We start from the raw sequence: 56,460 nt of genomic DNA, 5'->3' as shown, positions 1-56,460 counted from the left end.
GTGTAGATCAATATCACCACCGACAGACTGCGGGAGCGCAAGTCCTGCAGCATCCATCAGTGAGCCAAGGTGTATGCTACCCCTCATTGCCTCAGGAAAATTAAGTCCTTCCGCCGTAACAAGGCTATTCAAAAAAATTGAACCATTAAGTGTGGCGGGTAGCTTTGTGCCAGCCATGGTTGTTAATTTTCGGAGGTCAAGGTCACCATATACCACTATGGGCAACTCCACTCCCTCGAGCGACACAACACCCGCGAGGTGGAGACCTCCTGCAACATGTTTTGGAAGTGTCACCCCATGCAATGAGGTCACCTCGTTTAAGTACAGGTGTCCGCTCACAAACTCAGGGAGCGTAAGCTCGTCGGTGGTGGTGCGACTATCGAGATCGAGGTGCCCGTAGTGAAAACGTGCTTTGCCTGAAAGAACCTCTTCAACAGTCGTTGATATTTCTTCCTCGGTACAGTCAAATATGCGCGCCATATCATTCTTTATATCGCCTCGCTGAATAATCGCTGCAATTCGCGGATCCTCGATTCTGCCAAAGCCAACGATTTGCCTATCGACCTGGTAGAGAAAACGCAATTCTATCGACAACATTTCCTGCTGCGCACGCTTGTGTTCGAGCTGTGTAAGGAGCGCCATGTCATTCAATTTCTGGTCATATAATTCACCGTCTGGAAATTCATTAAGTTTTTGTTCGACAACTTCGTGAATGTAGGGATTGAGATTTTGCTCAAGCGCTATTCCCCGCACCTCGGCGATTTGATCACCACTCATTCTGATTGCTGCACGTGGAATAACTGGCTTTCCACCGATATCATTCGAGTAGTACACATAAAAATCACCCCCCTTCAGTTGTGTGGCGGCAGTTGATTCTCGTGCAGTGCACCAACCGGTATCGTGTTCCCTTCAGTGATTGCACAAGGGAGTCGTGGTTCGACGCCTGCGGATACCTAACCCACAGACCATCAGTACACTCTATGTCGTATGCATATTCGGATTTCGTTCATTCAATTGCCTCTGCATAGAGTTTTGAGAAACTCATATTTTCAAGAGTCTCTATATGAGAAGTGTCGATGGTTTTATCCGCAACATGTACTTTTCCCACTCGCGGAGATTAATTCTATCGACAAGTAACCCCAACGCTTCCTCAATGAAGCTCTGGAAATGGTGTGAGTGTCCCCCTGTCACGCCTGCGGAACGTCTGCTGTATCCTGTCGTATCCCGAGAGTTTGGCTATCTCAGTAAATATCCAATACTTCATCCACATGGGAATATAATCACCCTCTAGAGACATGAGGTAGTCAAACCACACATCGAGCGTTATACGTTGATTGGTAATCGCATCCTCTACAGTTTGTGTTCGTAACTCTTCCTGAGTAACGTCATCTCCCTGTCCTTTCTCGTATCCACTTCGAAGGCGTGCCTCAATATATCGTTCGGACACTTCTGCTGGTCGTATCACGTACTGACCATGGTAGTGCTTTCGTAAACGCTCAACTACTTTTGGGTCGCCACGGTGTGCGAGGTGGGTGTGCTCAAGAGTCTGCATCCAATCCGCCAACCGTTCGTGTGGTTTTTGATGCATGCCTTCATGGGCATTTTCCCTTCGATCCTGTTCATGCTCCACAAACTGAGTAGTATGGAGTCGTGGATTACGCTTATGTAAAAATTGTTCACCTTCAAATGCCATATTGGCATAGAATACCACTGATTGCAGTTTGCTTCACCGTATTGTGTTGGTCACCGCCCTCAAGGTTTTTACGAAGAATCCGGAAGGTCCATGGTGCATAAAAAGAAAAAGGCAATCCGAGGATTGCCTTTTAAGTGTATGCGATAATAAAATTCCTATACGCTCATCGTGCTTTTTTTCGCGCAGTAACTGTGGCAAGGTCATCGGCCGCTCGTTTGAGCACCGCTGACTTACGACGCTTCATGAGGAAATCAGCCGAACTAATGACTCCGCTTGACCCATCGCGCTTGAAGAACCTGAACTTGAGGGTTGGCTGTACAACCATGGCGTGGCGCAAACGCGTCACAAGTTCTGGCGGAACAAGCCACACGTCGCGTGACACTCCCAGGTTATCGAGAACACCTCGATACTCAGCATCCTTCCCAATGTTCCATGCTGCAAGCAATTCAGCAAGCGACTCATTGGAGAACGGGTCACACTCCACAAACCATTGCGTATTAACCATCAGTTGGCCTCCGTGTGCAATTTCGCGACACACCACCTCCTAAGTATCTTAAGGGGTGGTGCACAAAACGTTACAACGTGATATGTAAAGAACTACAGTCTCTCAAACTCCTGATTAAAATGAGACGGTACTACCATATACCCTAATGGACAGATGTGCAATGTTGTGGGGTATTCTGGGGATTGTGGGCGCGAAAAAATGGCCCACGGCCATTTTTTCGCGCCCCCCTCCTCTTCACTACTCGCTTGTCGTTCCATCAAAATGCTCTTCCTCGTCGCGCATCGCCTCTTCTTTTGTTTTATGAACGGTACCGTCCTCGTGGTGCGCTGGTGAGTAGATGGTGTAGAACTTGAGTGACTCATCTGAGAAATATTTACCACATTGTGCTCTGCACCCATTGGCACCACGACCGAGTCACCGTCGTGCACGTCGTATATCTCGCCATTAATCGTGACCCGCCCCTCACCTGATTCAAAACGGAAAAATTGGTCATTTTCATGATGTGTCTCCGTCCCAATTTCTTCACTTGGCGGAAGACACATGAGCACGAGCTGACTCCCCTTGCCGGTATAGAGCACCCGACGAAAATCGGTATTTCTTTTGTAACCTCTTCCAAATTTACATGAAATCCGTGTAGCATATATTTTTTATTTAACGAATATGGGTCGATGACTCCGAGCGTCACGAGTGTACCACCAAGCACGTTCCCCAGCGTTGGCTTCTCTGCGAGAAACACGAACGCAAGGATGATGGTGAGCGCAATCGATATCTTATCGATTGGCGCAACACGTGACACCTCCCCCAACTGCAGCGCCTTATAGTAGAAAAGCCAGGAGAGGCCCGTTGCGAGTGCGGAGAGCACGATGAAGGTGTACGAGTACTTTGATATCTTAAACATATCAGACGCATTCCCCTGAATGAGGACAATGCTCCACGCAAACACCACAATAATAACCGTGCGGATTGCTACTGCAAGGTTGCTGTCGACACCCTTGATTCCTATCTTTCCAAATATCGCCACAAGCGATGCAAAGAAAGCGGAGAGTACTGCATATATAGCCCAGTTCATAACAAAACTAGTATATCACGTGCGCACCGCGCGTCACACAAAAAAACCGCTCGTATCCCCGCTGATGGACCAAGTCGCGATGATCGATTTCCTTGAAAAATCGGACGGCGTCGCCGTCGTGGGCAACGGGGACAACGTCTTGAACTTCCCCCGGGAAGGCATGGTGGGGGAAATCTTAAAGGCCCGGTCCGAGGGGCGTCCGTTGGCGACGGTCGCGATGGTCACCGAGACGGACAACGACCGAAAGGTCGGGCTCGCCGTGTCGGAAACCTACGTGAACAACGAAACGGGGGAGACCGTTTCCCGGCGCGTTCTTCGGGAGGCGAGCGAGTTCCCCGTCCGGAAAAATTCCCCTTGGGACGGGATCAAGCTCGGGCCGACGGACCCCGCCACGATCCTCGTGGGCGAGCGCGCCGTCCCCTTGGCGAATTTCCTGGAGGAGGGCCGACGCTATTTGGACGATCTCACGACGGGCGTCGGCGGCAAGGCGATCCCCTGGCACGCCAACGCCGCCTTCTACGCGGTGGACCTTCGGTTGGTCTTGGCCCGGCTGTTCGGGTTCGATGAAGGCGGCGGGGATCTGGTCCAGAAACTGAAATCCGTCCCCCCGGATCGCTGGACGCGGGTTTTGCAGGAAACGGGAGACAAAATCCTGACGACGCGCCCCATGGCCAAGGGGGTCGCCAACGAATTGGGTTCCGAAACGAACACGGGGTTCGTGACCGAGCAGGCCGTGCAGGACTTCCTCGTCAATCAGCTCCCGCTCCTGATCGACGCCGGGGGGCGCGTGCCGGAGGTGGCGTTCCGGTCCATCGGGCGCCGGGAGTTCATCGCCTACAAGGGGACCCCGCAAAAGCCGCTCACGGCCGCGGGAGAGACGAACGCCGACGCCCGCGGCAATTTTTACGATTTGGCCGGGGCCATGGAGGCTTATTCCGCCCGGCTGACGGAACTGGCCCGGGCCGGGGTTCGGATCGATCTCGGAGCCGACGGCGAGGTGGTCGGACTGGCGCCTTCCGATTTCCCGGAGGTTCAAAAGGCGAATCAGCGGGGGGACCGGCCTCGCCATTCCGTCAACGGGGACGCGGTCGCTCCGTCCCAGATGAAGTCCGACGCCAACACGGCCGCCTCGGTCCTTCGGCACAGCGTGGACGCGATGGACCACGCCCTTCGAACCATCGAATCCTTGCGGTGGGTGCCCGGCGATGCGAGCGCGGACAAAAAGTTCGACGCCGTCGTCGACGCGAACATCGCCCGCCTCCATCAGGCCGCGGTGGATGTTTTGCACCGGCTGGAGACCATGCCCTTGTCGTCGCCCCTCTACAACACGATGACGGGGCCTTTCGAGGAAGACGCCCCGGGGGACGTGCTCCACCCCGTCCTCCGATTGAAAGCGGCGGCCGTCGGTTTGCAGTTCATGCCGTACCGGAACTTCTCCCCCGGCCGGCGGGAGACGCTGGAATCGACCCTCCGCCAGATGCGGAGCGACCTGGATCGCCTGAGCGGGGTGGCCCGGGAAATGGCCCAACTGGCCGAAAGCCCGGAGATTAATATCCGAGAGGGGGTCCTCCAATGGAAAGGGACTTCGCACCTCCTGTCTTACGTCCCACTCCGGCCGGACGACGGCATTCCCGGTCGGGAAACCCCCGTTCCACCGGCGCCCCCCACGGGCGGCCGGGGCTCCGAGGGAGGTTTCGCGCGTGTGCCATTGCTCATCGGCCTCGGATCGATGGCGTTGGCGGCCGTGTTGACTTTTGGACTGGCGGCGTATTTGGACGGGTCGGGATGGGTCGGCCTCGCTGAAATATGGGCGAACCAAAAAGTCGCCGTCCTCTACGGGATTTCCACGTTGGGGTTGATTTTCGGAGGCGCGGGTTGGATGTGGTATCTGTTCGCGGGGGGCCGTCATTTTGCCCAGCCGAAATCCCCGGCGACCATCCCCTTGGCGGCGCCGGAATTTCCCGTGCGGCCCATCGCCCGTCCCGTGCCGAACGAGGAACCCCTGAACGCGGCCGCGTCGTGGCTGGGCCCTCAAATCGCCGACCTCGGCCGTCGGCCGTCGGCCGACGTTTCCGTCTCCGCCGTGCTTCCGCCGCTGACGGCGCTCTTCGGCGTTCTGAACCATTCCCTGGGACGGTCCGTGCTTCCAGCGGCGGACGCGGGCACGCAATTTCTGAACGCTTTGACCGAGCGGCTACCGGAAACCCGGGGCCGGGCCCTGATCGAAACCACCGTGCAGGAGCGTTGGTTGGCGTTTCATCCGCCGGTGTTCCTGCCGACGCCGCGCGACCAGAAAACCACGGTGTTCTACCTGGACACCGGCGCCACCGACGACTTGATCGGTCGCGTGGAGCAGGCGGTGGTGGACGCGGCCGCGTCGAAAGGGAGCGACCGGGTGGTCGTTTTGGCGGAACCGATCGTGCGGGGCCGACTGCCGGAGGAACTGGCCGCGCGGCCCCTGTCGCGCCGCGTCGCCCTTTACACGCTGGCGGTGGACGGCGCCGACGGCTTGGGCCCCGTTGAAAACGGGGTTCGTTCCCTGCGGCTGGGGGCGGTGGCCAACCGTTTCGGATTGAATTTAGAAGACACCGTGGTGGTGGCGCCGGCCGCGTCCCTGGCGCCGATCGTGTTCCCCGGCAATGTTTCGAACCCCTACGTAAACCGATACGTCGGCGACGGCGTGGCGGTCCCCGTTTCGACGCGGTTCACCGCGACGTTAAAAGGACTTCTTGACGCTCCCGCGGCGGTTCACGCCCCGGCGACCCGCCAAGGCGGGTTCGCCCGTGCGTCGCTGTTGGCGGTGGTGGCGTCCGTGGCCGGTACGGCCGCGGCGATCGCCGCCGGAACGGCCTCGCCCGTGATTTTGGCCGCGGCCGCCCTGCCCGGGGTCCTGGCCCTGGGCCTGGAAGTCCGGCGCTCCGCCGCGGTGGGGAATTTGATTCAAGGCGTGAGCCTTTACGGACGGCTCGGCGCCTTGCCCGACGGCCGTCCACGGGCGGCCTTTTTGGAGTCCGCGCGCCGGATCTTTGTCGGCCGCCAGTCGGGGGCCGCTTCGACCGAATTGTTGGTGTGGCTGGCCGGCGGGGCTCTTTTCGCCGCCGGGTCCTTCGTTCTCGGTCTCGCGCCGACGTTCTTCCTCACCGGTTACGGCTTGACGTTTTTCTCGGGCCATCCGACGATGTCGGGCCGGACGCTGTCCATCGCTTTGATGGCCGCCGGGGCGGCCCTGTTCGGACTTCCCACGGGCGCTGAGGCGGCCGGGTTCTTCGGAATTCCCGGCGTGGGCGGAAGTTCCCTCGTGCCCTGGTTGTTCGGTTTGGGCGGCCTCGTGGCCGGGGTCGTGGCCCGCGGAACCGGCGGCGCCTCCGCCGAAACGGCCCGCGCCCGGGAGTCCCTGAAAGCGGTCGACGCCCTTTTGCCGATCGAGCGGTTTTCGGATATTCTGCCCGAGCAATGGACCCGGGAAAACCCGGAAGACAAAACCGACCCCCAGGCGGGGTTGGTCCGGCTTTACGCCGCCTTCGGCGGCGCGTGGTTGGGGTTCGCCGCGAAAGCCTACGACGCCCTCTCGCCCGCGGAACGATCCAAAATCGACGTGGCCTTCTTGAGCGACAAGGACCTTCGGCGCCTGATCTCGACCTTTAACGCGCTCTCCCGCAACAAGCCCGAGGACGCCAAAAGCGGTTTCGGCGTCTACGCCATGAACGCGTTGCGCGCCTTGGCCAAAAACAGCACGGCGAGGACCCCGACGCCCAACGCGTCCGCGGTTCGGGCGCTGGCGCTCTTCCTTCTGGCTCAGCGGGCCGAATTGTTCGGCGCGTCGTTGACGGAACGGGAAGCCAACGCCATGGCCATTCTCGTTCGGCGGGCGACCTTCCCGGCCCCGGCGGTCCATCGGGAAATGGACGTGCAATCCTCCCATTGGGATCTGGTGCCCCGGCCGTCGGGGAGCACGCCGGACATCGCCACCATCGAAGTCGACGCCCAGGACGACGCGGGATTGGTGCGAAGCCTCCTGAGTTCGCTTCAGAACGGCGCCGTGATCCTGGCCGTCTCGAGCGATCCCGACGCCGCCGCCCAGCGGCTCGCCCGGGCGAAGGACGCGATTCTCCGGGAACAGAAGCCGGGGGTTTTGGAGACGCTCCGCCGTCCCGACCACCGGCACGCCTTGGACTCCTGGCAGGACTTGACCCGCCGCGTCGTTTCCCGAACCACCCCGGGCATTCTGGACGAACAGGGCCGCTATTCCGTGGCCGGCCTTTACAAGGCGGTTCCCGAATTGTCCAAGACCATGGGGTTCGCGCCCGGCCTCTTCTCGGGGGAAAGCATCAAATACCGCCTGAGCATCCTGACCGGCGACAAAACCCTGGCCCACTGGAATCAGGTGGGCGTTCCGGAAATCGGGGAATTGGTGCAGTTCCTGATCCTGGAAGGGCCGAAGATCGTTCGGATGTCTCTGTCCATCACCCAGGAAATGGAAGCGATCCACGTTCTGAGCACCAACGCGTAACAAGACGGTTTTGCGAAAACGGCCTCCTTCCCTCACGGGGGGAGGCCGTTTTTTCTATAATAGGACCATGGCGAAATCCAAGGCTAAAAAGACCCGATCCCCCCGGCCCCGCCGGGCCGCCGACCGCGCCCCGCGGCCCACGGCGCCCTCGGAATACACCCGGAGCTGGCGCTCCTGGGCGGGCGGGCCAAAGAGGCCAGCCGCGTCCTCGCTTCCTCCACCGCCGAAACCCGGAACCGGGCGCTGTCGGTCCTGGCCGACGCGTTGGAAAAAAACCGGGACGACATCCTTTTTAAAAATGAAATCGACGTGGAGGCGGGCCGCCGAGCCGGCCTGGCCCCCGCCTTGTTGGATCGTTTGGCCCTGACTCCCCGTCGGGTGGACGACATGGCCCGGGGCCTTCGGGACATCGCGGGCCCTGCCCGACCCCCTGGGCGAAATCCTTTCCGATTGGGACCGGCCCAACGGTTTGAACGTTAAAAAAGTCCGGGTTCCCCTGGGTGTCGTCGCCATGATTTACGAGGCCCGGCCGAACGTCACGGTGGACGCCACGGGCCTTTGCCTTAAATCCGGCAACGCGGTCATTTTGCGGGGGGGAAAGAAGCGCTGGAGTCCAACACCGCGCTCGTCCACGTTTTGCGGGGGGCGCTGACCGAAGCGGGCCTGCCCGCCGGGGCCATTCAGTTTGTGGAAACCGCGGACCGCTCCGTGATCCGGGACCTGGTGCGCATGGACCGGTTCGTGGATTTGGTCATTCCCCGGGGCGGCGAGGAGATGGTGACCGCCATCCGCGAAATGGCCACGGTGCCGGTCCTGTCCCACGGCAAGGGCCTCTGCTCCCTTTACGTCGACCAAGCCGCCGATTTGGCCATGGCCGAACGCCTGGCCGTCAACGCCAAAACCCAGCGGCCGGGGGTGTGCAACGCCATGGAAACCCTGCTGGTCCACCGGGCGGTGGCCGACCGATTTCTGCCCGGCCTGGTCCGCCGTTACGCCGAGGCCGGGGTGGCGGTTCACGGGGACGCCGACACCCGCCGACTGGGCGGCGCCGTCGTCACCGCCGCCACGCCGGCGGACTACGACACCGAATTCCTGGGAATGGGAAGCCGCCATCAAAGTGGTCGATTCCCTGGACCACGCCATCCAGCACATCAACGCCCACGGCAGCCATCACTCGGACGCCATCGTTACCGCCGACGAAGCGGCCGCCCGGCGGTTTATGACCGAGGTGGATTCCGCCGCCGTCCTGCACAACGCCTCCACCCGCTTGCACGACGGAAGTGTTTTCGGCCTGGGGTCCGAAATGGGGATCTCGACGCAAAAGATGCACGCCCGGGGCACCATGGGCGTTCCCGAGCTGACGACCACGAAATATCTGGTTCGGGGCAGCGGCCAGATCCGCGAATAGTGGCCCGTCCCCGTCCCGCCGCCCCCCGCCCGGTCCTGGGCTACTTCGGGGGCTCCTTCGATCCCGTCCAATCCGGCCACCTGGCCCTGGCCCGGGCCGCCCTCCGTCAGGAAAAACTGGGCAAAGTCCATTTCGTTCCCGCCGGTCGGTCGCCTTTGAAGTCCACGGGGCCCCGGGCCTCCGACCGGGAACGCCTTACCATGCTCCGCCTCGCCCTGGGGCGGAGGCCGGAATTTCCCGTGTCGCGGTGGGATTTGGGCGCGGGGCCTTCCTTCACCTACAAAACCCTTCGGCGGCTCCGGCGGCAAAACCGGGCCGAATGGCGCCTGATTTTGGGCGGCGATTCGTTGAAACACTTTGAAAAATGGCGGCGCTGGCGGGAGATTCTTCGGCACCACGTGGTGGTGGTCGGCGCCCGACCGGGGGAAAAAAAGCGGATCACGGCAAGGCGGTGGCCTACTTGCGCCGGAGCGTCGTCAATGGCTCTCGCTCGGTGCTGCGCCATCGCACGGTCGAGCACGCGAAGCTCGCCCCGTTGGCTGCCGACGCGGCCCGCACCACCGGCCCGAGCGCGGAGGCGCTCGCCCTCGACGAACTCGGCAACGCGGCGATGCTGCGCTGCCTGGAGCGGCTGCCGCGCCGGCAACGGGAGGTCCTCATCCTGCGCTACTACCTCGACCTGTCGGAGGCCCAGATCGCCGACACCCTCGACATCGCCCCCGGCTCGGTCAAGGCCCACGCCTCCCGCGGGCTGGCCAACCTGCGGGCTCAGCTCGCCACGCTCGACCGGGAGGACCGGCCATGACTCGCCCCGACCACGGCGGCCACGACCTCGATGACGGCAGCCTCAACGACCGCGGGCTCGACCGGCTGAGCAGCCAGCTGCGGGCCGCGCTCGATGCCGACGCCGCCCGCATCCAGCCGAGCGACCGGCTGGCCGAGATCCGGGCCCGAACCCAACTCGTCACCGCCCCGGCGCCCTCCCGTGGCCGCAGTTGGGGCTTCTCGGCCCTGGCCGCCGCGGCCGTCGTCGCCATGGTGGTCCTCGGGGTGCGCTGGGGCGCTTCGGCCCCGGCCGACCCGGCGGGGCGGGGCCTGCCCTCCCCCAGCACCACCAGCGCGATCGGGGACCCGCCCGCCCAGGCGATCCCGGCCGGGCGAGCGCTGCCCGTCTTCGCCCTGGCCCGGATCACCGAGCCAGGATCGGGTGCTGCCGCGACGCAGCAGCGGTGGGCCCTGCAACGCTGGTTCGTCCCAAGCGACATCCCCACCGCTGCCCCGGCACCGCTGGCGGTGCGCGCAGCCGTGCGGTGGGCGATGGGGCCGGGCCTCACCGAGCCGGGGACGACTGCGCCGTTCAACGGCACGGTGGCCACCGAGGTCACGGTCACCCCCGAGCTGATCACGATCACGCTGTCGAACGGCGGCCACGCAAGCGCCGATGCCGAGCTCGCCCGGATAAGCCTGCAACAGATGGTGTGGACGGCGCAGGCGGCATACGGGCATCGGGTGCCGGTGACCTTCCGCCTCGCCGACGGCGCTGACCTGCTGCTGGGACGCTTCCCGGCGGGAGGCCGCTATGACCGCCCGGACAGCGACCGGATCGCCACCGAGGCAGCGCCGGTGTGGATCGACGGCCCTGGTCTGGGCGCAGCGCTCCCGGCCGGTCGCCCGGTCACCCTGACCGGGTTGGCGGACGTGCCCGACGGCCGGCTGGTCTGGTCGGTCACGCGCGCTCCGGACGCCACCATCGGGAACTCACCGGAGAACCCGTCGTCGACCGGCTCATCGCCCGGTCCGGCCACACCGCGCCCGGAGCCAATTCTGAGCGGCCAGGCCACCGCCGATCAACCCACCGAGGGCGGGCCGGCATCCCAGCGCCGCTACACCGTTGAGATCCCCGGCCTGCAGCCCGGGCTCTACCGGATCGAGGTCGGCTACCCCGCGTCCACCGGCGGGGCGCTACTGGGTGTCGCGGGAGTCGACGTCGTCGTGAGCTAGCCGGCGCGCCTACTGCCAGCGCTCGGCCGCGGACAGCACGGCCAGGGCGGCCGGTCCGGCGGTCGAGGCCCGCAAGATGTTGACGCCGATCTTGACCGGTATGCCGCCGGCACCGGTCAGCGTCGCCAGCTCCGCCGGGGAGATCCCGCCCTCGGGACCGACGATGAGGATGACCTCGCCGGCGCCGGGCAAGGGTTGAGCCGCGAGATCCTGGATCGCCTCGCTGTGCAGGATGAACGTCGCGCAAGCGCGGTCGATGCGCTGGACCAGCGCCGCCGTCGTGGCGGCCAGCTCGGTGACCTCGGGAATCCACGCGCGCCGAGACTGCTTGCTCGCGGCCCGCACCACGTCGACCCACTTCTGGCGGGACTTCTCGGCCCGCTCCGCCTTCCACTGCACGATCGAGCGCTCGGCCCGCCAGGGCACCACCTTGTCGACGCCCAGCTCGGTTGCCGCCTCGATCGCCAAGCTCATCGCGGTCGCCCTTGGCGAGCCCTTGGACGAGCGTGAACGACGGGCTGGGCCGCTCGTCGGTGACGACCTCGGTCACCTTCATCCGCAGCTCGCCGCCGCGGGCGTTGAGCACCGTCCCGGTGATCCGGTGGCCGCTGCCGTCGCCGACCCACAGGATCTCGCCGGGATTGAGCCGTTTGACGGTGGCGGCGTGTCGCCCCTCCGGACCATCGCAGGACGAAGTCGGCCCCCGGGGTCAGGCCCTGGAGTTCGCCGGGCTCGGTGAGGAACAGCGGCAGGGTCATCGAATCGGCTCCGTCCTCAAATGGTCGATCCGAAGCGCCTTTGCTTCGGTGGAATGGTCGCGGTTAGCGGGGTTTGAAGGCATCGCGCAGCCGACCCATCAGGCCGTGGTCGGGCGCGGCGAGCCGGGCGCCGGGAGAGTCCTCGCCGCGCAAGTCGGCGAACTCGCGCAGCAGCGCCTCCTGCTCCGGGTCCAGCCGGGTCGGGGTGCGGACGTCGAGGTGGACCACCAGGTCGCCGCGTCCGGCGGCGCGCAGGTGGCTGACGCCGAGGCCGCGCAGCGTGGTGGCTTCGCCCGGCTGGGTGCCCGGGCGGATGTCGATCTCCTGCGGGCCGTCGAGGGTGTCCAGCACGAGCGTCGTGCCGAGGGCGGCGGCGGTCATCGGCAACTGCACGCTGGCGTGCAGGTCGTCGCCGCGGCGGGTGAACGTCGGGTCGGGATTGACGTTGACCTCGACATAGAGATCGCCGGGCGGCCCGCCGCCGGGGCCGACCTCGCCCTCGCCAGCGAGGTGGATGCGGGTGCCGGTGTCGACACCGGCGGGGATCTTGATCGTCATCGAGCGCTGGGTGCGGACCCGGCCGTGGCCCGAGCACTCGAAGCACGGGTGGGAGGTGATCTCGCCATACCCCTGACAGGCGTTGCACGGGCGGCTGGTCATCACCTGGCCGAGGAAGCTGCGCTGCACCTGCTGGATCTCCCCACGCCCGCCGCAGACCTCGCAGCGACGCCGCCTGGTGCCAGGCTGCGCGCCGTCACCATGGCAGGTGCTGCACACCGCCGCGGTCTCGATCGTCAACTCGCGTTCACCGCCGAAGACGGCGTCGCGCAGGTCGATGGCCAGCCGGACCAGCCCGTCCTGGCCCCGCGCTGCCCGCGGCCGCGGCCCGCGGCTGGCCCCCGCCGCCCCGGCACCGAAGAAGGCGTCCATGATGTCGCTGAACGAGAACCCCTGCCCGAAGCCGGCCTGCCCGCCGCCGTAGGGGTCGGCGCCCATGTCGAAGCTGCGCCGCTTCTCGGGGTCGGAGAGCACGTCATACGCTTGCGAGATGCGCTTGAACTCCTCCTCGGCCTCGGGGCCGGGGTTGACGTCGGGGTGCAGTTTGCGCGCCAGCCGCCGGTAGGCGGACTTGATCTGCTCCGGGGTGGCGTCCCGGGCGACCCCGAGGTCGGCGTAGTAGTCGTTCACCATCGTCCTTGGTCGGTTATCGAAGTCATTCGGTCAGCAATGCCGAGACGTATGCCGCCACGGTCCGGACCGCGGCCATGCTCGCGCCGTAGTCCATGCGGGTCGGGCCCACCACGCCGAGCCCGCCGACGAGCTGCACGCCGGTGCCGTAGCCGGTGGTGACCATCGAGGTCGACTGCAGATCGGCATACGGATTCTCGTGGCCGATGCGCACGGCGATGTGCTCGCCGCCGCCCGCGGCTGTGGACAACAACTTCAGCAGCACCACGTGTTGTTCCAGGGCGTCCAAGACCGGCTCGAGCGTGCTCGGGAAGTCGCCCGGCGAACGCACCAGGTTGCGGGTGCCGGCGAGCACGACCCGCTCCTCGCGTTCCTCGACGAGCATCTCGTCCAGGACGGCGATCGCCCGGCGCACGGCGTCGCCCTCCTCGGCGGCGAAGCGCTCGGGCAGCCGGTGCAGCGACTCGGCCGCTTCGATAAGCGTGTGCCCGGCGGCCTCGCCGTTGATCTCGGTCCGCAGCCGGGAGACCAGCGCGCCGCCGTCGGTCTCGAGGTCGAGGCCGAGGTCGAGGATGCGCTGCTCGACCCGGCCGGTGGTCGTGATCAGCACGAGCATCAGCCGGGTGCCACCGATCGGCACGAGTTCGACGTGCCGGACGCTGGAGCGGGTCAGCGAGGGATACTGCATGACCGCGACGTGCCGGGTCAGGCTGGCCAGCAGCCGCACGGTCCGGTCGACGACGTCATCGAGGTCGACGGCGCCGGCGAGGAACTCGGCGATCGCCTCGCGCTCGGCGCGGCCCATCGGTTTGATCTGGGAGAGCCGGTCGACGAACAGCCGGTAGCCGGCGTCGGTGGGCACCCGGCCCGCACTGGTGTGCGGCGCGACGATCAGGCCGTCCTCCTCCAGCGCGGCCATGTCGTTGCGGATCGTGGCCGCCGACACCCCGAACTGGTGGCGCTCCAGCAGCGCCTTGGACCCGACCGGCTCGCTGGTGTGCACATAGTCCTGGACGATGGCCCCGAGGACGGCCATCCGGCGCTCCTGGCTCATGGCATCCTCCCTGCTCCGACTCGGTCCGCGTGACGCGCCCGCCTGAGACTGGCCTGGCACTCCCGACATGCGAGTGCCAATTCTACGTGGTCGTGCCGCCAGCGCTTAACCTGCGACGGTGAGTTCACGGTATGGAGAGGACGTCCTCGCCGGCAACTGGCGCCGCCCACGGGCCGCAGCTGTGGCGGCCGTGCCCGCGCAGGTGGGGCTCGTCGTCGAGGACGCCGAGTCCGGCTGGTGCGGGGCGGTGCTGCGGGTCGAGGCGATCGGCGGCACCCAGGTGGTCGCGCTGGAGGACCGGCACGGCCGGGTGCGCTCCTTCCCGCTGGGCCCCGGCTTCCTCATCGACGGCCGCCCGGTGGTGCTGACCCGGCCTTCGGGACCGGCGATGCCGAGCGCGCCCGCCCGGTCGGCGAGCGGCTCCCAGGCGGTGCTCGGCGCCCGCGCCAAGGTGGCCGCCGCTTCCCGGATCTTCGTCGAGGGCAGCCACGACGCCGAGCTGGTCGAGAAGATCTGGGGCCACGACCTGCGCGTCGAGGGCGTCGTCGTCGAGCTGCTGCACGGCGTCGATGACCTGGTTTGCGCGCTCGCCGGCTTCGGGCCGAGCCCGCAGGCGCGCGCGGGGGTGCTCGTCGATCACCTCGTGCCCGGCTCCAAGGAGAGCCGGATCGTCGCTCAGGCACTGCGCCCGTATGCCGCCGACGCCGTCCTCGTCGTCGGCCACCCCTTCGTCGACGTCTGGCAGGCGGTACGCCCGCAGCGGGTCGGGCTGGACGCCTGGCCGGTCATCGCCCGCGACACGGAATGGAAGGCGGGGATCGCCGCGGCGCTTGGGCTGCGGCATACGACCAACGAGGACATCGGGCTGGCGTGGAAGCAGATCCTGGCCCGCGTGCGGAGCTATGCCGATCTCGAGTCGGCCTTCTCCGGCCGGGTCGAGGAGCTGATCGACTTCGTCACGAGCTCGGGTTAGCCGTGGGTTAGCCGGGCGAGGATCTGGGTCCGCACGCCCCGAAGCGAGAGTATGCGAAGACCCCGGTGACAGCGAGAGCGAACGCGGTCCACGTAGTAGCTCGAAGAAGTGCAGCGTTGTACAGGATGTTGACTCCGATCGGCACAAGGTTCGGTGCGCTGGCAACCACCACAAGGAGCGCGGACGGAAGCCAGCCGCTCCTCAACCCCAGGACAGCTACTCCAACGACAATCAGTGCGGCGATAAGGGTGGCATCCGCCAGGACCAACTCTCTGGGAACCGGGCCCAGGGTCCCGGAAAGGTCGTATCTCACCAGGTCAGCGCGCATGTGATGGCTCGTTCTGGGTTGCGTGAGTGATGCCTGGTCGCGGCTGCGATGTTGGAGCGGCCGGTCAGCCTCAGGATGCTGATCGCGGTGTTCGTAAGGCTGGCCATGATGCGGGGCAAGACGCCGGTGCGGACCTGGGAGCGGTCCTCGTCGAAGGTGGCATCACGCACCCAATGGACGCGGTTCTCGATTCCCCAATGGCCCTGCACCCACGCGGCCAGGGTGGCCGGTTGTGCGTCGTGATGGCTGGCGGAGGTGATGAGGTAGACCACCTCCACGGACTTCTTCCCGTTCTTGGTGACGGTCCTGCGTAGTTGCGCGACCTGGGCGACACCGACGAACTCGGGCCAGTCCGGCAGCATCGGTAGGTCGATGACCTTGATGGTCCGGGTCGCACGACGGCCGTGACCGAGTTGGGTCGTCCGCGAGCCGACGGGGACCTTGTTCCAGGGCAGCTTCTTCAACGCGCTCAGGAGCGTGGGGCGGTTGGCTTTGACAGTGAACACGTAGTCCGCGCCCGCGTCGAGGATGGTCGCGGCGGTGTCGTCTTGGGTGTGCATCGCATCCACGGTGATCACGCATCCGCGCAGGTCACAGGGATCGAAGCCGGTCAGCAGGTCGCGCACGGCGGGGATCTCATTGGACTTCGCCTCGACCTGATTCTGGCCCAGGACGACGCCGGTGGCGTGGTCGAGCGCGGCGATCAAGTGCGGCGCGGTCCTCTCAGCGGTGCGGGCGCCGCGGAGGGTCTTGCCGTCGATCGCGATCACTCTCCTGCCGCCGATCTGACGCACTTGGCACCAGGCGTAGACCGCCAACGCGACGTCGAGTGCGGCGGCGTCGAGACGGGCGAAGAGCTTGCGTAGCGTGGACTCCACCGGTGCCTTGCCGAGCCCGAGCCGACCGAGTTGCACGGTGTCGAGGTCGGCGGCGAACTCACCGATCGCGGCGAACGACTTCGCGCCCGCCAGGACCGCGGACACCGCGACCGCGAGCATTCCGACGAGTGGGAAGCGAACACCTCGCGGGTCGCGAGGATCAGGGACGCGGGCAAGGACAGTGAGCAGATCGGCGCGTACATCGGCGTTCGCGTCGACCATTGGGGACGATGGCATCGACGGGTGGGGCTCTCGGGCTGGAGTGGCTGTGTAGTAACTCCAATCCAAGCCCCACGAGCCCCATCCGTCACACGTGCCACGCCGTCACCCGGCCACGGTTTTCCCAGGTCACAGGCCCATCGACCGACCTTTCCGGAGCCCTGGAACCGGGCCGAGCACGGTCACGAGCCAAGCGCCGGCAATGGCCTGACTTAGATAAACTAGCGCCGCAACTCCGCGCTCCTTGCGCAGATTCCGGGAGGCCGTGCGCACGGCGCCATCTAACCCTTCACTCAAGAGTTGCGCGGCAATGAGACAAGGACCGAGAAGCGCAATCGGAACAGCCGTGTCGACGATTTCGGTGTCGACTTGGTATGGGTAATTGTAAGGAAGCGCAATGCCTGCAGCGAGAGCAGCGCCTAACCATGGCTGCCGCGACAATACACGCGCCAAGTACAGAGACCCTGCGAGCCGCCAGGCGAGCCCTTGCTTCACCGCAAGTCAAAGGCGCTCCACTTAAGAGTCCCGTCGAGAAGCTCATCCGCATGAGCTGACCACCAGGATCTGCGTTCTGCCGAGGTGAGACCGGCGAACCACGTGATCTCGCGTTGCCTTGAATCGAAGTTGACCGTGAAATCGTCTATTTGCGCGGCCCCGGGAAAGGCCGATCCATCTGTCGGCAAGTCCAGTGCTCTGTATAGCCAAGAACGCACAACGAGAGCCGGCGTGGCGGGCGAGCGTGGATCAGACGTGTCTGCGGTCTCGGGAGCCGGGCTCAACGTCACGACGAGGTCTAGGGTTTGCCCGATGGCCTGCGCCTGGGGGACTTGGGCGGACGCCGACAGGTCGAGGGACTCAGAGGCAGCGATTGTCGGCTTGCGCGCGAGTCGGCCCAGAACAGAATTGAGTTGAGCGTCGACATCGGGGCTCAATCCACGGGCCTCATCGTCAACGAAGACGAAGTCGCGGGCAAGAAGTCCCGGGGCAACTGTGTCAATCATCGACCACACCCTTTCGAGCTGCTGCCGCTGAAAGAACTTGACCGCCGGAAGGCAAATTACCCTTGCCTTGTCCTTGTGACACCGGAGTTCGGCAGCCCTGAAATCGGGCTGCCGAGACGCGGCCGGCCCCCAGGAGCCAAGCAAGACAGCAACTGCCAGCACGGTAGCTGCGGACCCGACGAATATCCTTCGGGGCGTCTTTCGGCCAAAGGAGAGGATTAAGACTGCCAAAGCCCCCGCGAGGTAGATTTGCAGAATGGAAATCCAAGTTGCTCTCTCATACAGGGCCATCCAACGCCAGTCCATCGGTATTAGGGAGCCGAGCACACCCGTATCGCGCACCACCAGCCACGCAAGCGCGGCATATACGATCACCCCGGCCACGGGCGCCACGACGAAATACGGGGCGAGTCGTCCCAAGAGTTGGCCCACGGCACCAGCCACGACCATCCAGGCGGCAGGAGCCAGTAGCGCCAACGGATCCGGGTGGCCGTAGCTTGCGATCTTTGCAGTCATCAGCCCCACGACGACACCGGCAACCCACCTCCCCACCGACGAGGGACAAGAACCCCGACTTCAAGCGGGTTAACGGGTCTGGCCCTGTTCCGAGAGCCTCTAGTTCAGGACGAGTGCCATCGAAAGAAACCCTGCCGTGGTCCAGAATTAGGATTCGGCAGTCCAGCGCGCTCACGTCCTCCAGGAGGTGGGTAGACCATAGCGTAACCGTGGTCGAGGGAAGTCGCTTAATGTATCCGTGAATCGAATCGCGCTGAGCGGGGTCGAGTCCGGCAGACGGCTCGTCAAGAAACAAGACGAGTGGTTGAGAAACGATGGCGGCCGCGAATCCCAACCGTCGAACCATGCCGCCCGATAACGCGTTCACGCGAGCCCGCCGCAACGTCCACAAATCCGTGCTCTTCAAAGCGGCTTCGACATCGGCATTGAGCCCGGACCCCGATGATCCCTTGAGCCAGCCTGCATATGTGACGACCTCTTCGGCCCGCATTCGCGGAGGCGCAGTGAAAGACTGAGGAAGCCAGCCCGTTGAGCGGTGCGCGGCACGCCACTCCCGTTCCGACGTGAGCGGAACCGATCCCAACTTCACCACGCCAGAACTCAACGGCTCAACACCAATCCAGCTCTTGATGAGAGTTGACTTGCCAGCCCCATTGCGCCCGAGCAGAACCGTCGTTCCGGCAGTCAACTCGACGCTAACCCTGTCCAGGGCAATGGTCTGCCCATAGACCTTGGTTGCCTGCTCGATTGACCATGCTTGACGAACTGGTGTCAAGAGCGTCTAACGGTCGGCGTCCAGGAGCCACAAGGGTCGGAGATGATCTGAATATCTCGGCAGATCCGGAATTTCGCGCCATCTACGCTGGCCGGGTAAATCCCGGCGTAAAGACAACTGCCTCCCTTGGGCACTTCAGTGAGACTCGTCGTGTTTGTAGCGACCTTCATCGTTTCCCGCGCAGACATAATCGGGCGCAGAGTCGTACACCCGCGTTGCCGAGAAATACACAGCCCTTCCACTCGTGGACTTGAGCTTCCCACTTGCGGACCACGAGTCATCCGACCAGCCAGTCAGCGATTGACTACCGGAACCATCATTGGAGCTGACGGTGACCGCCCATGCCGTTCCCGGCACGAGGGCAAGAGCCGCTCCCATCCAAAACCCCCGCCATGCTTTTCTCGCCAGGCACATCGCCACCCCGTCTGTAGACGTTCTGCATACTGGAGTTGGTGCCATGGCTGTTGGTGCCATGGCTGTTGGTGCCATGGCTGTGCGCAGAGGCTACCCTTCGTTATCGCATCCGTCAACGAAGGGGTTAGGACGCTGGGATCGCCCTTTGGCCGGTATGCGGTCGTCCAGACGCCAGCCGACGACGTCGTCGTCGGCTACCCGTTCGTCAACGCCTGGCAGGCGTTTCGGCCCAAAGCGGCGCGGGCGGCACGCCTTCTCCGGCCGGGTCGAGGAGTTGATCGACTTCGTCACGGCTCCGGGAGCACCCTGAGCCGTCCCCCGAGACGCCCGGGACACGGGCCGAAATGGAATGATCCGGGCCGGATGTGCGCTTGACTGGATACCGAACGAGACAACTTCCGGGGAGATGCTCCGGCTCGTCGCCACAAGGGGGAACCGTCATCATGACCCAGCACCCGCAGGGGGATCCCACCCAGCCGAACTACCCGCCGATCGACACGACCGGCAACTCCGGCTACCAGCAGGCCGGATCCTCGCCCTATGTTCCGCCGCAGCAACCGGGCGACACCGCCTCGGCCGGCCAGGGCGGATTCTCGAACGCCGTCGGCAGCATCGGCGGCACCGGCCCGATGACGGCGCAGCAGGAACGGTCGTGGGGAATGCTCGCCCACGTCATCCCGCTTGTGCTCTTCGTCCTCAGCGCCGGCACCCTCGGGTTCGTCGCCTCGCTGGTCATCTACCTGATGTACAAGGATCGCGGGCCATTCGTCCGGGAGAACGCCGCCAACTCGCTCAACATCCAGATCGCCACCGGCATCGGGCTGGTCATCTCGGCCATCCTGATGTTCGTCCTGGTCGGTTTCATCACCTACCCGCTGGTCTGCCTGTGGGCCATCGTGCTGCACGCCATCGCGGCGAGCAAGGCCAACCAGGGTGAGTGGTACTCCCCGCCGATGGTGCCCAAGTTCATCCGCTGACGCGTCAGTCGGCCAGCAGCCGACGCACCACGGCATCGGCCAGCAACCGCCCCCGCAGGGTCAAGACGACCCGGCGGGGGCGGTTCGCGTCTGGGTCCTTGACGAGGCCGTCGGCTTCGATGAGGCCGTCGGCGGCGAGCGCCGCCAGCTCGGCCATGGCGGTCGGGTTCAGCGCCTCGACCGCAAGGCCCCCGCGCAGTCGGATGCCGAGCAGGATCTCCTCCTCGGCCCGCTGGGTCGGGGTGAGGACCTCGCGGGCGGCGGCGGGCGAGTGGCCGGCGGCGAGGCGAGCGGCATACGCATCGGGGTGTTTGACGTTCCACCAGCGGACGCCGCCGACATGGCTGTGCGCGCCGGGGCCGATGCCCCACCAGTTGGCGCTGCGCCAGTAGGCGAGGTTGTGACGGCAGTCGTGGCCGGGGCGGGCCCAGTTGCTCACTTCGTACCAGTCGTAGCCGGCCCGGGCGAAGGCGGCGTCGGCAAGTTCATATTTGTCGGCGAGGTCGTCGTCGTCCGGCGCCGGGAGTGCGCCCCGACGCACCTGGGCGGCGAGTTTGGTGCCGTGCTCGACGATCAGCGCGTATGCCGAGATGTGGTCCGGCGCAAGCCGGATCGCCTCGTCCACGCTGGCGCGCCAGTCGGCGAGGGATTCGCCGGGGGTGCCATAGATCAGGTCGAGGCTGACGTGGAGCCCGGCCGCGCGGGCGCCGACGACAGCGCGCTCGACATTGGCCGGGTCGTGGGTGCGCTCCAAGGCGGCGAGCACATGTGGCAGGGCGGACTGCATGCCGAGGCTGATGCGGGTGAAGCCGGCGCCGGCGATCGCCTGCAGGCTCCGCGGGGTCACCGAGTCGGGGTTGGCCTCGGTGGTGATCTCGGCTCCGGCGGCGATCGGCCAGTGTCCGCGGATCGCGTCGAGCAGGCCGGCGAGGTCGGCCGGCGGCAGCAGGGTCGGTGTGCCGCCGCCGAAGAAGACGCTTCCGACCTCGGGGGCGGCGGGCGCTGCGGCGAGGACAGCCGCGGCGAGGGCGAGTTCGCGGCGAGCGGCCGCGGCATACGAGCTGGTGGTGGCGGCGGGCCCGGTGAGGTCGCCGGGGGCATAGGTGTTGAAGTCGCAATAGCCGCACCGGACCCGGCAGAACGGGACATGGACATAGACGGCGAGCGGCCAGCCGGGGCGGTCGAGGCGGCCGGTCACCTCCTGCGGCAGGTGGCCGTCGCCGGGTGCCGGGTCGCCGTCGGGGAGCGCGCTCGGGGCCATGGGCGCATCCTTTCAACGTCACCGGGCCTCGCGGGACGGCGTGTCCAGCGCGACACGCCGTTGGGGTGAAAATTTCCGGAAAATGTCAATCGCCGGCCTTGCCGAGGGACCATTCCCGTTGTAGAAATGACCTATCGCAATCGCCTCCGGGCGAAGGCGATACCGAGAACAACTCCGGTTGTTCTCACGCTCGGAGCAATCCGAGCACGAGGGCCTCGGGAACTCATACTTTCCGAGGCCCTCACCTTTGTGTTCACTACCGGCCCGTAGCCTGGTGCGCGTGCAGCGGTGGATCGAGCTCGACGGCGTCGTCAATATGCGTGACCTCGGCGGGTTGCCCACCCGCGACGGCGGGGTCGTCCAGCCGCGCCGGCTGATCCGCTCCGACAATCTGCAGGACCTGACCCCGGCCGACGTGCGTCACCTGATCGACGACATCGGCGTGAGCGACATCGTCGACCTGCGCTCCCACCGCGAGCTGCACCTGACCGGCGATGGCCCGCTGCGCGCGACGCCGTTGCGCCACCATCACCACAGCTTTTTCCCCGATCCCACGCCCGACCCCGAGGGCGAGCAGCCGAGCCCTCCTGCCCGGCCGGCCGCGGCCGAGCGCCCGCCGGTGAACGCCGACTATTGGAGCCAGCACTACCGAGGTTATCTGAACCGTCGCCCCGACTCCGTCGCTGCCGCCCTGTCGGTCATCGCCACCGCGCCGGGCGCGACGATCGTGCACTGCGCGGCCGGCAAGGACCGCACCGGCACGGTGATCGGTCTGGCCCTGTCGGTCGCCGGCGTGCCCCGGGAGGAGATCGTGGCCGACTACATCCTGTCCACCGAACGGCTCGAGCAGATCGTCGGCCGCCTGGTGGTGCACGAGGCCTACCGCGAGCTGCTGACCGGCCGCCCGATCACCGACCAGGAACCGCTCGCCGAGTCGATGGAACAGCTGCTCGACATGGTCGAGGACGATTTCGGCGGCGCCCCCGCCTGGCTGCGCGCTCAGGGCTGGACCGCCGGCGAGGTCGCCGCGCTCCGCTCCCGACTGCTCGCCCCCTGACCCGCTGAGGACTCCGGCCTCCCAGATCCGCTGAGGTCTGCGGTTCTCGCTGAGGTCGTACTACCGATCATCAGACTTCGGCAAAAGATGACGACCTCGGCGGGTTTTTCAGCCGGCGTAGGTGCCGAAGCTCCAGGAGTTGCCCTCGGGGTCGCGGACGGTGAAACCACGCGAGGCATAGCCTTCGGCGTCCTCCAGTGCCCGGATGAACTCGGCGCCAAGCGACTGCGCGCGGGCGGCGATCTCGTCGGGGTGGTCGGTGACGACATAGACCCCGACGGTGCCGGGCGCGCCGCCGAACTCGCCGTCGTCCTTGCCCGCGGTGGCGACCATGACCCGGCCGCCCTCGGGCCAGATCATCTCGCTGTGCTGGATCTCGCCGTCGACCTCGCCGGGCACGACGATGCCGTGCTCGAAGCCGAGCGCGGCCATCCACTCGCGCGCGGCGAGCGGATCGGCAGACATCATCGAGGTCCAGATGTTGTGGTCGGTGCGGGTGCTCGTCGTGGTCGTTTCCATGACCCCACCCTCTCCGGGGCGGGGCCGCGGCGTCTTGGACGAATCCGAACCCCTCACCCGCCGGTGGCCTCGCCGCGCCGGGCGAGGGTGTCCCCGCGCAGCCACTGAGTCGGGCTGGCGCCGGCGAACTGCCGCCAGTCCCGGACCAGGTGGCTCTGATCGGCATACCCGCAGCGGATCGCGATGTCTGCCAGCGCGGCCCGCCCGATCAGCGCCCGGGAGCGCTCGAAGCGCATCATCCGGCCCGCGAGCTTGGGCGTCGGCCCAAACTCCCGGGCGAACCGGTCGGTCAGGTGCCGAGCGCTCCAGCCGACATCCTGCGCGACCGCACCAATCGGTATGCCGCCCCGGCTGCGCGCGAGCAGCTTCCACGCCCGGCGCACCGGAGCCTCGATAACCGCCCCCCCGTCGACGATCGCGGCCAACTCCTGGGTGACGACCGCGAAGCGTTCCGGCCAGGTGCGCGCGCTACCCACGCGCTCCCGGATCCGGGTGCCGAGCGGGCCCAGCACGTCGGCGAGCGGGACACTCCCGCTCTGGAACTGCGCTGCCGGAGCACCAAGCAGCGCCCGGGCTCCGGCCGGGGTGAGCGAGAGCTGCAGGCCGAACTGGTTGCCGTCGTGATGGATGTGCGCCGGCTCGGCATGCAGCCCCGCCACGAGGGCCGCGAACCGGGTCGGTCGCGACTTGGGATCGTTGGACGCGACATCGATCCCGTCATCCAAGGTGATGATGATCGTCAGGTGCCGCGACGGCATACCGACATGGATTCCCGGCTCGGCACCGGTGATCCGGTATCCCTCCAGCGCGGCGAGATAGGGACGCAGGAGGTCCGGGACCGGCGCCGCGACGTATTCGTCCATGACCGGCTCAGCCGATGATCCCGTGCCGGCGATTCCAATTGTTGGCCCCGATGTAGGCGTCGATCATCCCCCAGATCCAGGTTCCGAGGACGATCGGCACACCGATCGCGATCAGGCACAGCGGTAGTCCGATCAGATAGAGCAGCAGGATTCCCACGCCCTTGCCGACATCGCCGTTCATCATCGAGCCCACGCCGGGGATGAAAAGGACACCAGCAGCGCCAGACCCGGGCTTTTGGGCGCAACCGCATAGGGCGTGGCGACGGCGTAGGGATTGACGGCATACGGCCGCGCGGCGGGCGTCAGCGTGGCGCTGGCCAGATCCTGGGGGCCGGCGGGACGGCGCTGCCCGGTCCAGCTGCGGCCGTCCCAGAAGCCCTCGCTGCCATCCGGCTGCGGATACCACCCCGCGGGAGCTGTCATACCCCAAGCGTAGACGGGTCAGGACACCCGCCGGATCAGCAGCGGGGCCCCGAGATCGGCGGCCGTTGTAGGAGGGACGAACAGGCCGAGATCGCCGGCGAGGGAGGGCACGGTTGCCTCGTCCAGCGGCCGGGTGATCACGCGCAGCGGTTGACTGGCCCGCTCCGTGATGTCGCGGTATTCGCCGGTGTCCGGGTTGATCCGCACGGTTCCACAGACCATCGTGATCGTCGACGGCAGGGCGACCGGGTGCGCTCGGATCACCCGAAATCGACTGCTCGGTCGTGCACCCTTGCGGCCGGTAGTTGACGAATTGCGCGCTCGCGTTGGGGTCGCCACCGGGGACCATCGGGAAGTCCCCGCCGGCGACCTGGGTCAACGGCACCACGACGAGGCCTGGCGTCGTGCGCGCGATGGCATCGCGGGTGCGTTCCTCGGCCGGACGTCCGTCGAGAAGGGCAGGGAAATGTTCGCCTCGCCATACGGCGCGCTTGGGACATACTCGCGCCGCGCCTGCTCGGTGTCGCTCGTGAGCCCCACTCCCATCATCGTCAGCGCCGCAACCGCGCCGACGATCGCGGCGACCGACGGGGTGGACCGGGCCCGCTGCCGCGCGGCATCCCGGCTGGCCAGCCGCATCGCCACCGGCAGATGCTGGGATCCGCGGGCAGCCAAAGGGAGCAAGATCGGCACCGTGAACAGGGCGCCCACGATGAGCGGGACGGCTCCGGCGACGATGACGATCTCCGAGGCATGGCCGACGATGCCAAGGAACAGGACGAGGCCACCGAGCACGGCCGCGATGACCCCGGCGAGGAAGACCAGCTTGGAGGGGCTGGGCGAGACCTCCTGGCCCTTCATCACGCCGACGATGTCGAGTCGACCCAGGCGCCTGGCCGGCAGCAGGGCGGAGAGAATCGCGACCGCCATGACGGCGCCGACCTGGACCCAGGGCACATCGAGGGGCCCGCCGGCCCACGGCGTCCAGATCGGAATCACCCAGCGCGTGACGACCGGGACGGCCAGCACCCGGCGAGAGCACCTGCGGCCGCCGCGAGCGCACCGAGCACCACCGCCTGGGACAACACCGTGCGCCGCAGTTGGGCCGTGGTGGCTCCATTGCTGGCCGCCAGCGCGAGCGTACGTCGCTGCCGCGCGGCCCTGACGGCGAAGGCGGGCCCGACGAGCAGGGTCACGATAATCAGCAGCAGCAGCCACCGGCGAGACCAGACCCGCGGTTCGTCCGGCGTCGAGGGACATCATCTCGGTGAGTTCGGGGTCGATCTCGCTGCGCGGCGGTGGATTGCGCAGGACATCGGCGGATAACACCATGAGGCCGAAGGTGTTGGCCGCCTTCACATCTGTCCAGGTGAACGGTCGGTCGCGGTAGAGGTGATAGTCGGTCGCGTAGGGGTCGACGGGCTCACCGAGGGTGTCGCGGGCGATCAGGCCGCGCAGCGGGGCAGCCCACGAGCCGTGCGCCTGGGCGACACCCACGATCCGGAGGGTGCGGGTGGGCGTCGTATCCAGCGTGACCGTGCCGCTGGCCGGCAACAGGTCGTCGTCGATCGCCGCCTGGGTGACGACCACCTCGTCGGCGGCCGCCGACCACCGGCCGACGCCAGCGTCAGCCCGGCACCCCGCGCGGCCGGATCGGTCGTGCTCAGCAGGTCAACCCGACGGGACCGGTCGCCGTCGAGAATCCGGGTGCTCGCCACGGTGGTGGCGACGACGTTTCCGTCGAACTCCTGCGCCAGCACGGCAGCAAGTCGCTCCGGTCTCGGCGGGTCGGCGGAGCCCACGCCGGGAAGGGGCTTTGCCGGTGGGGTTTCCCCCGCGCTCGGCCCGTCGGCCGACGCCCCAGCCGGCATCGCCTGGATCGCTTCCGGATCCTGGACGATCTGATAGTTTCCCGGCGGGTCGAACACGGCGACGGCGTTTCCCAGCTCGACCGGGATGCGTTCGGCGCCGGTGATCAGGCTCGTCGGATACAGCGTGAGCGCGAACACCAACAGCGCCGTCGGAACGGCGACCATGAGAAGCGCCAGGACCCTGCGACCACGATGGCGGCGCACCTCCCGCCGGGCCATCCGCAACCCCACGGCCCAGGAACCTCGCCAACTCCCCGCCGCCCCGGCATACGCGCTCACCGTTGCCCCTCCGCAGAATAGCCCGTCTGATACTCAGTATGCGATCCGCCGAGCCTAACCTCGGCTACCGGCCGGCCGCGATCCTGACTCCGGAGCCCGCCGGACAGTGGCGCCGGAGGGCTATTTCTTCGGCTTCGGCGCGGCGTCCTCGGACGACAAGGCGGCGATGAAGGCCTCCTGGGGGACCTCGACCCGGCCGACCATCTTCATCCGCTTCTTGCCCTCCTTCTGCTTTTCCAGCAGCTTGCGTTTGCGGGTGATGTCGCCCCCGTAGCACTTGGCGAGCACGTCCTTGCGGATCGCGCGGATGTTTTCACGGGCCATGATCCGGGCGCCGATCGCGGCCTGGATCGGGACCTCGAACTGCTGGCGCGGGATGAGTTCCTTCAGCTTGCCGGCCATCATCACGCCATACCCATAGGCCTTGTCCTTGTGCACGATCGCGGAGAAGGCGTCGACCTGCTCACCCTGCAGCAGGATGTCGACCTTGACCAGGTCGGCGACCTGCTCGCCGTCGGGCTCGTAGTCGAGGGAGGCGTAGCCGCGGGTGCGGGACTTCAACTGGTCGAAGAAGTCGAAGACGATCTCGGCGAGCGGGAGGGTGTAGCGCATCTCGACGCGCTCCTCGGACAAATAATCCATGCCGCGCAACGCGCCCCGCTTGCCCTGGCACAACTCCATGATCGCGCCGATGAACTCGCTCGGGGCCAAGATCGTCGCCCGCACGACCGGCTCGCGGACCTCGGCGATCTTGCCGTGCGGGAACTCGCTCGGATTGGTGACCGTGATCAGCGAGCCGTCCTCCATCGTCACGTTGTAGACGACATTGGGCTGGGTCGAGATCAGGTCGAGCCCGAATTCGCGCTCCAGGCGCTCCCGGACGATCTCCAGGTGGAGCAGCCCGAGGAAGCCGCAGCGGAAGCCGAAGCCGAGCGCGGCCGAGGTCTCCGGCTCATAGACCAGCGCAGCGTCGTTGAGCTTGAGCTTGTCGAGCGCCTCGCGCAGGTCGGGATAGTCCGAGCCGTCGATCGGATAGAGCCCGGAGAAGACCATCGGCTTCGGATCGCGATAGCCGCCCAACGGCGTCGCCGCCGGCTTGGAGGCATTGGAGACGGTGTCACCCACCCGGGACTGGCGCACATCCTTCACACCGGTGATCAAATAGCCCACCTCGCCGACACCGAGCCCCTTGCTCGGCACCGGCTCCGGCGAGATCACGCCGATCTCGAGCAGTTCGTGCTGCGCCTTGGTCGACATCATCACGATCCGCTCGCGCGGGTTGAGGTTGCCGTCGATGACCCGGACGTAGGTGACGACGCCGCGATAGGTGTCGTAGACCGAGTCGAAGATCATCGCCCGGGCGGGCGCGTCCGGATCGCCGGTCGGGGCGGGGAACTGGCGGATGATCTCATCGAGCAGTTCGTCAACGCCTGCACCGGTTTTGCCGCTGACCTTGAAGCAATCCCCCGGGTCGACGCCGATCAGGCCGGCGAGCTCCGCGGCATACTTATCGGGTTGTGCCGCAGGCAGATCGATCTTGTTGAGCACGGGGATGATCGTCAGGTCATTCTCCATCGCCAGATAGAGGTTGGCCAGGGTCTGCGCCTCGATCCCCTGGGCCGCATCGACGAGCAACACCGCCCCCTCACAGGCGGCCAGGCTGCGCGAGACCTCATAGGTGAAGTCGACGTGCCCCGGTGTGTCGATCATGTTGAGCGCGTATGTCGTCCCGTCGAGTTCCCAGGGCATCCGCACCGCCTGGGACTTGATCGTGATCCCGCGCTCGCGTTCGATGTCCATCCGGTCGAGATACTGCGCCCGCATGGCCCGCTCGTCGACGACACCGGTGAGCTGGAGCATCCGGTCGGCGAGCGTCGACTTGCCGTGGTCGATGTGGGCGATGATGCAGAAGTTGCGGATCAACTCCGGCGGCGTGGCGTGCGGCTGCAGCGCGGCGCGGGCGCGGGGTGACACGGTCCTCGGACGTCCTTCACTTGCGGGGAGCTGACCCCCTAGTCTCCCACGCGCGCCGACGTGCCCGTGCCGCCCTTTTCGCTTACTCCCAGCCTTTCGCCTACGCTCGTGGGGATCACCCCGTGCCGAAAGGGGATCCACCAACATGAGCGTGCAGCCACCACCGCCCGGGTATGTCGCGGTGGACCCCTCCCGCGACCAGCTGTCGGCTCGGCGCGAGATCCGGGCGGCGCTGCGGCATCCGCTGGAGATCTTCTGCCTCGTCATGGCAATCCTGGTCTCGCTGCTCATCCTCGGCTCGGCCATCGCCGATGTCGTCGGAGCGATCCGCGAGCGCCGCGCGCCGGGGACCTATTCGCTGCTGTTCGTGCTCGCGCCGCTGGTGCTGTGGTTCATGCGTGGGCAACTGATGGCGCGGCTGCGGGTGAACTCGGTCAAGGTCACCCCCACGCAATACCCCGAGGCGTATACCATGGTAGCGGAGGCGGCGGCGCACTTCGGCCTCAAACGGGTCCCGGACGCCTATGTCGTGCTCGGGAACGGCATGATCAACGCCGCCGCGTCCGGGCACGGGTTTCGCCGGTTCATCTTCATCTACAGCGACTTGTTCGAGGTCGGCGGCCGGCTGCGCAACCCCGACGCGCTACGGTTCATCGTCGCCCACGAGGTCGGCCACATTGCGGCCGGCCACACGTCCTATTGGCGGTGGCTGTCGATCTTTGCCTCCAACTGGGTGCCGCTGATCGGCCCGGTCCTGTCCCGCAGCCAGGAATACACCGCCGACAACTTCGGCTACGCCCACTGCCCGCAGGGCAGCGCCACCGCGATGGCGACGCTGGCGGCCGGCAAGTACCTCAACTCAAGCGTCGACATCAACGCCGTCGCCGACCGGGCCGAGCAGGAGAAGGGCTTCTTTGTCTGGACGGTCAACGCGGCCGCCTCCCACCCGGTGCTGGCGTGGCGGGCCCATGCGTTGCGCGACCGGTCCGCGCCGGGGCGGCTGCTGTGGCGACCGCGGGAGCCCAAGGCTCTCGCCCTGCCGCCGAGTGCCCCCCAACTGCCCCAGCCCGGGCCCCGGCCTGGAGCGTGAAAGTGGTTGACCTGACCGGGGGCCTGACCCGTCTCCTTCGCCGTATGCCGCTGCCCTCCCCGCGCGAGCCCGGACGCCCGCGGGCCGACGCCGAGCCCACCGGCGAGGCTCCCGACCGGGGCTTCGACCAGGGCCAGGACACGAGCGGTCGGCCCGCCGGCGCGGCATACGTGGGCGATCACACCGGCCCCCTGCCCCACCTGCGGTATTCGCCCAAGCCCGATGGCAAACCCGACCCCGGTGAGATCGTCTGGACCCGGGTGCCCTATCAGGACAACCCGCGCACGGGAAAGGACCGGCCGGTCCTGTTGCTCGGCTGGGACGGGCCGTGGCTGCTGGGCTGCCCGCTGACGAGCAAGGACCACGACCGCGACGAAGAGCAGGAGCGCGCCGAAGGCCGGGTGTGGGTCGATATCGGCGCGGGCGCGTGGGATTCGCGGCGACGCCCCTCGGAGGCCGGCATCCACCGGGTCATCCGGATCGACCCTCAGGCCATCCGCCGCGAGGGCGCCGTGCTCGACCAGGCCCACTTCCGGCAGGTGGTCGCGGCGCTGGTCGGCTTCCACGGCCACCGCCGGGCCCACCAGGGCCCGAGCCGTTAAGGCTGCGGAGCCTGCGCGTCGGGTGGGGGATCTCGTGTGCGGCCGCGGGGGTGCCGCTAGGTCGCTTGGGGCGACCTGGCCAATGTCAGACGTGGGTAGTACAGTGGCCGCCATGACGACCGTGACAAAGCGGGAGCTGAACCAACACACCGCCGACGTCCTCGCGCGCGTCACCGATGGGGAGGATGTCGTCGTCACCGAGCGCGGGAGGCCGCGCTGGCGGATCTGCGTCGTTGGCGAGGACGTGTCGTTCTTGGAGCGCCTAGAACGCGACGGGCTGTTCGTTCCGCCATCCGCGAACCCAACTCCCTGGCCGAGCCACCCGGGCGGGCCGACCTACACGGACGCTCAGGTCACCAACCTGCTGGACGAGATGCGTGGCGAGCATTGACCCATGACGGAGCAGCTGGTCTACCTCGACTCATCGGTGGCGCTCCGCACGATTGTGGACGTGCCCGAACGGGAGCGACTGCACGCGTGGATGCAAGCCGCCGGGACGTTGTTCGTGTCCTCGCGGCTGCTACGAACAGAAGTCATCCGGGTGCTGCGCCGCGATGGCCGGCCGCTCACAGACGGCAGGCCGCTCCTCGAGCGCGTCGGGTTGCTGGACATCACGCGCGAGACGCATGCCGTCGCCGAGTCCATCGAACGGCACGTCAAGACCCTGGACGCTCTCCACCTGGCAACGGCGCTGGTGATGAGGGCACCGGTCACCCTCGCCACGCATGACGCCACAATGTCGACGGTTGCCGGCCACCTGGGCTTGCCCACCGTCGATCCCGTCACGGCGCACGAGCGCATCGGGGAGGACCAGAGCGCCGCTACGCCAAGCGGTTGACCGTCGCTGACGCCAGACCTCAGCTGGCAGGATCAGCTGTCGACGCCTCCGTCAGCTGTCGATGCCTGGGGTCAGAGCGAGGCGGCCTTCTTGGCCATCGCCGACTTCTTGTTGGCCGCCTGGTTGGCGTGGATGACGCCCTTGCTGACGGCCTTGTCGAGCTTGCGGGCGGCCGTGCGCAAGGCGGCCTGAGCAGCCTGCGCGTCGCCGCTCGCGGCGGCCTCGCGGAACTTGCGGTTCCACGTGCGCAGCTCGCTCTTGACGGCCTTGTTGCGCTCGGTGGCGACCTTGTTGGTCTTGATCCGCTTGAGCTGGGACTTGATGTTTGCCACAGATGATCTTTCGTCGCTGGTCGGTATGCCGTGAGGGCGGCAGGGCTGCTCGGGACCGGCGTGGGGATGCCGCGGTTGAACCGCCCTGGGTGGTGCTGTCGTGCGCGCACGACCGGGCGCGCACGCGATCGACAAATCTACCAGCGCGGCCAGCGGCAACACAAAACGACGAGGCTGGCCGTTGGGATGGCGCCGAGCGGGCGCCGGATGCTAGTCGCCGCGCCGGGCGGCGGCGATCGTCAAGATCGCCCGCTCGACGGCATAGACCGGATCGCGGCCGCCGCCCTTGACGTCGAAGTCGGCGGCTGCGACCGCCTGAATGCAGCGGCCGAGCGCCGCGCCATCCCACCCGCTCAGTGCCCGCCGGGCCCGGTCGACCTGCCACGGCGCCATCCCGAGCTCGCGAGCCAGATCGGCCGAGCGGCCGTGGCCGGCGGCGCCGACCCGCACCAGCTGGCGCAGCTGGCTGGCCAGCACCGCGACGATGGGCACCGGGTCGAGACCGGTGCTGAGGGCGTGCCGCAGCAGGCGCAGCGCCTCGGCGGCGTCGCCGGCGATCGCGGCGTCGGCGACCTTGAACCCGGTCGCCTCGACCTTGCCGCCGTGATAGGTGGCAACGACGCCCTCGTCGATCGTGCCGGTGGTGTCGTCGACCAGCTGCTTGCAGGCCGCGGCCAGCTCGGCCAGGTCGCTGCCCACGGCCTCCAGCAGCGCCCGCACCGCCTCGGGGGTGACCTTGCGGCTCGCGCGGCGGAACTCGTTGATCGCGAAGTCGTGTTTGTCGCGGTCGGATTTGACGGCGGCCGCCTCGAAGACGCGTGCCTTGGCGCCCTTGAGGGCATCGACGATGCGCTTGCCGCGGTTGCCGCCCTTGTGCAGCACGACGAGCGTCAGGTCGTCATCGGCGGCGCCGATGGCGGCGAGCAGCTGGGCCTGGACCTCCTCCCCTGCCTCGTCCGCGTCGGCGATGACGATGACCTTGGCTTCGCCGAAGAGGCTGGGGCTGGCGTGCATGGCCAGCTCTCCCGGCCCGGCCTCGAGCGCGGCCAACCGCAGGATCTCGGCGTCCGGGCGGCTGGCGCGGACGTCGGCGAGCACGTGGGCGAGCGCCCACTCGGCGAGCACGGTCTCGGGACCGTGAATGAGCACGAGGGGCGGCACGAGCGCGGGCACCTCGAGCGGCATACGGGAAAGACTGCCACGAGCCACCGACAGGTGGTCGGCGACGGCTCAGTCGAGGTGGCGCAGACGCGGCCACAATTGTGGCCACGGAGCGCGGGGGCCGGTGCACAGGGCGATCGGCTGGCCTTGCTCCTCGTTGTCGACGTCGACGCCGTTGTCGAGCCGGGCCAGCACGGTGCACCGCTCGAACATCTCTTGAGCACTGTCGAGTTGCCCGCCGACGACCAGCACCCGGTCGCCGGAGGGCGGACCGAGGTCACCCAGGCCGGTATGCCCGCTGTAGGGATGCGGCAGACCGAGTGCCGGCCCGTAGCGGTCGATCGCCCCGGCCTCGCCGTAGTTGGCGCTCAGGATCGGCAGCGGCCGGCCGTCGGCAACCTGAACGTGGGCCGCGGCGATCTGCTCGACATAGGCCGGCCAGCCGACCTGGTCGCGGACCAGCTGCGCCATGCCCGGGATCGGGGTCGCCCCCAGGTGCGCTTCCGGGATGACCGGGAGCGCGAGGACGAGTGCCACGGCGGCGTTGACCGCGACGACAGCGCTCGCCACGGCGCGCCACCGGCGGCGCGCGGCAAGCCAGCGGCCCGCGGGGACGCAGCCGGCGGCATACATGACGCTGAGCAGGTGGATCGGATAATGCGGCTGAGCGCCCGAGACCAGCGTGAAGGCAACGAGGCCGGCGAACGCCACCGCGAGGAAACCGGCGCGCCCCCGCTGCGGAGCGCGCAGCAGCCACCCGATGCCAAGCACCCAGACGAGCACGAGCGGCGGGCCGAGCATCAGCAGCAACAAGACCGGCAAGAACGAGCGCACCTCACCCGCGTTGGCGCTGGCCAGTGCCTCACCCATCCGCAGCTGCGGCCAGTCATTGCCGGCCTGATAAGCGATCACCGGAATCGCGATCGCTCCGGCAATCAACCCGCCCAGCCACGGCCATGGCGTGCGCAGCGTCGCTCTTGGCCCAAGGACCACCAGCCCGAGCACCAGCAAGCCAACCACGACAACAACCAACAGCCGGGTGTATGCCGTCACTCCCGCGACGATGCCGGCCGATAGCCACGTGCGTGGTCGGCCCGAGACTGCCCGCAGCACCAGGACCACCACCGCCAGCAGCAGCGGCAGGTCGATCGTCGCGGTGAGCAGGACATGACCGAGCATGAGCGGCATCGCTGCAAAGGCATACCCCCAGGCGCACAGGACCTGCGCCGCCCGGCCACCGCCGAGATCGCGGGTGATCAGCGCGAGCAGGATCACCGAGAGCGCAGCCGCAATCGTCGCCGGGAGGCGCAGCGCCCACACCTGATCGGCCAGGTGGGTGCTCAGCCGGGGCAGACCGGGCGTCAGCGGCGGCTGGTCAAGGTAGTTCCACTGCGCCGGCAGCATCCGGAAATAGAGCTCGTCGCGGTGATAGCCATAGCCGGCGCTGCCCGCGGTGAGCGCGAGCGCCTGAGCGGCAGCGGCGGCGAGCACGGCCCGCCGCGCGAACGGCGGCCGGGCCGCCCCCTCGAGGTGACCCGCTCGGGCCTGGACGCCGTCCACGACCGCCGGCTAATCCCAGCTCAGCTGGGGCGTACTGGCCGCGGTCAACCCGAGGCCGTCGAGCCGGGCCTGGACGATCTCCTCGGGCAGTTCCAGCGACTCGGCGAGTTCGGCGAGCGTCAGGCCCATCTCGATGCCGTCGCGCAGTTCCTCATCGTCCTGCTCGGTCCACGGGTGCCCGAGGGTCACGGCGGTCCGGGCGTTCTCGGGGGGCGGCGGGTCGGCCGCGACCGGTTTGGCGTGGCTGGCGCCGTCGGCGTCCACGCGCTCGCCCGCGGGCCCCTCCGGGGCGTCATCCGCAGGCGGCGCGCCCCCGGCGCTGCGCCGCCCGGGCTCGGCCACGGGCAGCGGCGCGGCGGCGCTCGCGTCGAGCCGGTGCAGCGCCTGGAGGACGAGCGCCCGGTCGGTGGTCGGCCAAAACGGCGGCAGCGAGCGTTGCAGGAAGCCGGCGTAGCGGGCGGTGACCATGCGCGAATCGAGGAAGGCGACCACGCCCCGGTCGGTGCCGGTGCGGATCAGCCGACCCGCGCCCTGGGCCAGCCGGAGCGCCGCGTGGGTCGCGGACACGGCCATGAAGCCGTTGCCGCCCATCCGGCCGATCGCCTCGGTGCGGGCACTGGCGAGCGGATCGTCCGGTCGTGGGAACGGGATCCGGTCGATGATCACCAGCTGACAGCTGGAGCCGGGGACATCGACTCCCTGCCAGAGCGTCAAGGTGCCGAACAGGCAGGTCGTCGACTCACGGGCGAACTGCCGCACGAGGGTGGGCACCTGATCCTCGCCCTGGCACAGAACCTTAATCCCGCTGTCCGCCAGCCGATCCCGCATCGCCTCGGTCGCCTCCCGGGCGGCCCGCATCGAGCTGAACAACCCGAGCGTGCGGCCGCCGGCCGCCCGCACCAGCGCCTCGATCTCATCGATCAGTGAATCGTTCAGCCCGGTGCGCCCGGGCGGCGGCAGCTGCGCGGCGACATACGCGATGGCCTGGCCCGGGTAGTCGAAGGGGGACCCGACGTCGAGGCCGGCATATCGGGGCGCCCCGGGGCCGCGCAGCCCGATGGTTCCGGCGAGCGCGTCGAAGCTGCCGCCCAGTTCCAGCGTCGCCGAGGTGAGCACGACCGTCCGCTCGGTGAAGATCCGCTCGCGCACCAGCATGGCGACGCTCATCGGTGCGACGTGCAGCACCGCCCCTCGGCGCGCGTCGAGGCGCACCCACACGACATCGAGATCGCGTTCCTCCAGGATCCGCGCGCTGGTGTCGAAGGCATCGCCGACGGCGGCGAGCGCGACCTGGCGCCCGCTGTCGGCGCCGTCCCCCGGCTCGGGTTTGAGCGCGGACTGCACGGCACGAGCGGCGTCGCGCACCGTGGTCAAGGCGATTTTGAGCTGGTCGGGTAGCGAGTCGAGGCGGCTCTCGGGCAGGCGCTCCAGCGCAGCTTCCAGCGCGTCCGCGCAGTCGGCGAGCTGCTCGGCACCCTCGGCCTTGCCGGCCTTGCGGGCTGCGGCGCGGACCGTGCCCGGCGTGATCTCGTCGGTGATCGTTGAGGTGATCCGGTCGACCAACTCATGAGCCTCGTCGATGACCAGCACCTCGTGCTCGGGCAGCATGAACCGGCCCTCGAAGGCGTCGATCGCCATGAACGAGTGGTTGGTCACCACGACGTCGACGTCATTGGCCAGCGCCCGCGAGCGCTCGACGAAGCACTCGGAAACCATGGGGCAGCGTTGGCCGAGGCACTCCTCGGCGCTGACGCTGACCTGTCGCCACGCCCGCTCCGAGACCCCTGGGACCAGCTCGTCCCGGTCGCCGGAGTCGGTCTCTTCGGCCCAGTCGCGCAGCCGGGTGATCTCCTTGCCCAACCGGGAGGCCGAGGCGTCGACCGTGGCGACCTCAAAGAGCCCGCCCTCGTCCTCCGGCGGGAATCCCCCGACCAGCTTGTGCTGGCAGACATAGTTGCGCCGGCCCTTGACCAGCGCGAACCGGGGGCGGCGCCCCAGCAGCGGCTCGAGCGCGCCCGCCAGCCGCGGCAGGTCGCGATCGATGATCTGTCCCTGCAGCGCGAGCGTGGCGGTCGCCACGATCACCGGCCGGCCGCTCGCGGCGGCGTGCAACACGGCCGGCACGAGATAACCGAGCGACTTGCCGGTGCCCGTGCCGGCCTGCACGAGCAGGTGCTCGCCGGTGTCGATCGCGTCCTGGACGGCCTGGGCCATGCGCGTCTGGCCGGGGCGCTCGCTGCCCCCGAGCGCCGCGACGGCGGCGTGCAGGGCTTCGGCGAGGGACGGCATACGGCTAAGCGTAGGCGGCGCCACCGACCCCGCTGGCCCGGTTATCCACAGGACTATTCCTTGCGCACCGAGACGACCCGCCAGCCCTGGCTGCTCCATTTGGTCTGCACGACCATCGTGAGCGCCTCACTCGCCTGCTTGCGGGCAAGGGAGCCGTTGAGGTTGTAGACCCGGGCGGCGAGCTGTTCAACGTCGGCGCGGATCTCGTAGCCGTCCCCGGTCTTGGTCACCACGTCGACCGATTCGACCGCCAACGGATCGCTGGCGAAGCGCTCGTGCGTGGAGATCAGCCGATCCGCCTCCCCCGCGTAGTTCGCGCAGGCTTGGCAATCTCGAAGGGAAACGTCCTCGATCAGGCCGGTCTGCGGCATGGCCCAGGCGAAGCCGACCAGCTCGAAGAAGTAGCCGGTGAAGGCGGCCGCCCCGGCGCCATTGGCGCGGCGCGCCGCGGTGGGCAACTTCGGCTTTTTCGGTTCGTATGCCGTTGCCGCTGGGGAACTCTCCGGCTCGCTCGGCCCCAAGGACGTTGCGGAGGCACGGGTGGTCGGGCCCGTCGAGGAGCCGGTGGTGAGGTCGGGTAGGCAGCCGGCCACGATCACGGCCACGATGGCGGCCAGAGCGACGAGGGTGGTTCGGGTGGGGATGGAGGGTGTCATCGCCGCCAGTGTCCCAATCGTGGTGGTCGCGCCGGCGACATCCGGGTTTCCGCGAGGTTTCGGCGCGTCGTGATTGACTGCAGCATGCCTGACGCCGAGGTCAACGGAATCCGCCTGCACTATGACGAGCAGGGGGCCGGGGAGCCGATGCTGCTGATTATGGGGCTGGCCACTCAGATGATTGCCTGGCCGCCACCCTTCCTCGACGGCCTGGCTGCGTCGGGCTTCCGGGTGATCCGGTTCGACAATCGCGACATCGGCTTGTCGACCAAGTCCGAGTCCGTTCCGCAGCGCAAAGACGTCCTGCGCAGCATGGCGAGCAGTCGGCTGGCCAAGTCCGAGTACTCCCTGCAGGACATGGCCGCCGACGCCGCGGGGCTGCTCGACCACCTGCAGGTCCCCGCAGCACACGTCGTCGGCCTGTCGATGGGCGGCATGATCGCCCAGGAACTGGCCATCGACTGCCCCCACCGGGTCCTGAGCCTCTGCTCGATCATGTCCAACACCGGCAACCGGCGCCAGGGCCGGCCGGCGACCTCGATGTATCCCGAGTTGCGCCGCACCATGCTCAGCCCCCGCCCGGCCGATCGGGACGGGGCGATCGAAGCGGGTGTCGCCGCGTGGCGCGCGATCTCTGGACCGCAATTCGAGGAGGCGGAGGTGCGGGCGATGATCACCGCGGCGATCGAGCGCGATCCCGACCCGTATGGCCGGCTGCGGCAACTCCTCGCGATCCAAGCCAGCCCCGACCGCACGCCGCGGCTGGCCGGGTTGCGGATGCCTGCCCTGGTCATCCATGGACTCGCCGACAAGCTCGTGTTGCCCAGCGGCGGAATCGCGACCGCCCGCGCCATCCCCGGCTCGCGGCTGCTCATGTTCCCGGACATGGGCCACGACCTGCCACGCAACCGCATACCGGAGATCCTCGAGGCGATCACGCGCAATGCGGCGCGGGCCCGCCAGGCGGCCGTGCCCGCAGCTTCGGCCTAACCCTCGGGGGCGCAGTGACAGACGGCCTCGATGTTGTTGCCGTCCGGGTCACGAACGAACGCACCGAAGTAGCCCGGGTGGTATTCCGGCCAGACCCGCGGCGCGTGTAGGCTCTCCGCGCCGAGTTCGACCGCCTTGTCATAAAACGCCCGCACCATGGCCGCGTCGGGGGCGGCGAAGGCTACGTGCATCTCCCGATTGGGTTCGGCTCCGGGCCATTTGCTGATCCAGAACTGCGGCTTTCCCTCGACCCCATAGCCGATGGCGACGCCGAAGTCCATGACCCGAGCGTGCCCGAGGACGCCGAGCACGGCGTCATAGAAGGCGGCGCTCGCCTCGAAGTCGGAGCAGTTGATGCCGAAGTGGTCGATCATGGCGTCGATCCTGCCATCTCCCTCGCGCTGCGCCCGCCTTCGCTCGCGCGCCGGGCATAGGGTGGGTCCGCCCCGCGAGGAAGGTGGAGGATGCGCGCACTCGTCAAACCGCAGGCCGGTCCCGGCCTGGAGCTGATCGAGGTGGCCGAGCCCCACGGCGGCCCCACCGACGTCAAGATCCGCGTGCTGCGCGCGGGATTGTGCGGCACCGACTTGCACATCCAGGGCTGGGACCCGTGGGCAGCCGCGACGCTGGCGCCTCCGCTCGTCGTCGGCCACGAGTTCTATGGCGAGGTCGTCGAGGTCGGCGAGGACGTCCCGGCGGGCACGGTGGCCGTCGGCGACCGGGTCTCTGGCGAAGGCCACGTCGTCTGCGGCCACTGTCGCAACTGCCGGGCGGGGCGCCGCCACCTGTGTATCAACACCATCGGTGTCGGAGTCAACCGCGACGGCGCCTTCGCGGACTATGTCGTCATCCCCGCCTCGAATGTCTACGTCCAGCCGCCCGAGATCGAGCCGGACCTCGGCGCCGTGTTCGACCCGCTGGGTAATGCCACGCACACGGCGTTGCAGTGGTCGATGGTGGGTGAGGACGTCCTGATCACCGGGGCCGGACCGATCGGGGTGATGGCGACGGCGATCGCCCGGCACGCCGGCGCGCGGCATGTCGTGGTGACCGATCTGTCCGATGTGCGGCTTAAGCTGGCTGCGGGCGCTGGGGCCGGCCTCGTCGTCAACACCTCCCGGCAGACTCTGCGGGAAGCCCAGGCCGCGCTGGGGATGCGAGAGGGGTTCGACATCGCTTTGGAGATGTCCGGCGCTTCGGCCGCCGTGGCCGAGCTGATCGACAACATGAACCACGGGGGACGGGTGGCGATGCTCGGGCTGCCCAAGCAGCCCTACCCGATCGATTGGGGCAAGGTCATCACGCACATGCTGACGATCAAGGGCATCTATGGCCGCGAGATGTTCGACACCTGGTATGCCATGGGCGCGATGCTGCAGACCTCGCCGACGCTGGCCGATGCGGTGCGCTCGGTGATCACTCACCGGGTGCCAGCCGCACAGTGGGCGGAGGCCTTCGACATCGCCCGCTCTGGGCAGTGCGGCAAGGTCATCATGAACTGGGAGGACTAGCCCGATGTATGCCGGTTTGCGCGACGAGATCGCCACCACCCTGACCGAGATCCGCGACGCCGGGCTCTACAAATCCGAGCGGCAGTTGACGACCGCTCAGTCGGCCCACATCGCGACCACCGCAGGCGAGGCGCTCAATTTCTGCGCCAACAACTACCTCGGCCTCGCCGACCACCCCGAGGTCGTCGCCGCTGCCCGGGATGCGTTGGAGCAGTGGGGATTCGGCATGGCCAGTGTCCGCTTCATCTGCGGCACACAGACATTGCACAAGGATCTCGAAGAGGGTTTGTCCGACTTCCTCGGCACCGATGACACGATCTTGTATTCGTCGTGTTTCGACGCCAACGGCGGCCTGTTCGAGGTGCTCTTCGGCGAAGGCGACGCGATCATTTCCGACGAACTCAACCACGCCTCGCTCATCGACGGCATCCGGCTGGCCAAGGCCGACCGGTATCGATACCGCAACGCCGACATGGCCGATCTTCGGGGGCAGTTGGCGGCCGCCCGCGGCGCCGGTGCCCACCGGGTTGTCATCGTCACCGACGGCGTCTTCTCGATGGACGGCTCCTTTGCTCCCCTGCCGCAGATTTGCGATCTCGCCGAGGAGTACGGCGCCCTAGTGATGGTCGACGACTCGCACGCCGTCGGCTTCATCGGGCAGAGCGGCGCCGGGACGCCGGAGCACTTCGGCGTCCGCGACCGCGTCGACATCCTCAGCGGGACCCTTGGCAAGGCGCTGGGCGGAGCGTCTGGCGGCTACATCAGCAGCCATCAGGAGATCGTCGACCTGCTCCGGCAGCGCTCCCGCCCCTATCTCTTCTCCAACGCCGTGGCGCCAAGCGTCGCCGCCGGCTCGTATGCCGCACTCAACCTCGCCCGCGCGGCCACCGACGCGCGGATCCGGTTGCGCGACAACGCGGCCCTCTTCCGCGGGTTGATGGCCGACGCGGGGTTCGAGCTGTTGCCGGGCGAGCATCCCATCATCCCGGTCATGTTCCGCGGGCCGGATGGCGCGCGCCTGGCCGGGCAGGTCGCCGACGCCATGCTCGCCGACGGCGTTTATGTCATTGCGTTCTCCTATCCGGTGGTTCCGGCCGGTGCGGCGCGCATCCGGGTGCAGTTGTCCGCGGCCCACAGCGAGGAGGATGTTCGCCGCTGCGCTGCGGCCTTCATCACAGCGCGTTCCGCCGTCTCCGGATAGGCTGGTGGGGATCAGGGAGCACGGATGAGACGCTGGACTACGAAGGACATTCCGGACCAGAACGGACGTGTCTTCGTGGTGACTGGGGCCAACTCCGGGCTTGGCCTTGAGACCGCAAAGCAGTTGTGCGCCAAGGGTGCCCATGTCGTGTTCGCGTGCCGCAACGTGGCCAAGGCAGACGCGGTCAGGAGCGGCATACCGGGCAGTCACGAGACCCGGCGGCTCGACTTGTGCGACCTGGACTCGGTCCGGTCCTTCGCCGACGGCGTCGGCGACTGGCGGATCGAGACCCTGGTCAACAACGCCGGGATCATGGCCGTGCCCTTCGGTCGGTCGGCGCAGGGCCACGAGCTGCAGTTCGCCACGAATGTCCTCGGTCCGTTCCTGCTCACCGCGATGCTCTATCCGTTGCTGACCGACCGGGTGGTCTGGCTCAGCTCGCAGATGCATCGCTTCGGTCAGGTCGATGTCACCGATCCCGATTTCGAGACCCGGCGCTACCGTTCCTGGTCCGCGTACTCCGACACCAAACTGGCCGACCTGATGCTCGCCTATGAGTTGCAGCGCCGGCTGACGGCGGCCGCTACCCGGGTCCGCTCGGTCGCCGCCCACCCGGGGTATGCCGCGACGAACCTGCAGGGCCAGAGCGGCAATTTCACCGACCCGTTGTTCCGGCTGGCCAACAAGAACCCGTTCATCGCGCAGAGCGCGGCGATGGGCGCCCTGCCCGTCCTGTATGCCGCGACCGTCGCCGATCTGCCGGGCGGCAGCTATATCGGGCCCGCGGGTGTGGCCGAGATGCGCGGTCATCCGCGCCCGGTCGGCTCCAGCCGCGCCTCACATGACCAGGACCGGGCCGGCGAGCTGTGGCACTTGTGCGAGCGCCTCAGCGGACACCGGTTTGTGGTCTAACCATGAGGCTTATTCACGAGGTGGGGTGCCGGACTGTTTTCGGAGTCGGTGGCTTTGGTTCTCAGGCGGCTGGCCGGTGGTTTTGGTACCCGTCCAACATTTCCCGCGGGGTCTGGTATCCCAGTCCGGAGTGGAGCCTTTGATGATTATAGTAGATTTCGATGTACGCCGCAATAGCCGCGGACGCTGATTTCCGGGTCGGCCACTTCTCCCGGTTGACTAACTCGACCTTGATCGCCCCATTGGTGGACTCGGCCAGGGCATTGTCGTAGCAGATCCCGGTCCGACCCACCGACCGGGAAATCCCCAACTCGCCCAACACGCGGCCGTACTCGTCGGACGTATAATTACTGCCCCGGTCCGAATGAAACACCGCGCCGGCCGGCAGCTTGACGTTCCGGGCGGCCATCTGAATGGCGTCGGTGATCAACTCGGTCCGGTAGTGATCGGCCATGGCCCACCCGATAATAGCGCGGGAGAAACAATCGATGACCAACGCCAGATACAACCAGCCTTCATCGGTGCGGACATACGTGATGTCGCCGACCATCTTCGCCCCGGGCACGGCCGCGGTGAAGTCCCGACCGACCAGGTCCGGGATCGTGACCGCCTCCCGGGAGGCCTTGGTCGTCTGCCGGCGTGAGGTCCGCGGCTGGCAGGCTTCCAAGCCCAGCTCCGCCATGATCGAACGTACCGTCTCCGGGTCACAGTACTGACCCGCCCGGCGCAGCTCGGCGTGGACCCGACGGTAGCCGTACCGGCCCCCCCACAGGGCGACTCCGAAGGGCCAAACCTTCATCACCTGCACAGCACCGCCACCAGCCACGATCACCTACACATCGCGACCTCCAACGTTCGTGGCACACCTTTTCCCAGGAACTCCCGTTCCAGCCGGAGTTCCTGAACTTCGCGTTCGAGCTGTTCGAGTCGTGCGCGTTCGGAAATCGTCAACGGCGCCTCGTCGGTCGGGTTCGCCTCCTGGTGTTTCTTCACCCAGTTCCGACCCAGTTCCGCAACGTCTCCGCGCCGATACCATTTTCCCGAGCGACCTGGGACAGGTTCTTACGACCCTTGACGCTCAAGTACAACTCGACCATCTGCTCACGGAACTCCGGTGAGAAGTTCCCTCTGCTCGTACTCATGAAACTCATTGCTCCCTTCCCATGGAAACCTATTCTATTGGGCTCCAACTCCGGAAGGAATCAGGCACGCCAAGGCTAGTTTCAGGAATTGTAGCCCGAGGACAGCGGTGATGGTTTGAGCGAATGTGTGGTAGGGCCGCCGGTAGTCGGTGTGGAGGATCCGCCAGGTTTTCAGGTGGGCGATGGTTCGTTCGATGGTGGCGCGGATCGCGTTGAGTTCTTTGTTGAATTGTTTCCGGTCGTCGGTGAGTTCTCCCTTGGGTGGCTTTTTGATGGGGGTAATCAGGCCGGCGCCGATGTAGCCTTTGTCAGCGATGATCGTGGCGGCACGGTTGCCGTCCAGGAGGCCGCTGGCGCGCAGGGCGGTCAGGTCGTGGGTGGACCCGGGAAGGGGATCGGAGACCCACAGCAGGCGGTCGGAGAGGGTGGCGGCGACCTGGACGTTGACACCGGTGGTGTGGTGTTTGCCGGAGTAGAGGTCGGGAACATCGGCCCAGGACCAGCACGGGAGCAGGGTTCCGTCGATGATCAGCGGGACCTCGGGGTCGAGGTCGTCCGCGACCGGGATCCAGTCGGCGGTGGCGTCGGCCAGGGCCGGGGTCATCGCGGCGATCGTCCGCGAGATCGTGGGCTGGGAGGTGGCATACCGGTCGGCCAGGTCTGTCTTGGGTGCTGGTTTCGGCGCAGATAGGTCAGGGTGATGATGATCGACTTCCGCAGTCCCAGCGACGGCGGGTAGGCCAGCGAATATCCGCGTTCTGCAGGTCGCGGATCAGGAGGACGAGACGGTCGATCTGGCCTCTGGTGTAACCGGTGGTAGAATACATTCGCGACGGCCCGATCTGGAGGTTTGAGTGTGGTAACCCAATCTTCTCTTGGAGCGGGCTGTGGCTTTGTTAGGCGCTCCGGTCAGAATGTCGCGATTTTATTACATTCCCCCACCGTGAATAAGCCTCATTGTTGTTCGGACGGCGGAGAGTCGACCGGAGGGTATCCGAACCGCCGGAGACATTCGACCATGCGCAATTGATGACGATAGAGATGTCTGAAGTCAGCTTCGGAGAGCTTTGGCGCCGGGAGACTTGCCCCCACCTCAGCGAGACACGCCCTGTCGTCTGCATCGAAGGCGGCCTGTTGCTCTGGGCCAACATCAACTTCGAAACTATCGCCAGTGTCGGTGACCTTCCAGCCCTTGTCGCTCAGGCAACGGATGATCGCATCGCCGTGCTTGGATTGTGCTGCGCCGATCCGTCCCGATGTGGCCGAGTTCGTGGCGGGCTTGCGTTCAGCCGAATTTCCGGTGCAACTTGATACGAAAACAGCGCCAAGCAGCATGGAAACAAACCAGATCCGCGTGAATCTAGTCGCCGCATCTTCGCGGTCGGTCACCAGATGCAGTAGCCGTCGGTAAGCGCCGTGTTCAAGTCGCCCACGGCACCCCCATTGTCGAGCGCCTCAATATACCAGCCGCCATTGATGAGGCCTCTATTCCAGCTCTTGTAGTACCAGACGCCATAGACTGGATCCCATTGCTTGGTGCGTCCTTGTTGCGTGTGTCGTTGGATGCTCCCTGGCGCGGCGTATCCGCGAGTGGTGATGGTCCCGTGCTGTTGGGTGCAGTTGTCGTAACCGCCCTCCGAATCGTACGCGCGAGCTGGCAAGGTGCTTGCCATCAACAGGAGCAAGCAGGTGATTGGGACCGAAATAGTACGGCGTTTCATCGACATACCCTCTTTGCGCCCGAAGTAGGTATAGCCAAGAACCCCAGGAGTCAGAACCCGGATCCGCGAGTAGTGGTGGGGTGATCGGCGTGTGATGTGACGAAGGTGCTTGTCCTACTGGGAGAATCGGGGTTACGAAGCCTTCGATTGGCCAGCGAGGAGAAGCACCTTGTCGATGAAGAGAGTACGTGGTCGTGGCCGGGTGCGGAAGCGGGTGCGGATCGGCGCGCCGGATCCGTCGTTGACCGGGACCTCGGGGGTGGCAGCGCTCGCGGAGTTCATCGAGAAACTGGACCTGGTCGGGCGCCTGGACCGGGGGATCGGTGCGATCAAGGAGCGGGAGCGGGGCGCGACGGCCGGGCAGGTGCTGGTGTCGCTGGCGCAGTGCCAGCTGCTCGGCGGGGATGTGCTGGCCGCGTTGGACCGGCAGCGCCAGGATGTGGCCGGGTCCGCGTTGTCGGCGGTGCCGGTGTTGGCCTCGACCACGGCGGCGGGGTTGGCCCGCCGGTTCGGGCCGGCGCAGCTGGCCGGCCTGGAGAGTGCGGTCGCGGACCTGACCGGTCATGCGGTCGGGTTGTTGCCGGCGTCCCGCCGGGCGGTGCTGGCCGCGGCGGTGACGGTGGACTTGGATTCCACCGATGTGGAGGTGTACGGGCCGACGAAGCAGGGCGTGGCCTACAACTATCACGGTCAGCGCGCGGGCCGTCCGCATCTGGGGACCTGGGCCGAGGCCGGGCTGACCCTGGCCGCGGAGTTGCTCGCGGGGAATGAGGATGTGAGGCCCCGGGCCGCTGACCTGCTGCGCCGCACCCTGGCCGGGATCCCCGAGGACATCCGCTCGGCCGCGGCCGACTGGGATCGGTTGCGGGTGCGCGCGGATGCCGGCTACTTCACCGCCGACCTGGCCCACGCCGCGGTGGCGGCCGGGTGTGACTTCGCCATCGCCGCGAAACGGAACACCGCGATGTGGCGCGCCTACGCCGCCATCCCCGAGGACGCCTGGGGTGCGGCGGAGGGGATGCCCGGCGCGCAGGTCGCCGCGGTCGACTACGCCCCGCAGGGGTGGCCGCCGCACACGTACACCATCGTGCGCCGGGTCCGCATCGAGGCCGAGGACATCTCCGACGACCCCCGCTCACGGCGCCGGCGCACCATCGAGAAGAACCAACTCACCCTCGCCTTGGAGGGCGCGGCCACCCACGCCCACGCGGTCTCCTTCATCGTCACCAATATCCCCGCCAACGACCACCCGGCCAACCCCACCGAGCCGGCCGAGCCGGCCCAGCCGGCGGAGCCGGCGGAGCCGGGTGAGGCGGCCGCACCGGTTGCCTCGATCACGCAGGTCGAGTCCTGGTTCCGCCGCCGCACCGACATTGAGGACCGGATCCGGGAAGCCAAACTCGGGGCCGCGCTGCGGCATCTGCCGTCGGGCGACCACGCCATCAACACGGTGTGGATGTGGGCTGCCCTGCTCGCCGGGAACATCTCCGTCCTGCTGCAAGCCCTGACCGGGATCGACCAGCGTCACCGCGCCCACGGCGCCCGCCTACGCCACGAACTGCTCTGCGTCCCAGCCCGCATAGTCCGCCACGGCCGCCAGCTGATCCTGCGGCTGCCGCCCGACCGCCAGCTCCTGCCCACCGTCCTGGCCCGGATCCGGGCCTTACCCACCGCGGCCTAACCCGCGAATCCCCCGTCCCGACGACCCAGGACCCCGAAGACCCGCCCACCCGAGCGCCACCGGGCCATCCGCGCTGCCCGCACCCAAAAACACACTGCCACAACACAAAATCTATCCGCCGTTCACTGGCCGCCCAACCCACACGCAAGCTACTCGCGGATCCGGGTTCAGAGCGCGGCATGACGCCTGGATACAGGTAGAAGTAGCTAACGGTACCCCCCCCCCCGGCTCGATGCGCAAGGGGTGAGCAGCCAGCCGCAACGTGGTGAGGATCGCGGCGAATGGCTACTGTTCGACCTATGGCTCCTCGGCGCGAGTGGACCCTACCGGCTCGATCGTGTGGGGCCCTGCCGGCAAAGACGCGGACGCACTTGCCCGGTTCTTCGCCGACCTACCCGCCGGTGGCGGGGACGCGATCGAGACGGTGTCGATGGACCTGGGGCCGGCGTACGCCAAGACCGTGCGGGAGCACGCCCCGAACGCGGTGATCTGTTACGACCCGTTTTATCCCGACGTCGTGGTTATGCCGATGTCGTTGGAGGCAGGGCTGGCCGGGTGGGCGATTGGGCAGATGGGGTCGGCATAACCGGTCGCTGTGCATGGACGCTGGGGCCTTCGGTTCTGTCGAAGGGAGCACGATCATGCACAGCATTTCGGATCCGTCACGGGTTCGGTTCATTGGCCCGCTGACGCCGTTGGCGCCTGGGCTTGCCGCAGAGTTGTTGGCGTTGGGTTACGCGTCGACGTCGGCGACGAACCAGCTGCAGCTGGCGGCGCATTTGTCCCGGTGGCTGCAGGCCCACGGTTTGGGCCCGGGCGAGTTGACCGAGGCGGTGATCGCGCAGTTCCTCGTGGAGCGTCGTCGCGATTACGCCCATCTCTACTCGCTGCAGGCGCTTGGCCCGACGTTGGGGTATCTGCGTCATCTCGGCGTGGCTCCGGCCGCGCACCCGATGGTGCCGGTCGGTGTCGAAGAGGAGATGCTGGCCCGGTTCCGGAACTACCTGTGGACCGTACCCGGTTTGGTGGACACGGGAGGGGTTGCCCTGTCTTTGAAGGAGTTTCACGTCATGGGTGATACGCGTCGGGCGTTCACGGCGGAGTACAAGTCGCAGGCGGTCGGGTTCGTGTTGGATGATGACCGGACCATCGCCGAGGTGGCCAGGAATATCGGCTGCCATGAGTACACATTGAGGTTTTCTCACCAGGCCGGGGTTGACCGCTGGGTGTGACGCGTGTGACCTGGGGTGATGGCGTGTCGGATGTGCCACGCGGGGTCCATGGGGCCAGAGTCGGTTTCGACAAAGTCCCCGTCTCGACCCAGGACCCCGCGTGCTGTCATATCGTGCCACCCTCGACGTCCCCGTTTCCACCGGCGCCCGGGTCTCCCGCTGGCTACAAGCCCACCGCCGCCGAGTCGATCGCCGGCCATGGCAGCGGGCCGCGACCTGCTGGACCCAGGCCATCCTCGTCCTACGCTGGCTCAAGGACGGCACCGACATCGACCTGCTCGCCCGCGACGCGAAGGTCAGCCAGGCGAGCGGGTACCGCTACCTACACGAAGCGATATCGGTGATCGCCGCCCACCTGCCGGACCTGCCCGAAGTGCTGGCCGCCGGACACGCGGCCGGGTGGGCGTACGTGTGCCTCGATGGCACCCTGATCGCATCCACCCGCTCATCGGCGACATCCGCTGCCGGACATGACCTGTGGTAGGCCGGGAAACACAAACGACACGGCGGGAACATCCAGGTCGTCACCGACCCGAGCGGGTTCCCGGTCTGGGTCTCGCCGGTCGAACCCGGCTCCACCCACGACCTGAGCGCCGCCCGCCGGCACGTTCTGCCCGCCCTCTATCCGGCCGCCGCCGCCGGGTTGCCGACCCTGGCCGACAAGGGCTACGTCGGCGCCGGGATCGGCATCCACCTCCCCTACAAGGGCGCCAACCTCTGCCCCGACAACCGCACCCACAACCTGCTCCTGTGCTCCCTGCGCGCCCCGGCCGAACGCGCCAACGCCCTCCTGAAGTCCTTCAAAGCCCTCCGCCGGGTCACCCTCTGCCCCTGGCGGATCGGCGATATCACCGCCGCCGCCCTCGTCATTCTCACCATGCAACGAGGCCGCTGGTGAGAAAACCTCATTGGGGAAATGGGTGAAGAAGGAACGAGAAGCGCGTGATCGCGCGCGGGCGGATCGGCCGGTGAGCGAGTCCGAGCGGGCGGAGTTGATCCGTTTGCGGTCGGAGAAGAAGACCGACGCCGCGACGATCGCGCAGCTGGAGATGCAGGTGGCGTTTGCAAAAAGAGTCGCGGCCTGGTTCGCGAACGAGCAGCGGTGAAGTACGCCGCGATCGCGGACTGGGCCAGCGAGGGCGAGTTCCCGGTGAAGTTTATGTCCGCCGAGTTGGAGGTCTCCACCTCGGGGTATTACAAGTGGCTGGCGGCGCAGTCGCAGCCGTTGGGGCCGCGGGCCAGTGAGGATGCGCAGCTGCTGACCCTGATCCGGGTGCTGCACAAGTACCTCGACGGCAACCCGGGGGTGCGCCGGATCCACGCCGGTTTGCTCGCGATGGACCGGCGGGTCTCCCGCAAGCGGGTCCACCGGCTGATGCAGCAGGCGGGGCTACAGGGACGTCACCCGAAGGCGTGGCGCAAGACGACCATCGCCGGGGACGCGCCGGCTCAGGTGAGTTTGGCAGCCTGATTTGGCCCCACTGTGACGGCTTGAACTGGCCCCACCTGTGTGTCTGTGTGGGGGTGTCGTGACGGTCTGATTTGGCCCCAACCCGGGTTGGCTCGATGTGACAGGTGTCGTCGAGTCGAAAGCGGGGCGCGGGGTCGTGTGGAGGTCGAGGGTGGAGTTGTTCGAGCAGATCCGCCGGGATAGGCGGCTGGATGAGTCGATCTCGATCCGGGGGCTCGCGGATCGGTATGGGGTCCATCGCCGTACGGTCCGGGCGGCGTTGGCGGATCCTGTTCCGCCGCAACGGAAATTGGCGGAGCGTCGGGCTCCGGTGCTGGATGGGGCGCGGGAGTTGATCGACGCGATGTTGACCGCGGACCTGACCGCGCCGCGGAAGCAGCGGCACACCGCGGTCCGGGTCCGGGACCGGCTGGTGACCGAGCACGGGCTGGTGATCTCGTATTCCACGGTCCGTGATTATGTCCGCGTGGCGCGGCCGCGGATCGCCGCGGAGGCCGGCCGCAGTCTGGATGAGGTGTTCGTGCCGCAGTGGCACGAACCGGGCGCGGAGGCCGAGGTCGACTTCGCTGATTTGTGGGTTGACTGCCAGGGGCAGCGGGTCAAGTGGTATTTGTTCACGTTCCGGATGTCGTACTCGGGCAAAGCGGTTCACCGGGTGTACCAGTCCGCGTCGCAGGAGTCTTTCCTGGCTGGGCATGTTGCCGCGTTCACCGAGCTCGGTGGGGTCCCGGTGGGCGCGATCCGGTATGACAATCTCTCGGCCGCGGTGAAGAAGATCTGCCAGGGCCGCTCGAGGGTCGAAACCGACCGGTGGACGATCTTCCGCTCCTACTACGGCTTCGACGCCTTCTACTGCCGTCCTGGCCGCGACGGCGCCCACGAGAAGGGCGGTGTCGAGGGTGAGGGCGGCCGGTTCCGCCGTACCCATCTGGTCCCGGTCCCGGCGGTGACCAGTGTCGGGGAGCTGAACGCGTTGTTGGCCGGGTACGACACCGCCGACGATGCCCGGCGGGTCGGATCGCGCACCAGCACAGTGGGGTTCGACTTCGCCCACGAGAAGCCGCTGCTGCGGCCGCTGCCGGCTGAACCGTATGAGGTCGCGACCACGTTGACCCCGCGGGTTGATCGACACGCCCGGGTCAGCGTGCGGCAGGTCTCCTACTCCGTCCCGGCCCGGCTGGTCGGGCGGCGCGTGCGGGTGGTCCTCGACGACGAGCACGTGAGTGTCTATGACGGGCAAGCCCTGGTCGCGGTCCATGCCCGCTCCACCAATCGCGGCTCCCAGGTGCTGGTGCTCGATCACTACCTCGATGTGCTGGCCCGTAAACCCGGGGCGCTGCCCGGCGCGTTGGCGCTGGCCCAGGCCCGCACCTCCGGGGTGTTCACTTCCACCCATGACGCCTGGTGGGACGCGGCCCGCCGCGCCCACCCCGACGACGACGCGGCCGCGACCCGCTCCATGATCGAGGTGCTCCTGCTGCACCGGAACCTCCCGGCTGCGGCCGTGCTGGCCGGGATCCAGGCCGCCCTGGCCATCGGGGCCACCAATCCCGATGTCGTGGCCGTCCAAGCCCGCCACGCCGCCACCGCCCCGGACAGCGGGATCGTCATCCCCCTCCCCGCCCGGATCGAGACCGACCCGCGCCCGGTACCCGACCTGACCGCCTACGACACCCTGCTCAACCCCGCCACCACCACCGAAACACACTGAGACAGAAAGAAGAATCCTCATGCCAGCACGAACTGCCACCCACGCCCGCGGCACCAGCAGCATCGGCGGCGGCGACGCCGCCGCGATCGCCGCCGTCGCCATCGCCGCCCGCACCCTGGGCCTGCCCACCGTGCGCGACGACCTCGACGAACACCTCGCCACCGCCGAACGGGAACACCTCTCCTACGCCGGATTCCTCGCCGACCTCCTCAGCGCCGAATGCGACGACCGCGCCACCCGACGGCAAGCCCGCCGCGTCCGCGAAGCCGGGTTCCCGAGACCGAAACGGTTGGAACAGTTCAACTTCGACGCCAACCCCGCGATCAACCCCGCGACCATCAACACCCTCGCCGCCGGCGAATGGATCACCACCGGATCCCCGCTATGCCTGATCGGGGACTCCGGCACCGGGAAAACCCACCTGCTCATCGGGCTCGGCACCGCCGCCGCCGAACAAGGCCACCGGGTCCGCTACGTGCTGGCCTCGAAACTGGTCAACGAACTCGCCGAAGCCGCCAGCGAGCACCAACTCGCGAAAACCATCGCCCGCTACGGCCGGCTCGACCTGCTCTGTATTGACGAACTCGGCTACCTCAGCCTCGACCGCCACGGCGCCGAACTCCTCTTCCAACTACTCACCGAACGCGAGGAAAAGGCCTCCATCGCCATCGCCGCGAACGAGCCATTCTCCTCCTGGACAACAACATTCACCGACCCGCGCCTCTGTGCCGCGATCGTCGATCGCCTCACCTTCAACGGCCACATCATCCAAACCGGCACCACCAGCTACCGACTCGCCCACACCCGCAAGAACTAAGACAGAACCACCAGCCTGGGGCCAGTTCAAGCCGTCACAGTGGGGCCAAATCAGGTTGACATACTCAGGCACCGGCGCCGGACCTGATCGGGCGGTCGTTCACCGCGCCCGCGCCGGGCCTGGCGTGGTGCGGCGACATCGTGCGCCACGAGGCGCCTTGGACTCGAGCGGGGTGAGAGACCTTCGCCGCGGGGCCGTCGCAGCGGTTTCGTGAAGTTGGGGGCAGCCTCAGGGTCCCGGAAAGGTCGTATCTCACCAGGTCAGCGCGCATGTGATGGCTCGTTCTGGGTTGCGTGAGTGATGCCTGGTCGCGGCTGCGATGTTGGAGCGGCCGGTCAGCCTCAGGATGCTGATCGCGGTGTTCCGAAGGCTGGCCATGATGCGGGGCAAGACGCCGGTGCGGACCTGGGAGCGGTCCTCGTCGAAGGTGGCATCACGCACCCAATGGACGCGGTTCTCGATTCCCCAATGGCCCTGCACCCACGCGGCCAGGGTGGCCGGTTGTGCGTCGTGATGGCTGGCGGAGGTGATGAGGTAGACCACCTCCACGGACTTCTTCCCGTTCTTGGTTGGTTCGGAGGGCGGGCCAGGGAAACCCACCGGCCGCAAGACCGGCAGGGCGCCCTGGCCCGACCCAACGCCTACATCAAGACCTGGACCGGGTGGGCCTACCTGGCCACCGTCATCGATCTGCACACCCGTGGCCTGGTCGGGTGGGCCATCGCCGACCATATGCGCACCGACCTGGTCATCGACGCCTTAAGAATGGCGGTGGAGACGAAGAAACCCGCACCGGGTGTCATATTCCACAGCGACCGTGGAAGTCAGTATACCAGTCAACAATTCGTCGACTTCTGCGCCGAGCATAAGATCCGGCGGAGTGTCGGCCGCACAGGTTCGTGTTTCGACAATGCTGTCGCGGAATCATTCAACGCGACCTACAAGAAGGAACTCGTTCACACCCGTCCCTGGCCCAGCATCGGGCACCTGACCCGGGCGTCTCGGAACTGGTTCATCTACTACAACCTGTTCCGTCGGCATTCCACAATCAACTACTTGACACCATTCGAAAAGGAGGTAGGCTGGACAAAAGATCGGCGAACTACCCCACAATGAGGCTTATTCAGGGGGAGGAACGTAATACAAACGCGACATTCTGACCGGAGCGCCTAACAAAGCGACAGCCCGCCCTTAGAGAGCATTGGGTTAGCACACTCAAACACTCCAGAACGGGCCGTCGCGAATGTATTCTACCACCGGTTTCACCAGGGGCCAGATCGACCGTCTCGTCATCATGATCCGCGACCTGCAGAACGCAGGATATCCAGTGGCCTACCCACCGTCGCTGGGACTGCGAAAGTCGATCATCATCACCATGACCCATCTGCGCCGAAACCACACCCAAGCAGACCTGGCCGACCGGTACGCCACCTCCCAGCCCACGATCTCGCGGACCATCGCCGCGATGACCCCCGCCCTCGCCGACGCCACCGCCGACTGGATCCCGGTCGCGGACGACCTCGACCCCGACGTCCCCCTGATCATCGACGAAACCCTGCTCCCGTGCTGGTCCTGGGCCGACATCCCCGACCTGTACTCCGGCAAACACCACACCACCGGTGTCAACGTCCACATCGCCGCCACCCTCTCCGGCCGGCTGCTGTGGGTCTCCGATCCCCTTCCCGGGTCCACCCACGACCTGACCGCCCTGCGCACCCACGGAGTCCTCGACACCGAGGACCTCCTCACCATCGTCGCCGACAAAGGCTATATCGGCGCCGGCCTGATCACCCCGATCAAGAAACCACCCGGTGGAGAACTCACCGACGACCGGAAACAATTCAACAAAGAACTCAACGCGATCCGCGCCACCATCGAACGAACCATCGCCCACCTGAAAACCTGGCGGATCCTCCACACCGACTACCGGCGGCCCTACCACACATTCGCTCAAACCATCACCGCTGTCCTCGGGCTACAATTCCTGAAACTAGCCTCGTGAATAAGCCTCCATGGATGCCTTACTCGCGCCCTTGCAGCCATCGCGGCAGGCGACCATCGAGACGTGCGAGCCTGGGCTGATGCCGTGAGGCCCCGGTCTGCCGGACTAGAAGATCAGTTGCGTTTGCAACAGGGTGACAAATTTCTCAATGACAGGTGCGCCGTTGATGGAGGGCTTCAGCCCGAACGAGCCCTTCTGGAACAGGAAGTCGCCCACGGAGAGTTCCACACCGCTCCCGCCATCGATCCCGTGGAGTCGCCATGACGCTGACGTCCATGATGCCCACTAGGCCCCCGGGCCCCTTCAGCTGCAGGTCCGTCACGATGCGCCCGTCCGCCGCGGAGGCCCGGCGAAGGAGCGTCATCGACCCCCTAAAGCCGGACTTGCACAACGGCGCCACCTGCTCAACGGCATCCGCGACCTCCGTCGGGGACAACCTCGTGTCTCGCCGGAATTCGTAGCGCTCCGCGACGATTGCACGCGCGCGTTCTCGCTGGCTCACTGGGGCGCTCCGTTCGGTGAATTCCGCATGCTGAGTTGGTACACGCCCCGGGCGAGAAGAACGAGGCCGAAGACCATCGGAAGCACGGCGGTGACGATGAGTGTGCCCGGGGTCATCAAGTATCCGATGAAGGAGAGTGCGAGGGGTATCACGATCAGTAGCAGTCCATTCCGGACGTCTCGTCGTGCCTGCTGCTGGTCGAGACGCGTTGCCAGGGAGCGAAGGTCGGTGTCGGGCATCGGACGTCAGTGCCTCGGTAAGGTTGTCATGGTGACAGTCCAGTCGCCGGCGGGCTCCGCCACCAGTCCGCCTTTGAGGGGACAGCCAAGTAGCATCGCCTCGCCGGCGGACATCCGCCACCGAGTGGAGCCAAGACGGGCAGTTACCCACTCACGCAGATGCGCTCAGGTACACGCTGTCCCACCTCGGCCAGCGGCGACAGACTCCACAAGCCCGGCCCCACCGTGGCTGGGCCGACGCTGCTGGTGCGCCCCGGCGGTGATCGACACGCCCCGCCAAGTCGAAAGGAGCCTTCCGGCACGCCTAAGGGCGAAAGCCGTGCCGAGGGGGCTAACCCACCCCACCAGCACCACAACGCCGCCCCTACCGCAACCAGCGTTTCCCTAGCCTAGCTAGCGGGCGATGACCTCAATGTCGCGCGGGTGGTCGCGGAAGTAGCGAACGCCGATCTTCTGATCGCGTGGTTGGTGCACCCAGTCGCGATACGGGAAGGGCGTCAGCTCGACGCTGGGGGCCCCGGAGCGGACGGCCGCCGCCATCGCGGCGACCCGCTCTGCGGCCACCGCGGCGTTGGCCCGCTCGATCACGAACAGCCCGCCGACCCCGGTCACGCAGAGCGCGCCGAGCAGCGCGGTCGCCACGACTCGTCGCGTCCGGGCGGGGCTGTCGAGCAGCGGCCGGGCCAGCAGCGCGACGATGGCCAACAGCGTCACCGTCGGGCCATAGACGTTGCGCGGCCCGATCGGGGCGACGATGAGCAGCGGGCCCAGCATCGCGAGCGTGGCAATCAGCAGCGCGGCGAACGTGGCCCGCTCGTGTCCGGGCCGCAGATAGCGGCTCGCGGCGGCAACCAGCACCGCGAGCAGGAGCACCAAGGCAAGCAGGTCGACGCGGAGCGCGCGCCGGTGACAGCCGGTCAGCTCGACATCAGTGCAGGTCAGGCGCACATCGAAGACCACCCGGCTGAGCAGCGCGTATGCCGCGACGCCCAGCATGCCCGCGGCGATCAGCAGATCCGGCCAGCCGCGCCGACCCGCGCTACCCCCGAGCGCGGCGCGGCCCAGCACGGCCACGCTCAGCAGGGTCAGCAACACCGCGTTGGACAGCACGAACGATTGGGTGATCAGTGCGTAGTTGGGGACCGCCGTGGCGATCAGGTCGTGCAGGGATGCGGCATACGAGAAGTAGGCGTCCTGGTGGCGGCCGACCTCCCGCAGCCCGGGTGAGGCGAGCATGGTGATCGTGCCGAGAACGGCACCGAGCGCGGCGGCGAGGATGGCCGCGTCGAAGCGGCGGCGGATCGCGCCGATCAGGCCGCCGCCGACCGCCAGCGTGGCCAGGGCCGCAGTGACGTGCTCGACGAACAGGCAGCCGGCGAACGTGGCCAGCCCGGCCAGCGCGACCACAACCGCCCGGCGACCGCGAGACCCCTGCCTGCCGCGGCCACCGAGGAGTCCGGCGAGCAGCAGCACAGCGAGCATCGGCGGCACATAGTTGAAGAAGCCCGCCGACCAGCCGTAGCTCTCCCGGAACACCCCGGGCGGCACCAGCAGCAGCCCGCCGAAGGTCAGCAACACCGTTCCGGGTGACCGGCTGCGCACCAGCCACGACGTGAGCGCAACCAGCCCGACGATCGCCGCGGCCTTGGCGCCCGCCCGCACCCAGACCGGCTCGATGAGCGCAAACGATAGGCCGTTGCCGAGAATGCGGCCGTTGTGGCCGGTGTAGCTCTGCCACGTCCTCTCGAGCAGCGCGCGGGCGGTGCGCGGTTCGAAGGCGATCCGGCTCCAGTCGTCCCCGGTCGGCGGCATCAGCCGAGTGAGCAGGAAAGCGACCGCGAGCAGAGCGGCATACAGGATGGGAGCCGGGCGACGCCGGCTGATGACCGGGTCGCGGGACGGCATTGCGGCGTCCTCGCTCCGCTGGTCAGCGCTCAGTTCTCACCCCGTGGTCGTTTCCGGACCGTCCGATCTGCTGCACGATGATGGTACCGTGCGCAGCCGCCCGTCAGGAAGACAGGCGGACGTAGGCCTCATGCGTCAAGGTGGCGAGGTCGAAGCGTTCCAGCCCCTGGAAGTCCACCGTCCACAGGTCCGAGCCGATGACCAGCACGCGTCGCGGCCCGTCGCCATACTGCTGGTCGGTGTCGGTTGACGCGCGCTTGCCCTCGGACAGCGTGCGATCGCCAACATTGATCGACAACACGCCGGAGAAACCCGGCGCTTTGGTGTCGGACTCGCGCCAGGACGTGGCCGGCAGGTAGGCCTTTCCTTGCCACCACAAGA

Annotated in this window: 54 protein-coding genes and 5 pseudogenes (2 of these 59 running past the window's edge); 27 read left to right on the top strand and 32 right to left on the bottom strand. The window is 67.1% G+C overall.

Translation table 11 applies throughout. The features are described from left to right. The 5 genes and pseudogenes from V9G19_RS27125 to V9G19_RS27105 form a co-directional block, all read right to left on the bottom strand. Nucleotides 1–834, bottom strand: partial view of a hypothetical protein gene (locus V9G19_RS27125; protein ID WP_462288479.1) — the 5' portion only. Its footprint begins 255 nt before the window's first position; the window shows 834 of its 1,089 coding nt (coding positions 1–834); the start codon lies at nt 832–834; its stop codon lies beyond the left edge, outside the window. 316 nt (nt 835–1,150) lie between these two features. Next, nucleotides 1,151–1,711: a hypothetical protein gene (locus V9G19_RS27120; RefSeq protein ID WP_462288478.1), complete on the bottom strand. Its 561-nt coding sequence runs from the start codon at nt 1,709–1,711 to the stop codon at nt 1,151–1,153. Nucleotides 1,712–1,856: 145 nt separating this feature from the next. After that, complete coding sequence (locus V9G19_RS27115) at nt 1,857–2,198, bottom strand: hypothetical protein (protein ID WP_462288477.1); 342 nt, start codon at nt 2,196–2,198, stop codon at nt 1,857–1,859. Nucleotides 2,199–2,290: 92 nt separating this feature from the next. Continuing rightward, complete coding sequence (locus V9G19_RS27110) at nt 2,291–2,740, bottom strand: cupin domain-containing protein (protein ID WP_462288476.1); 450 nt, start codon at nt 2,738–2,740, stop codon at nt 2,291–2,293. 137 nt (nt 2,741–2,877) lie between these two features. Further along, a pseudogene (locus V9G19_RS27105) lies at nt 2,878–3,267 on the bottom strand (EamA family transporter); the annotation flags it as partial. A gap of 19 nt (nt 3,268–3,286) precedes the next feature. On the opposite strand from V9G19_RS27105, the gene V9G19_RS27100 reads away from it, so the two are divergent. The 6 genes and pseudogenes from V9G19_RS27100 to V9G19_RS27075 all read left to right on the top strand — a co-directional run bounded on the left by V9G19_RS27100 (nt 3,287) and on the right by V9G19_RS27075 (nt 11,186). Further along, nucleotides 3,287–7,777: a hypothetical protein gene (locus V9G19_RS27100; protein WP_462288475.1), complete on the top strand. Its 4,491-nt coding sequence runs from the start codon at nt 3,287–3,289 to the stop codon at nt 7,775–7,777. A gap of 687 nt (nt 7,778–8,464) precedes the next feature. Beyond that, nucleotides 8,465–8,746: pseudogene (locus V9G19_RS27095) on the top strand (glutamate-5-semialdehyde dehydrogenase); the annotation flags it as partial. Nucleotides 8,747–8,894: 148 nt separating this feature from the next. Then, the gene (locus V9G19_RS27090) at nt 8,895–9,185 is read left to right on the top strand and encodes a hypothetical protein (RefSeq protein ID WP_462288474.1); all 291 of its coding nucleotides are present in this window, start codon (nt 8,895–8,897) and stop codon (nt 9,183–9,185) included. Further along, a pseudogene (locus V9G19_RS27085) lies at nt 9,185–9,613 on the top strand (nicotinate-nicotinamide nucleotide adenylyltransferase); the annotation flags it as partial. The gene V9G19_RS27090 and the pseudogene V9G19_RS27085, both read left to right, overlap by 1 nt. A 23-nt stretch (nt 9,614–9,636) precedes the next feature. After that, nucleotides 9,637–9,990 (top strand): sigma-70 family RNA polymerase sigma factor, encoded by a 354-nt coding sequence (locus V9G19_RS27080; protein ID WP_462288473.1) that lies wholly within the window; start codon nt 9,637–9,639, stop codon nt 9,988–9,990. After that, nucleotides 9,987–11,186: a hypothetical protein gene (locus V9G19_RS27075; protein ID WP_462288472.1), complete on the top strand. Its 1,200-nt coding sequence runs from the start codon at nt 9,987–9,989 to the stop codon at nt 11,184–11,186. The genes V9G19_RS27080 and V9G19_RS27075 overlap by 4 nt, the downstream gene beginning before the upstream one ends. A gap of 9 nt (nt 11,187–11,195) precedes the next feature. Here V9G19_RS27075 and V9G19_RS27070 read toward each other — a convergent pair whose 3' ends face one another. The 3 genes from V9G19_RS27070 to hrcA form a co-directional block, all read right to left on the bottom strand. Further along, on the bottom strand, nt 11,196–11,660 hold the full coding sequence (locus V9G19_RS27070; protein ID WP_462288471.1) for an RsmE family RNA methyltransferase: 465 nt from the start codon (nt 11,658–11,660) through the stop codon (nt 11,196–11,198). 347 nt (nt 11,661–12,007) lie between these two features. After that, the gene (gene dnaJ / locus V9G19_RS27065; protein ID WP_462288470.1) at nt 12,008–13,132 is read right to left on the bottom strand and encodes a molecular chaperone DnaJ; all 1,125 of its coding nucleotides are present in this window, start codon (nt 13,130–13,132) and stop codon (nt 12,008–12,010) included. 25 nt (nt 13,133–13,157) lie between these two features. Beyond that, complete coding sequence (gene hrcA, locus V9G19_RS27060) at nt 13,158–14,186, bottom strand: heat-inducible transcriptional repressor HrcA (RefSeq protein WP_462288469.1); 1,029 nt, start codon at nt 14,184–14,186, stop codon at nt 13,158–13,160. A 118-nt stretch (nt 14,187–14,304) separates the two neighbouring features. On the opposite strand from hrcA, the gene V9G19_RS27055 reads away from it, so the two are divergent. Continuing rightward, nucleotides 14,305–15,159: a DUF3097 domain-containing protein gene (locus V9G19_RS27055; protein WP_462288468.1), complete on the top strand. Its 855-nt coding sequence runs from the start codon at nt 14,305–14,307 to the stop codon at nt 15,157–15,159. Between the two features lie 309 nt (nt 15,160–15,468). Here the strand turns inward: V9G19_RS27055 and V9G19_RS27050 are convergent, their stop codons facing one another. From V9G19_RS27050 to V9G19_RS27040, 3 genes and pseudogenes are all read right to left on the bottom strand, one after another. After that, entirely contained in the window at nt 15,469–16,587 is a 1,119-nt protein-coding gene (locus tag V9G19_RS27050) for an ISAs1 family transposase (RefSeq protein WP_462288467.1), read from the bottom strand. 488 nt (nt 16,588–17,075) lie between these two features. Further along, a complete protein-coding gene (locus V9G19_RS27045; protein ID WP_462288502.1) occupies nt 17,076–18,101 on the bottom strand; it encodes a hypothetical protein in 1,026 nt (341 codons plus the stop codon). Between the two features lie 286 nt (nt 18,102–18,387). Continuing rightward, nucleotides 18,388–18,876 (bottom strand): annotated as a pseudogene (locus tag V9G19_RS27040) (ATP-binding cassette domain-containing protein); the annotation flags it as partial. An 857-nt stretch (nt 18,877–19,733) separates the two neighbouring features. Here V9G19_RS27040 and V9G19_RS27035 point away from each other — a divergent pair. Beyond that, on the top strand, nt 19,734–20,267 hold the full coding sequence (locus V9G19_RS27035; RefSeq protein WP_462288466.1) for a DUF4870 domain-containing protein: 534 nt from the start codon (nt 19,734–19,736) through the stop codon (nt 20,265–20,267). Between the two features lie 4 nt (nt 20,268–20,271). Here V9G19_RS27035 and hemW read toward each other — a convergent pair whose 3' ends face one another. Continuing rightward, nucleotides 20,272–21,528: a radical SAM family heme chaperone HemW gene (hemW, locus tag V9G19_RS27030; RefSeq protein WP_462288465.1), complete on the bottom strand. Its 1,257-nt coding sequence runs from the start codon at nt 21,526–21,528 to the stop codon at nt 20,272–20,274. Between the two features lie 280 nt (nt 21,529–21,808). Here hemW and V9G19_RS27025 point away from each other — a divergent pair, with 280 nt between their 5' ends. Continuing rightward, nucleotides 21,809–22,585, top strand: coding sequence for a tyrosine-protein phosphatase (locus V9G19_RS27025; protein WP_462288464.1), 777 nt, complete (start codon nt 21,809–21,811; stop codon nt 22,583–22,585). A 108-nt stretch (nt 22,586–22,693) separates the two neighbouring features. Here the strand turns inward: V9G19_RS27025 and V9G19_RS27020 are convergent, their stop codons facing one another. The 7 genes from V9G19_RS27020 to lepA form a co-directional block, all read right to left on the bottom strand. Further along, complete coding sequence (locus tag V9G19_RS27020) at nt 22,694–23,104, bottom strand: VOC family protein (protein ID WP_462288463.1); 411 nt, start codon at nt 23,102–23,104, stop codon at nt 22,694–22,696. Nucleotides 23,105–23,157: 53 nt separating this feature from the next. Next, nucleotides 23,158–23,967 (bottom strand): AraC family transcriptional regulator, encoded by an 810-nt coding sequence (locus V9G19_RS27015; protein ID WP_462288462.1) that lies wholly within the window; start codon nt 23,965–23,967, stop codon nt 23,158–23,160. Nucleotides 23,968–23,974: 7 nt separating this feature from the next. Beyond that, the gene (locus V9G19_RS27010; protein WP_462288461.1) at nt 23,975–24,160 is read right to left on the bottom strand and encodes a hypothetical protein; all 186 of its coding nucleotides are present in this window, start codon (nt 24,158–24,160) and stop codon (nt 23,975–23,977) included. Next, nucleotides 24,148–24,390, bottom strand: a complete 243-nt coding sequence (locus V9G19_RS27005; RefSeq protein ID WP_462288460.1) for a DUF2510 domain-containing protein — start codon at nt 24,388–24,390, stop codon at nt 24,148–24,150. The genes V9G19_RS27010 and V9G19_RS27005 overlap by 13 nt, the downstream gene beginning before the upstream one ends. An 18-nt stretch (nt 24,391–24,408) precedes the next feature. Continuing rightward, nucleotides 24,409–24,654: a hypothetical protein gene (locus V9G19_RS27000; RefSeq protein ID WP_462288459.1), complete on the bottom strand. Its 246-nt coding sequence runs from the start codon at nt 24,652–24,654 to the stop codon at nt 24,409–24,411. Nucleotides 24,655–24,765: 111 nt separating this feature from the next. Continuing rightward, nucleotides 24,766–25,980, bottom strand: a complete 1,215-nt coding sequence (locus tag V9G19_RS26995) for a hypothetical protein (RefSeq protein WP_462288458.1) — start codon at nt 25,978–25,980, stop codon at nt 24,766–24,768. 680 nt (nt 25,981–26,660) lie between these two features. After that, nucleotides 26,661–28,514: a translation elongation factor 4 gene (gene lepA / locus V9G19_RS26990; protein ID WP_462288457.1), complete on the bottom strand. Its 1,854-nt coding sequence runs from the start codon at nt 28,512–28,514 to the stop codon at nt 26,661–26,663. Nucleotides 28,515–28,659: 145 nt separating this feature from the next. On the opposite strand from lepA, the gene V9G19_RS26985 reads away from it, so the two are divergent. The 4 genes from V9G19_RS26985 to V9G19_RS26970 all read left to right on the top strand — a co-directional run bounded on the left by V9G19_RS26985 (nt 28,660) and on the right by V9G19_RS26970 (nt 31,044). Next, nucleotides 28,660–29,604: a M48 family metallopeptidase gene (locus V9G19_RS26985; RefSeq protein ID WP_462288456.1), complete on the top strand. Its 945-nt coding sequence runs from the start codon at nt 28,660–28,662 to the stop codon at nt 29,602–29,604. 44 nt (nt 29,605–29,648) lie between these two features. After that, a complete protein-coding gene (locus V9G19_RS26980; RefSeq protein ID WP_462288455.1) occupies nt 29,649–30,206 on the top strand; it encodes a type II toxin-antitoxin system PemK/MazF family toxin in 558 nt (185 codons plus the stop codon). Nucleotides 30,207–30,318: 112 nt separating this feature from the next. Continuing rightward, nucleotides 30,319–30,597: a type II toxin-antitoxin system Phd/YefM family antitoxin gene (locus tag V9G19_RS26975; RefSeq protein ID WP_462288454.1), complete on the top strand. Its 279-nt coding sequence runs from the start codon at nt 30,319–30,321 to the stop codon at nt 30,595–30,597. Between the two features lie 3 nt (nt 30,598–30,600). Beyond that, nucleotides 30,601–31,044 carry a type II toxin-antitoxin system VapC family toxin gene (locus V9G19_RS26970; protein WP_462288453.1) on the top strand — a complete coding sequence of 148 codons (444 nt, stop codon included), beginning with the start codon at nt 30,601–30,603 and terminating at the stop codon, nt 31,042–31,044. Nucleotides 31,045–31,115: 71 nt separating this feature from the next. Here the strand turns inward: V9G19_RS26970 and rpsT are convergent, their stop codons facing one another. From rpsT to V9G19_RS26945, 5 genes are all read right to left on the bottom strand, one after another. Continuing rightward, the gene (rpsT, locus tag V9G19_RS26965; RefSeq protein ID WP_462288452.1) at nt 31,116–31,376 is read right to left on the bottom strand and encodes a 30S ribosomal protein S20; all 261 of its coding nucleotides are present in this window, start codon (nt 31,374–31,376) and stop codon (nt 31,116–31,118) included. A gap of 210 nt (nt 31,377–31,586) precedes the next feature. Continuing rightward, complete coding sequence (gene holA, locus V9G19_RS26960; RefSeq protein WP_462288451.1) at nt 31,587–32,561, bottom strand: DNA polymerase III subunit delta; 975 nt, start codon at nt 32,559–32,561, stop codon at nt 31,587–31,589. A 45-nt stretch (nt 32,562–32,606) separates the two neighbouring features. After that, on the bottom strand, nt 32,607–34,097 hold the full coding sequence (locus V9G19_RS26955) for a glycosyltransferase family 39 protein (RefSeq protein WP_462288450.1): 1,491 nt from the start codon (nt 34,095–34,097) through the stop codon (nt 32,607–32,609). 9 nt (nt 34,098–34,106) lie between these two features. Next, nucleotides 34,107–36,386, bottom strand: a complete 2,280-nt coding sequence (locus V9G19_RS26950; RefSeq protein WP_462288449.1) for an ATP-dependent DNA helicase — start codon at nt 36,384–36,386, stop codon at nt 34,107–34,109. Between the two features lie 53 nt (nt 36,387–36,439). Beyond that, nucleotides 36,440–37,042: a DUF6318 family protein gene (locus V9G19_RS26945; RefSeq protein WP_462288448.1), complete on the bottom strand. Its 603-nt coding sequence runs from the start codon at nt 37,040–37,042 to the stop codon at nt 36,440–36,442. An 84-nt stretch (nt 37,043–37,126) separates the two neighbouring features. Here V9G19_RS26945 and V9G19_RS26940 point away from each other — a divergent pair, with 84 nt between their 5' ends. Next, a complete protein-coding gene (locus V9G19_RS26940) occupies nt 37,127–38,032 on the top strand; it encodes an alpha/beta fold hydrolase (RefSeq protein ID WP_462288447.1) in 906 nt (301 codons plus the stop codon). Here the strand turns inward: V9G19_RS26940 and V9G19_RS26935 are convergent. Continuing rightward, nucleotides 38,029–38,406 carry a VOC family protein gene (locus V9G19_RS26935; protein ID WP_462288446.1) on the bottom strand — a complete coding sequence of 126 codons (378 nt, stop codon included), beginning with the start codon at nt 38,404–38,406 and terminating at the stop codon, nt 38,029–38,031. The genes V9G19_RS26940 and V9G19_RS26935 overlap by 4 nt on opposite strands. Before the next feature lie 90 nt (nt 38,407–38,496). On the opposite strand from V9G19_RS26935, the gene tdh reads away from it, so the two are divergent. From tdh to V9G19_RS26920, 3 genes are read left to right on the top strand one after another with little or no spacing between them, the layout of a single operon-like run. Continuing rightward, complete coding sequence (tdh, locus tag V9G19_RS26930) at nt 38,497–39,543, top strand: L-threonine 3-dehydrogenase (RefSeq protein WP_462288445.1); 1,047 nt, start codon at nt 38,497–38,499, stop codon at nt 39,541–39,543. 4 nt (nt 39,544–39,547) lie between these two features. Beyond that, entirely contained in the window at nt 39,548–40,744 is a 1,197-nt protein-coding gene (locus V9G19_RS26925; RefSeq protein ID WP_462288444.1) for a glycine C-acetyltransferase, read from the top strand. 24 nt (nt 40,745–40,768) lie between these two features. Next, nucleotides 40,769–41,656 (top strand): oxidoreductase, encoded by an 888-nt coding sequence (locus V9G19_RS26920; protein ID WP_462288443.1) that lies wholly within the window; start codon nt 40,769–40,771, stop codon nt 41,654–41,656. Nucleotides 41,657–41,717: 61 nt separating this feature from the next. Here V9G19_RS26920 and V9G19_RS26915 read toward each other — a convergent pair whose 3' ends face one another. From V9G19_RS26915 to V9G19_RS26900, 4 genes are all read right to left on the bottom strand, one after another. Beyond that, a complete protein-coding gene (locus tag V9G19_RS26915) occupies nt 41,718–42,455 on the bottom strand; it encodes an IS3 family transposase (protein ID WP_462288442.1) in 738 nt (245 codons plus the stop codon). A 190-nt stretch (nt 42,456–42,645) separates the two neighbouring features. After that, complete coding sequence (locus V9G19_RS26910) at nt 42,646–42,798, bottom strand: transposase (RefSeq protein ID WP_462288441.1); 153 nt, start codon at nt 42,796–42,798, stop codon at nt 42,646–42,648. Between the two features lie 34 nt (nt 42,799–42,832). Further along, complete coding sequence (locus tag V9G19_RS26905) at nt 42,833–43,402, bottom strand: HARBI1 family protein (protein ID WP_462288440.1); 570 nt, start codon at nt 43,400–43,402, stop codon at nt 42,833–42,835. 350 nt (nt 43,403–43,752) lie between these two features. Beyond that, entirely contained in the window at nt 43,753–44,187 is a 435-nt protein-coding gene (locus V9G19_RS26900; RefSeq protein ID WP_462288439.1) for a hypothetical protein, read from the bottom strand. A gap of 507 nt (nt 44,188–44,694) precedes the next feature. Between V9G19_RS26900 and V9G19_RS26895 the strand changes: the two genes are divergently transcribed. From V9G19_RS26895 to istB, 8 genes and pseudogenes are all read left to right on the top strand, one after another. Further along, nucleotides 44,695–46,200 carry an IS1380 family transposase gene (locus V9G19_RS26895; protein WP_462288438.1) on the top strand — a complete coding sequence of 502 codons (1,506 nt, stop codon included), beginning with the start codon at nt 44,695–44,697 and terminating at the stop codon, nt 46,198–46,200. A gap of 265 nt (nt 46,201–46,465) precedes the next feature. Further along, nucleotides 46,466–46,786 (top strand): transposase, encoded by a 321-nt coding sequence (locus V9G19_RS26890; protein ID WP_462288437.1) that lies wholly within the window; start codon nt 46,466–46,468, stop codon nt 46,784–46,786. Nucleotides 46,787–46,841: 55 nt separating this feature from the next. Beyond that, on the top strand, nt 46,842–47,432 hold the full coding sequence (locus tag V9G19_RS26885) for a transposase (protein ID WP_462288436.1): 591 nt from the start codon (nt 46,842–46,844) through the stop codon (nt 47,430–47,432). Nucleotides 47,433–47,532: 100 nt separating this feature from the next. Continuing rightward, a pseudogene (locus V9G19_RS26880) lies at nt 47,533–48,330 on the top strand (transposase family protein). 70 nt (nt 48,331–48,400) lie between these two features. Then, nucleotides 48,401–48,538, top strand: coding sequence for a hypothetical protein (locus V9G19_RS26875; RefSeq protein ID WP_462288435.1), 138 nt, complete (start codon nt 48,401–48,403; stop codon nt 48,536–48,538). Then, nucleotides 48,535–48,903, top strand: coding sequence for an IS3 family transposase (locus V9G19_RS26870; RefSeq protein WP_462288434.1), 369 nt, complete (start codon nt 48,535–48,537; stop codon nt 48,901–48,903). Before V9G19_RS26875 ends, V9G19_RS26870 begins: the two co-directional genes overlap by 4 nt. 151 nt (nt 48,904–49,054) lie before the next feature. Continuing rightward, on the top strand, nt 49,055–50,614 hold the full coding sequence (istA, locus tag V9G19_RS26865) for an IS21 family transposase (protein ID WP_462288433.1): 1,560 nt from the start codon (nt 49,055–49,057) through the stop codon (nt 50,612–50,614). A gap of 19 nt (nt 50,615–50,633) precedes the next feature. Then, on the top strand, nt 50,634–51,431 hold the full coding sequence (gene istB / locus V9G19_RS26860) for an IS21-like element helper ATPase IstB (protein WP_462287510.1): 798 nt from the start codon (nt 50,634–50,636) through the stop codon (nt 51,429–51,431). A 252-nt stretch (nt 51,432–51,683) separates the two neighbouring features. Here istB and V9G19_RS26855 read toward each other — a convergent pair whose 3' ends face one another. Next, nucleotides 51,684–51,872: a hypothetical protein gene (locus V9G19_RS26855; protein WP_462288432.1), complete on the bottom strand. Its 189-nt coding sequence runs from the start codon at nt 51,870–51,872 to the stop codon at nt 51,684–51,686. Between the two features lie 3 nt (nt 51,873–51,875). Between V9G19_RS26855 and V9G19_RS26850 the strand changes: the two genes are divergently transcribed. Both V9G19_RS26850 and V9G19_RS26845 read left to right on the top strand, forming a co-directional pair. Further along, the gene (locus V9G19_RS26850; RefSeq protein WP_462288431.1) at nt 51,876–52,547 is read left to right on the top strand and encodes an IS3 family transposase; all 672 of its coding nucleotides are present in this window, start codon (nt 51,876–51,878) and stop codon (nt 52,545–52,547) included. Nucleotides 52,548–52,674: 127 nt separating this feature from the next. Further along, a complete protein-coding gene (locus tag V9G19_RS26845; protein ID WP_462288430.1) occupies nt 52,675–53,433 on the top strand; it encodes a transposase family protein in 759 nt (252 codons plus the stop codon). 1,134 nt (nt 53,434–54,567) lie between these two features. Here the strand turns inward: V9G19_RS26845 and V9G19_RS26840 are convergent. Next, nucleotides 54,568–56,079: a DUF6056 family protein gene (locus tag V9G19_RS26840; protein ID WP_462288429.1), complete on the bottom strand. Its 1,512-nt coding sequence runs from the start codon at nt 56,077–56,079 to the stop codon at nt 54,568–54,570. 103 nt (nt 56,080–56,182) lie between these two features. Continuing rightward, on the bottom strand, nt 56,183–56,460 hold the end of the coding sequence (locus tag V9G19_RS26835) for a beta-propeller domain-containing protein (RefSeq protein ID WP_462288428.1). It continues 1,738 nt past the right edge of the window; the window shows 278 of its 2,016 coding nt (coding positions 1,739–2,016); its start codon lies beyond the right edge, outside the window — the gene reads right to left on this strand; it ends in the stop codon at nt 56,183–56,185.

Source organism: Nostocoides sp. (genome assembly GCF_037045025.1).
Taxonomy (GTDB): domain Bacteria; phylum Actinomycetota; class Actinomycetes; order Actinomycetales; family Dermatophilaceae; genus Nostocoides_A.
This window is presented reverse-complemented; position numbering and strand designations above follow the sequence as displayed.

What these genes read in the sequence shown, in the direction of transcription:
- V9G19_RS27005 (WP_462288460.1), bottom strand. Translation starts at nt 24,390, where the DNA reads ATGACAGCTCCCGCGGGGTGGTATCCGCAGCCGGATGGCAGCGAGGGC.
- V9G19_RS26925 (WP_462288444.1), top strand. Translation starts at nt 39,548, where the DNA reads ATGTATGCCGGTTTGCGCGACGAGATCGCCACCACCCTGACCGAGATC.
- V9G19_RS27050 (WP_462288467.1), bottom strand. Translation starts at nt 16,587, where the DNA reads ATGGTCGACGCGAACGCCGATGTACGCGCCGATCTGCTCACTGTCCTT.
- V9G19_RS27115 (WP_462288477.1), bottom strand. Translation starts at nt 2,198, where the DNA reads ATGGTTAATACGCAATGGTTTGTGGAGTGTGACCCGTTCTCCAATGAG.
- V9G19_RS26970 (WP_462288453.1), top strand. Translation starts at nt 30,601, where the DNA reads ATGACGGAGCAGCTGGTCTACCTCGACTCATCGGTGGCGCTCCGCACG.
- V9G19_RS27035 (WP_462288466.1), top strand. Translation starts at nt 19,734, where the DNA reads ATGACCCAGCACCCGCAGGGGGATCCCACCCAGCCGAACTACCCGCCG.
- hemW (WP_462288465.1), bottom strand. Translation starts at nt 21,528, where the DNA reads ATGGCCCCGAGCGCGCTCCCCGACGGCGACCCGGCACCCGGCGACGGC.
- V9G19_RS26980 (WP_462288455.1), top strand. Translation starts at nt 29,649, where the DNA reads ATGCCGCTGCCCTCCCCGCGCGAGCCCGGACGCCCGCGGGCCGACGCC.
- V9G19_RS26950 (WP_462288449.1), bottom strand. Translation starts at nt 36,386, where the DNA reads ATGCCGTCCCTCGCCGAAGCCCTGCACGCCGCCGTCGCGGCGCTCGGG.
- V9G19_RS26920 (WP_462288443.1), top strand. Translation starts at nt 40,769, where the DNA reads ATGAGACGCTGGACTACGAAGGACATTCCGGACCAGAACGGACGTGTC.
- V9G19_RS27045 (WP_462288502.1), bottom strand. Translation starts at nt 18,101, where the DNA reads ATGACTGCAAAGATCGCAAGCTACGGCCACCCGGATCCGTTGGCGCTA.
- V9G19_RS26975 (WP_462288454.1), top strand. Translation starts at nt 30,319, where the DNA reads ATGACGACCGTGACAAAGCGGGAGCTGAACCAACACACCGCCGACGTC.
- V9G19_RS26910 (WP_462288441.1), bottom strand. Translation starts at nt 42,798, where the DNA reads ATGAGTACGAGCAGAGGGAACTTCTCACCGGAGTTCCGTGAGCAGATG.
- V9G19_RS27070 (WP_462288471.1), bottom strand. Translation starts at nt 11,660, where the DNA reads ATGAGCTTGGCGATCGAGGCGGCAACCGAGCTGGGCGTCGACAAGGTG.
- V9G19_RS27110 (WP_462288476.1), bottom strand. Translation starts at nt 2,740, where the DNA reads ATGTGTCTTCCGCCAAGTGAAGAAATTGGGACGGAGACACATCATGAA.
- V9G19_RS26945 (WP_462288448.1), bottom strand. Translation starts at nt 37,042, where the DNA reads ATGACACCCTCCATCCCCACCCGAACCACCCTCGTCGCTCTGGCCGCC.
- tdh (WP_462288445.1), top strand. Translation starts at nt 38,497, where the DNA reads ATGCGCGCACTCGTCAAACCGCAGGCCGGTCCCGGCCTGGAGCTGATC.
- istB (WP_462287510.1), top strand. Translation starts at nt 50,634, where the DNA reads ATGCCAGCACGAACTGCCACCCACGCCCGCGGCACCAGCAGCATCGGC.
- V9G19_RS26895 (WP_462288438.1), top strand. Translation starts at nt 44,695, where the DNA reads ATGAAGAGAGTACGTGGTCGTGGCCGGGTGCGGAAGCGGGTGCGGATC.
- V9G19_RS27015 (WP_462288462.1), bottom strand. Translation starts at nt 23,967, where the DNA reads ATGGACGAATACGTCGCGGCGCCGGTCCCGGACCTCCTGCGTCCCTAT.
- V9G19_RS27020 (WP_462288463.1), bottom strand. Translation starts at nt 23,104, where the DNA reads ATGGAAACGACCACGACGAGCACCCGCACCGACCACAACATCTGGACC.
- V9G19_RS27075 (WP_462288472.1), top strand. Translation starts at nt 9,987, where the DNA reads ATGACTCGCCCCGACCACGGCGGCCACGACCTCGATGACGGCAGCCTC.
- V9G19_RS26905 (WP_462288440.1), bottom strand. Translation starts at nt 43,402, where the DNA reads ATGACCCCGGCCCTGGCCGACGCCACCGCCGACTGGATCCCGGTCGCG.
- V9G19_RS26845 (WP_462288430.1), top strand. Translation starts at nt 52,675, where the DNA reads ATGTATTCTACCACCGGTTTCACCAGGGGCCAGATCGACCGTCTCGTC.
- hrcA (WP_462288469.1), bottom strand. Translation starts at nt 14,186, where the DNA reads ATGAGCCAGGAGCGCCGGATGGCCGTCCTCGGGGCCATCGTCCAGGAC.
- V9G19_RS26840 (WP_462288429.1), bottom strand. Translation starts at nt 56,079, where the DNA reads ATGCCGTCCCGCGACCCGGTCATCAGCCGGCGTCGCCCGGCTCCCATC.
- V9G19_RS26985 (WP_462288456.1), top strand. Translation starts at nt 28,660, where the DNA reads ATGAGCGTGCAGCCACCACCGCCCGGGTATGTCGCGGTGGACCCCTCC.
- V9G19_RS26915 (WP_462288442.1), bottom strand. Translation starts at nt 42,455, where the DNA reads ATGAAGGTTTGGCCCTTCGGAGTCGCCCTGTGGGGGGGCCGGTACGGC.
- V9G19_RS26850 (WP_462288431.1), top strand. Translation starts at nt 51,876, where the DNA reads ATGGACGCGGTTCTCGATTCCCCAATGGCCCTGCACCCACGCGGCCAG.
- holA (WP_462288451.1), bottom strand. Translation starts at nt 32,561, where the DNA reads ATGCCGCTCGAGGTGCCCGCGCTCGTGCCGCCCCTCGTGCTCATTCAC.
- V9G19_RS26885 (WP_462288436.1), top strand. Translation starts at nt 46,842, where the DNA reads ATGCACAGCATTTCGGATCCGTCACGGGTTCGGTTCATTGGCCCGCTG.
- V9G19_RS26935 (WP_462288446.1), bottom strand. Translation starts at nt 38,406, where the DNA reads ATGATCGACCACTTCGGCATCAACTGCTCCGACTTCGAGGCGAGCGCC.
- V9G19_RS26940 (WP_462288447.1), top strand. Translation starts at nt 37,127, where the DNA reads ATGCCTGACGCCGAGGTCAACGGAATCCGCCTGCACTATGACGAGCAG.